Below are 56,799 nucleotides of genomic sequence, written 5' to 3' on the forward strand. Positions count from 1 at the left end.
TTGCCGTTTACGGTGATGTCCATCAGCGTCGGCGCAGAGTTGATGTCGTAATCCCACACGTCGTGATGCACCCACTGGCGCGACCAGACCACTTTACCGGTATTGATATCCAGCGCGGTGGTCGAGGTGCCGAGCGGAATAGGATCGACGCGATTACCGCCCCAGTAGTTGGGAGAGGGAGACGAGACCGGCAGATAGACCAGACCATGCGCCTCATCGGCAGACATATGGGTCCAGACGTTGGCCGTACCGGTTCGCTGGCGGATCGCTGCCGGAATCGCTTCAAAGGTCCATTCGCGCTTGCCGGTCTGGGCGTTGACGGCGAACACGGTGCCCGGAGGCGCTTCAGCGTAGGCCCAGTCTTTGCCCGCCCAGCCAATCAGCAGATGGTTGCCGACCACCGTTGGCGGCTGTAACACCGATAGCGGGTATTTAGCGTTAACCGTGTTCCACTGATTAAGATTCAGGACGCCATTATCAGCAAAATCTGTGCACGGCTTACCGGAATCGGCATCCTGCGCAAACAGCTTGCCATCCACGGTGCCCATATAGACGATCTTCTGACACGCCTGTCCGGCGACCGGATTTTTGGCCTGCCAGTAGGAGACGCCCCGGTTTTTCAGTACCGGCTGCGTCAGCGCTTTGCGCGAAGAATGGGTGTCATAGTGCCACTTCTCTTTACCTGTGCCGGGGTCCAGCGCTATCAGGCGATCGAAAGGTGTCCCGATATAGAGGGTCTGATTGGCAAAAATGGGCGTAGCCGACCAGACGGTAGCAGGGGTATCGCCTTTACCGTCTGAGACATCGCCGGTATGAAACTCCCAGACTTTTTTTAATTTGCTGACGTTATCGGTGGTGATCTGCTTCAGTGGGCTATATTTCTGCGCGTTGAGCTGGCCATGAAAGCTGTCCCAGGTGGCCGTCGCGGGCACCAGGGCGCTGGCGGGCTGACTGGCTGAGTCGACTTTCTCGCCGTCGCGCTTGCCGGTTGAGGCATCGTTAGTGGTTTTGGTGGTGCCCGGCGATTGCTGATCGGCCGCGTCCACATTCAGTTTTTTCTGCGTCCCCATTGAGGCTTCAGCGGCTTTATCCTGCGCCTGCGACATTAGCGGGGTGAGCAGCAGCGCCAGCGCCGTCATGCTGACTTTCATGGGGGAGTATTTATTGTTATGCACGGGCGGTTCCTCAGGCTCTGGCGCGATGATTAGGGTGAACGGAATGGCGGCTCAGCGTAATAAGACCAATCAGGCCGATCACCATCGCTGCCGTAATGAGGTACTGATGCAGCAGTGCGGCGGCAAAACCGATACCGAACAACACCACCAGGGTCAGAACCGTCAGCGACGTACGTCCACCGCGCTGGGTTGCGCGCCGTAACAGCAGGGCCAGGAGCGCCAGTACGACGCTGGCGATGGCGACGCCCAGCGCGCCAATCGTGCCGGTGACCCCGGTGAGTGGCGTCAGCCACGCATATAACGCCACCACGAAGCCGATTACGGCTGCCAGCAGCAGCAGTAAGCTGCCCAGGCGTGAAGGTTGAGATTGCAACATACCCATATATCCCCGATCAAAATGAACAAAGATTAACTATGGCGTACTGGTGGGTTTATGCGGCTTTTTTCTCTCAGGATGAGGAGAAAAACCAGCAGAGCGCTACAGGCACTGAAATAAACGATCGTCTGAAGTCAGACCCGTGCTTTCCTGGCGGGGTTATTCTGGCAGCGGCACAACAGGGGATTTTCTGCACGTGAAGCGCCCCGGACGCCAAAACGTCCGGGGCGGCGGCGTTACTGAATAGTTTCGAGGTCTTTGGCAATATCGCGATGACGTCCCTGATCGGCAATTTCACGGCCAGGACGTGGCGGCGCTTTCAGCGCCTTCTCCAGATAGCGTTTTCCTTCCTCCGTCCTTTTCTCTTTCAGCAGATAATCGCCGTAAAAATAGTTGGGGTCGATGCCATCTGGATTGATCGCCAGCGCTTTTTTCAGCAGCTCGCCCGCTTTCTCTTTATCACCAAAGCCAATCGGCCAGCCAGGAACCTGATAATAGAGCGCGCCAAGGCTGGTCCAGGCCGAGCCCTGCAAGGCGGCCGGATCGAGGCTGATCGCCTTTTCCAGGGCGCTGCGGGCCTGTTTGACCAGGCTTAACGCACCTAATCCCCCTTTGGCTCCCGCCCAGCTGCTGTCAATAATCGCTGACCAGATCAGTAGCGGCGCATCGGCGTTATTTTTCGCCTGGCTCGCATCGTGCGCCTGCTGGCTCAGCGTGGTAAAGCAGCTCTCTTTTTTCGCTTCCAGTGTCTGATACTGACAGACTGACCAGCCGTGTTGCAGGTTTTCAAGCGTCGTATTCGCCAGCACAGAGGCGGGGAAAGCGGTTGCCAGCAGTAACGTATTCAGAATTTTCATTTGTCTTCCCCCTGAACGGTGCCCCGGGCATAGGACTGGATCACCGAAAGTTTTTTGCCTAACGCTTTATCGACCAGGCCTGGAAACCAGGCGTTGATTTTGACGAACAGCCGCTCCATTACGCCGAAGCGATAGCGTTTCTGTTCGGTCTCCAGCAGCTGTACCAGGCGGTCGGCGACAAATTGCGCAGAATCACTGCGGTTGCCCAGCTTGCGGTTCAGGGCGTAAACCTCATCACTGTTGAGGGCGGTTTCGGTGGCGCGCGGCGCGGCATAGAGCACGCTGATCCCACTGCGCTTTAATTCGCGCCCCAGCGCTTCCGACAGGCGATGGGTGGCGGCTTTGGTGGCGCTATAGACGCTCCAGGCCGGGTGGCCGATTTCGCCGAAGATCGACCCGATGTTGAGCACGATACCCTGCGGATTAAACTTATCCAGCATGGCGCGCGTCAGCAGGGTCGGGATTTCGATATTGGTTCTGATCTGCTCCCGAATATCATCAAAAGATTGCTGCTCTAACAACGCAAAGCGGGTGGTTCCGGCGTTGTTAATCAGAATATCCAGCCGGTTATCCCCCTGAAACCGATCGGCCAGCGCGACGATCTCCTCATCGCTATAGCTGTTCATCAGTGCGATATGGTGCCGTTCCGGGTAGGGCAGCATCCCCTTCAGCAGCGTCATCGCCTGCTCATTGCGCCCGACCAGACAGAGTCTGGCGCCTTTTTGCGCCAGGCTGTGCGCCAGCGCCTGGCCGATGCCGCCGCTGGCTCCGGTCAGCAGCACGCTTTTATCATGCAGGTTCATCGTTTCGCTGTCCCAGTTGATTAAGCATCTCTCCGTAGAGGTGATAGACGCGCTTTGCGGCATAGATGATGGCGGCCTGATCGTCTGCGTCAGTCACGTTGTCCATCAGTGAGGCGAAAAATTTCAGATGTCCCTGGTCGAGTTCGCCGTGGGAGCGCAGATAGGTGGTCGCCTGTTCCGACAGCCCCAGTGTCTGTTCCACCTGCGCGGCAACCGCGGTCGCGATCGACACGCTGGTGCCTTCCAGCACCTGTACCATGCCAAAAATACTCATCGGATTGACCCGCTCAATGCGGTAGTAGAGCCAGGCTACCATCATTTCAATCGGCATACCGGGGGTGCCATGGCGCACGCTTTCCGCGTCGCCGCCGCAGGCCCGGATGTCATTCAGGATCCACTCCTGGTGGCCATACTCCTCCTCAATATATTCAGCAATCGCGCCGCGGACCGCTTCGTGCGAGGCGGGCAGCCGGCTGCCTGCGCTCATCAGCAGCGGCACGGTATGGCTGACGTGATAGTAGGCCTGAGTCAGAAAAGCGATATAGAGTTCGCGCGAGATGTCACCCGCCTGACAGCGTGCGAGGATCGGCGAGGAGAGTAAACGCAGGCGTTCTGCTTCGGTCTGTTGTTGTAACTGGTTATAAAAGCTCATGGTTATTCCTCCTCACTACAGGTGAGAATCTGTGGCCAAAGGGTTTGCCGGATAAGGTCCCGACGTGGCCGGCTGTTTGCTGTGAGCATGCCGGGTTCTGAAATAGCGGAAGTAAATAACAGCCGATGGAACTGCGCGTAATCCGGCAGGCGAGCGGAAAGGGCCTGCAACTGTTCACGCGCCGCTGCCTGCTGCCCGTCGAGGGCGTCGACCAGCGCGACGTTCTGTTTCAGTCCGTCACCGAAAATCACCACGCGACGCACGGCCGGGCAGGCCATCGCCTCTGATTCGGGCCACTCCGGGGAAAAATTACGGCCAAAGGCGTTGATCTGGACATTCTTTATGCGTCCCTGAATCTGAATAAAGCCGTATTCATCAATGGTGCCGAGATCGCCGGTGGCGACCACCGGAGCGGCGGGGGGTGCACCCAGATACCCCAGCGCGTTGGCCGGGCTGGTGACACACAGTTGCTGCTGGTCATCAACGCGGACCTCAACACCGGGCAACGGCTGGCCGACGCTGTGCGCCTGCGTCGCGCCAGGCAGATTCAGGGCAACCACCGAGCCACATTCCGAGAGACCATAACCTTCATAGACCGGTAAACCCCTGTGGGTCGCCATGGCCAGTAGTGACGCGGGCACTCTGCCGCCGCCAGTGGCGACAAAGCGTAAAGCCTGGGTGCTGGCCGGCACCTGCTGATGCAGATGCAGTAACACCCGAAGCAGCTCCGGCACCAGCACCAGACTGTGGGGACTGAAGGTGGTCAGCGCCTGAAGAAACTGCGCCGGATTAAAGCGGCTGGAACCTTCAAAACCGATCCGCGCACAGGGGAGGATCACCGTCTCAGCGCCAAGCAGCAGCGGAATATAGACGCCACACAGATTCTCCAGCAGGATACTGAGCGGCAGCGTCACCAGATGCTTTTCCAGCTTCAGGGATTGCAGCGCCGTGGCTAAGGTGCTGGCTGTCCACGCCATCCCGTCCCGGCTCAGGCAGACCCCTTTTGGCTCTCCGGTGGTGCCGGAGGTGTAGGTTATCTTCGCTGTTCCGGCTGGCAGCGCCACGGGATCGTCAACCACGCGGATTTGCACTCGGCCGAACAGGAAGTCGTGCTCCTGCCATCCCGCCAGCCTCTCTCCGCCAATCTGCGCATCCACCGAGGCGGATGAGCGCACCCAGGCTTTCTGCCCGGCGGTGAAAAAGGCGGGAAGCGGGACAATCACCACACCACTGACCAGACAGGCGAGATCGATAATCGCCCATTCGGGACTGTTATCCCTCTCCAGTGCCAGCCGTTTTACCTGAAGGGACGCGAGCTGTCCGGCTACCGCCTCCACGGCCGCAAGATATTGCTGCCAGCTCCAGCTGCGCGTCTCATCCCGCAGGGCGATGGCGTCGGGCTGAAGCGTCGCCTGTTTCTCAAGCGTGTTCAGAAACATAAGATTCTCCGCAAGGGACGACCCAGGGGGCCAGGGGTAACTCAGTAAACATGCCCAGCAGCAGGCTGGTCTGGCTCAGGGTCGACTGGCCTCCCGTCAGCTCACCCGCCATGATTTGAGGGTCATGCTGGTAATAGTCGCCCCATTCACGCGCTTCCGCGCCGAGCCGTGACGGATCGGCGGGCATCAGCGTGATCGGTTGCAGATTCAGCCGGAAAAAGGTGTTGCGGATCTTTTTTGTGCCGGTAAAAACAATCCATGAATAACAGTAGTGATTGAGAAGCAGGCAGAGCGCCGCATACATTATCCGGGCGCTTGCCCCGTCGCTTGCGGCAAAATTACCAATTTCAACCACCGCGTCGCGAGAAACGGGATGCGGCAGGTGGGCCGAAAGCAACGCTTCTACCGGCACATCAAGATAATGTTCGAGGTATATTTTTCCCATTGAGGCGGGTTGTACGCCACAGGCTGCTTTTAATTCACCGTTGGCATCATACAGACCCAGTAACCAGGGCATGCAGTGCGAAAGTGAAGCGTGATAAAACTGAGAATAACTTTCACGAATAAAGGCGGAAACATTATTCTGCTGATATTCACCCGGAAACCATCGCAACAAATAAGGAGATAAAATTCGCATAGGAAAACCTCTTTTAGCGTCTTATCAGTTTGCCAGGCCAACATTACGTTAACCTTAAGTTGCGCATCGATTGAAAAATTAAATGGGTTTATATTCTGATGCCGGGGGAAATCATTCCCTGCGATATTATTTAAAGCGACTGACTAAAAAGGGTGGGCTGAACAGCGGCTGTGTTGCCATCTGCCCCGCCTTACTCCTTGCGCCACTGTTGCGCCCGGAACGTGATAAGCAGGTGAAGGACGCCCATTGCGCCATGAGCCCAGAAGTAGGTTTCAATAAAGAGCGTCAGAAACTTATGAAGATGGATGATCTGCTGTGTCAGGGCGGCATCAGGGCCATACAGCGCGTTGAGAATGAACCAGAGTCCGCCACAGGCTGCCACTCCCAACAGTGAAACCACGCCCAGTCCCTGCACGGTCGCCGCCATGCCGCCACTATGGGCTTCCGGCAGACTGAAGCTGCACAGGGTTCTGAAGTCCTGGGTGATACCGCGAAAATCGAGCAGCAGCCAGGCGAAATAATAGAGGAAACCGCGCTGGCTCAGCATCCAGAACAGCATCATGCCGCCGCACAGCAGTAAGCCAAATCCTGAAATAATATGCAGCCAGGTGATGACGCCGGTCAGGGAGAACTCTCCCAGCGCCTCACGCTCTGTCAGGTTCGAATTAACAATCTGCGCCAGAACCAGCAGCGCCACAATAATATGGAGCGCCCGGAAAAATGGACTGTCGCGGTGCGGAAGGAGATTGCGTAAGGAGGCTGTCATGGTGTCTGACCCTTTATCTGTCAACGATTCTGGCAATCTGACAGCAAATGATTAACGGAACCTTAATTTCAGTGCGGCAGAGAGAATTTTAATCAGGGCAGGAAAATGGCGGGTTATTAAGAATAACCTGAGCTGGCGGCGATATGTGACCTAAAGCGGTTGCAATACCAGAATGAAAATGGCGCTGCTGATTAAACAGGGGATCTCAGAAAGTTTAAAAAAGTAATTTCCGATTTTAATGAGGCGTATTAAATAGCGCCTCGCTGAACAGCAAAGAGCGAATGCAGCGATAAATAGCCAGGCTTATGACCACTTTTTGGTTAAAAGATAAGTGGCAATGGCGGTCAGAACGCCGATAAGCGGCATCTCCCCGGCGCCCGCCAGGAAATTACGCTGATCGATGCGATCTCCTTTGCGGATGTCCGCAAAACGTTTAAGCGCATCCTGCTGGCTAGCCGAGCGGATTTCTTCGAACTGCTTTTCATAACCCTGTTGAAGGTACTGAAGAGTTTCGTGCTCTTCCTGACGCTCAATCGCGACGACGTGTTTACCTTTTTTATAGAAATGGTAATCGGGCATGGGCTTATCCAGATAGAGGAAGTGAACAGGCAATATAGCTGTCCGCAGTGTGTTTTGTATACCGGCACGTTTTGGTCCGCTTATATCGTTATCTTAACCTCCGGCTGTGGCTCAGGCTGCGCATCACACCCTGCTGGATTCGAAAAAAGCCTCAGTCAGGCGCGTTGGCCTCTTCACCTCCGGCCTGCTGAAAAAGCGCGGCGATCCAGTCAGCGAATGCGCGCACCGCGGGGGAAAGGAAGCGCTGATGGGGATAAAGCAGCGTGACGGGCACCGGGGCAGGCTGCCACCCGGCGAGCACTTCCACCAGCGTGCCCTGTTGCAGATGCTCTGCCACCACGTTTTCCGCCAGCTGCGCCAGCCCGAAACCGGCAAGACACATCTTAATGTAGAGGCCAGTTTCGTTAGCGGCCGCCTGACCGCCAACAGAGACTGACAGCGGCCCGGAGTCATCTATAAAGCGCAGCTCACGGGTACGCCGGGCCTGGCCGGAAAAATAGTGGACTGCCCGATGTTCAGTTAAGCATTCCGGTGAGTGTGGAACGCCATATTGTTGGAGATAGTCAGGCGACGCGCAGGTGACCCAGCGAAACCGGCCGAGCGGGCGGGCAACCAGCGTGGAGTCGAGCAGCTCGCCCGTTCTTATCACGCAGTCTACGCCCTCCTGAATCAGATCGACCTGACGATCGCTGACGCCAATCATCAGATAAATATCGGGATAGCGCCGATAAAAATCTTTCAGATGCGGCATAACGATGAAATGAGCGATGCCGCTGGGCATATCAATGCGTAGCCGCCCCTGTGGCCGTCTGACGGATTCCTTCAGGCTGGATTCTGAGTGTTCGATTAACGAGAGGATCTCCCGGCAGTGCGCCAGATATTCCTCTCCTTCAGGCGTCAGACTCACCCGCCGGGTCGTCCGGTTTAGCAGCCGGACCTGCAAATGGTTTTCAAGCCCCTTGATGGCGCTGGTGACCGTGGAGGAGGGCAGGGACAGGGTCTCTGCCGCGCGCACGAAACTGCGGGTTTCCGCGACCCGCGTAAAGATCTGCATAGCCTGGATACGGTCCATATCGCTTTTCCCTTGTCGCGATGGTCATTCGCGGTTTATCTCATTATTCGTCAATTCTGAATTATGAAAACAGATTACGCCTCTTTTTCAGGTTAATGGCGTGACGTAGGGTTTGCGCATTAACGCGATATAAGGCTTATTCCATGACCGATTACACCCGAAATATTGTTCACCATCCGCAGGTAACGCCGCCGATCACCCTGATCCGTGGCGCGACAATACTCAGCATGGATGAGCAAACAGGCAATATGGAGCGTGGCGATATTCTCATCACCGGTTCGACCATTACCGCTGTTGGCCGGAACCTGGATGCCCAGGGCGCGTACGTGATTGATGCCACCAACATGATTGCCATGCCGGGGATGGTGGATTCACATCGCCACGCCTGGGAAGGACAGTTGCGCCGCATCAACCCCAATGCCAGCTGTCTTGACGACTACAGCAACGCCACGCACTTTTCATTCGCCCGGTTCTATCGTCCCGCAGATATTTATATCGGTAACCTGCTGACGGCGCTGGGCTGCATTGACGCCGGCATCACTACCGTTATCGATAATTCCCATAACAGCCGCACCGCGGCCCATTCCGACGCGGCGGTCGAAGCCCTGCTGGATGTGGGCATTCGCGCTGTGCATGCCTCAGGTGCCCCGGTTGCAGGGGAATGGGATAAGGCGCACTGGCCGGGTAACTGGCAACGGCTGCAAGAGAAGTACTTCAGCAACAACCCTGAAAGCCTTGTTTCTCTGGCGGTCATGGCCCAGCTGGAGCCGACGCTGTGGGCTGAAGCCCGCAGGCTGGGACTGCCTATCGTCACTGAATTTTTTGGCGCGGAGATGGCCGCTGAACTGGCGTCGCTGCACCAGCAGGGGCTGCTCGGCGCGGACAACATCTTCAATCACTGTACCGCACTGCCGGACGCGGGCTGGAAAATTCTGCGGGAGGCGGGTGTCCGTGTAAATGTCTGCCCGCGTTCGGATGCGCACTATGGCATTGAGGATGGCATATTTGCCATCGAGGCGGCGCAGCGGCACGGCATTCATCCGGGGTTCAGCGTTGACAACGAAACCTCCTACAGCGGCGACATGTTTATGGAGATGCGCGTGGCGTTTTACCTGCAACGGGTGATGGGCATGCAGCAGGAGGGCTGCGGGTCAGCGCACGCGCTGAAAACGCTTCCGGCTGCCCGGCTGCTTAAAGCCGCCACGCTGGATGGTGCCGCCTGCGCGGGCTTGCAGGAGAAGGTGGGCAGTCTGACGCCAGGCAAACAGGCCGACCTTATCCTGATTAACGCCGCCGATCTCAATCTGTATCCCGCCGGTAACGCTTTCGGCACAGTGGTGCACGCGGCGGAACGCAGCAATATCGATACCGTGATGATCGCGGGTCGTATCGTGAAGCAGGGCGGTAAGGTTTTCGGCGTGGACAGCGCGCGCCTGCGTGCCGCCATCGACGAATCCCGTCAGCATCTGTTTGCCGCGGCTGGCTATCAGCCCGATATTTTTGCTGACGCTTTCCTGCCGCTGGAACAGACAGCCTGAAAGGAGAGCGTGCAGCGGGGCAGCGCGCCGGTCATTTTTATCACCGGGTGGAATGGCTGGCATCCGCCTGTTGCCGGATTTAACCTCTGCATTCATTGATGCTAGTCTCATCACATCAGCAACCTGAAGTGAGAGTGTTATGAACTTTTCAGTCAGAAAATTACGGCCCGATGAATGGTCAGATGCTTACTTCCTGATTGCCCAGCTCAGGAACCTTTCCAGGGAACAATTTCTGGAGAGTGTGAGAATTCAGACCCTGAACGGGTATGAGCTGGTGGGAGCCTTTGAAAATGAAAAAATGCTGGGCCTGATGGGATTCAGGCCGGTTCACACTCTGGCCAGAGGCTTTCATCTGCATATTGACGATCTGGTGGTGGATGAAGCCTTGCGCAGCTCAGGGATCGGTAAAGCCTTGCTGGATTTCGCCACCAGTGAATCAAAAAGCAGAGAGATGAAGGTTGTGTTTCTGGATGCCCGCCCCGAGGCGATCCCATTCTATGAGCGCAACGACTTTATTCATCACACGTCGCCTTCAATGAAAAAGCCAATCAGCTAAAGCGGGAAAGCAGCCCCCACTTTTTACCAAAACCTTTCTGAAGGGCGTCGCGCTCCGGGTGAATATGAAAATAACGCTTAAACATGAAGATGGGACTTCACAAACCCAGGATGTCACATCGTTTATCATCACGCTTAGCAGCGGTGAGACGCTGGAAATCAGTGAGGAAAGTGCAGGCCGGCCTGCGCATCTTTGTGAGGGCGTTACCGTGTGGGGAGGCCGGATGCCGGAACAGAATGCTTCCATTGATCAACTTAAAGCCGCAACGCGACTGCTGGGTATCTATCCCATGGCCGCCAATATGATCCACCTCTTTCCGCTGCGCAAAGCGCCTGAATGAACAAGATGCGAGCGGAAACCCGCGAGGCAGCGGCTGTCAGGTATGGCGGCTAACAGATCAAATCTGATAAGCCGGGATGACGGTCCATGCTGAACAGGGCCTGATAACGCACCTTATTAATGCCCATCACCAGATTATCAAGATCGGCGTCAGCCACGCGCACGAAGTAGTTTTCTGCCCACGCAGGCAAATTGTGCACATACCAACCAGCGCCTCCATTTTGGCGTTAATCCAGCGGTCCTGACCTGGAATTATCCATACCGGCCATTGTTTTTAGCCGAGGCAGGGAGACTGCTGATTGAGTGGCTGTTGTAACGGGCTGCGATAGAGCGTTTCGCTGGCCCCCTGAGAGCAGAGTGAAAGAAGCAGCAGCCATTCCTGTGGTTCGTCACCTTGTCCCATTCTGAGTTCCAGCATAATGATGATGGTTTGTTGAGCGATCACTTAACAAAATCACCACTTTATTCACTATAAAAATAAAGTTTGACTAACAAACGTGCAACATTTTGATGGTGGGCTTCTTGCTGCGTGCATGCATGTTAAGCAGTCAATTTATACGCTACGTGAATATATGCTTGAGATCGGGAAATAAGCCTGCTTTACATAGATTTACATGAACTCATCTGTTTTTTATAAACGCTTACTGGAGTTATTAAGAAAAGTTTAAGACTTTTTAATAATTCACGGTGATAATTATGTTGTTTTGTAAAGTTTTGCTCTTAATGTCTCTTCCCGGAATGTGAGGGGACTCACATAGAAGGCTAATCAGTACATAAGGAAAAGTTTGTGAAGGACATGCCGGCTTATCTTAGAAAGCTGAAAATAAAAGATAAATTCGAAAATGGTGGTTTTTGTCTTTCGACTCTGCACAGAGCTCACTTCTTTACAGTGCCATTCGAAAACTTTGGCATGCATGGTGGCTCAGAAATCAGCCTTAATAGTGAAACTGTCGCCAATAAAATAATACTTAACAATAGAGGGGGGATTTGCTTCGAATTTTCTGTCTTACTACAGGACGTTTTTAAGCACTTTGCAGTCGATTTTCAAATCCGAATGGCCAGAGTTCTCATCCCACATATGTCACCTGCAACGCATCAGCTTTTTTTGGTGAACAAGGATAACGAGCGATGGATTTTTGACGTCGGATTTGGAGCCAAAGGGCCACGTGGGCTTTTATTGCTTAAAAACGGATTCATTCATGAAGATGATTTTCTGTCATCCCGAGTCAGATGCGATCATGAGCATGGCTGGATTGTTTCTATCAAAGAAAAGAGCAGGGCTGATGCGGTTTGGGAAGACATTTACTCATTTCAGGATGTAGCGATTTTTCCGCCGGATATTGATATGGCCTATTTCTATACTCTTTTTTCACCTGAAAGTATTCTTAAAACTTACAGAGTTGCGAGTCTTCCAACCGATAGCGGCCGGATAAGTATCAGAAACAATACATTTACTGAAGTTAGCGGTCTGACATCGACCTCTTATGAAATTGCTGATAAAGAAGAGTTGTTATTGCTTCTGTCCTCCAGATTTGGAATTAACATCTCCCCTGACAACGTAACTTATACGAGAAACTGATGACCACTACCTATCTCATTGTTCCCGGATATACAAATTCAGGCCCGGATCACTGGCAGTCTTTTATTGAGAAGAAATACAGTAATGTTCTGCGCGTTCTTCAGGATGACTGGAACTCGCCATCCTCTTTATGGGTTGAAAGACTAAACCAGGTAATAGCCGGGACCCGGGGTGACATAGTTCTTCTGGGTCATAGCTGTGGGGCTGTTACAGTGGCTCAATGGGCTGCTGCTCATTCATGCCCACGTGTTAAATCCCTGATTTTGGTTGCACCTGCGGATGTTGACGCCGAAACGGCGATTGAGCCGATCAGGCAGCAGCGCTCATTGCCCACATCCCGCTTAAGATACCGCAGCCTGCTCATTCACAGTGATAATGACGAGCATCTCAGCGTGACTCGCGCGCGCACACTTGCGGAGCAATGGGGATGTGAAACCCGGGAGTTTAGCGGGGCGGGACATATTCATACCGCAGCAGGATATGGTGAATGGTCTGAAGGTGAATCTCTGTTTGAGAGCTTTACAGGAATTAACTTAATAAAAGCTCAGGGACGCGATTAAATATGTTTCGGGAAGTAAAAAAATTTGGATCAGCTGCACATAGTTTTTTGGCGGCAACCTTCCTGATGGGTCTGAGTAATGGCATGTTTGATGCTGTTTATAATTTCTATCTGGAAGCACGTGGTATTGATAAAACAAATACTGGACACATTTATGCAGTCGCTATGGCGATGATGGCAGCAGCGGTAATTCCATTAATTTTTGCCAGTCGACGGGTATCTCAGAAGAAGCTCCTGCTGATTTTCTCATTCTTCTATGCTTTACCCTTTATTTTTCTTCCTGTACTAACCACCGTATGGGCCAGTGCTTTCACACTTGGTTTAATTCTTTCCGGGATGATTGCACAGCTTTCGCTGGGTAATTCACTCATGGGGTCAAACATTGATGCAGGAAGCAGAACGGCGTTGTTTAGCTGTTTCTTCGTCTCCTATCTGGGTGCTGCTATGTCAGGTTCTGTCGCAGTCAGTGCTATTACTCACTACTCGCAGGCCACAGAATTACGAAATTATCAGGTCATCCTTTTTGCCTCGTTCATTTCCGCATTGCTGATGATTTATTTCCGTATTAAGTCCATCCGGGGAATAAATGAACCGGGAAGTGATGAGCGTCGATTTAAGAGCGCTAAAAATATGGAGTGGGGGAACTTTATTATTCTGTTTATTGCTGCTTCGCTGCTGGGAGCGTCGATAACACTTATCTTCCGATTCGTTAATATTATCTTTAACCTTGCTTATTCGATGAATATTAGTGAAATATCATTGATTATGGGAGGGGATAAAGTCGTCAGTATCGTTGGAGCACTGTTTGCTCCAATGCTTGTAAAGCGCTTTTCTCTGAAACCAGCAGTAGTAATAGCTGGCATCATGACGGCCGGGTGTTTGTTCTTTCAAACGCTACATGTTCCTGTGGCAATCTTCATTACATTATACTTTTTAAGACTGTTACTGAATTATTGTCTCATGCCGCTACTTGATACGCTGGCTATAACAGGTTTTTCAAAAGACAGAACTCTTCTGTCAACCAGTATCAGGCAGCTCGCCTTTTATCTGGGCAGCGCTCTGTCGGCGATGGTATACGGCGACCTGCTGGATGGCGGGCATTGGGAGAATGCTTTAATTATATCCGCTGTTTTAGCGCTTTCAGGCGCTATTTTTATGAGTTTCATCAGAGTAAAAAAAGAACATTAATCTGGCAGTCAAAAGTTAAAGGAGTAATTTATGTCCGCTGAATTTGCAGTGCCCGACAGTGAAAATGTCGCCCTTATGCTGAAGAAGTTATCTGCGCTTTGGAAAAACAGAGCGGCTGTTAATAAATCTCAGCTTGAGTATTCAGATCTCGAATTTGACCATACTAAAAAAGATTTTTGTGAGTCTTTACTGCCGTTCAGACAGCATGATGCCTGGAAGGAAGCGCCTGAAGAAGTTAAGGCCAACTGTTTTTCTTATGCCTGGGGTATATACAATTTAAAAACAATTTATATTGAATGCGACATCGTTACACCAGCCTGTGAAGACATAATCAAGTGTCCGCCAGTAAACTCACCGAACAGGGCAGATCTTCAGGACGTCATGTCCGAAGCTCTACTTGATGAAGCCCTGCATACAAGAATGTCAGTAATGGCATGTAATTATATTTATGACCGCCGAAAACTTGAGCCGCTTAACTATACAGATTTTAATCTCATAAACTGGCGTCGAGAAATGCTAGCCGGATGTAGTGCTGAGTGGCAGCGGAGACTGACACGTTTTGCAGTGGCATGTGCCAGTGAAACACTCATAACAGATTATCTTAAAGTGATGGCTGAAGACCGCTCTATCCAGAGAATATGCCATGAAGTTACCCGAGTGCATGCTGAGGACGAATGGAGTCATTCAAGCGTTTTCAGCTATGTGGCTTATGATATTGTTCGCGATCTTGGCTCTGCCGAGCGGAAATATCTTCGGGACACCATGCTTAAAACAGCGGATCTTTTTGCTGATAACGAGTTAGGTGCATGGGAAACAGTTTTCAGGCTCTCAGGAATGCCCTATGCCAGAGAAATTATTTCTGAAACAGAGCGATGTAATGAGATAAATATTTATCTCGATTCAGCTGAAACAGTAATTTCCAGAATAGGCCTATAAGGTAGTCTAGTCAATGAAACTTGTCTGCGAAGAAGCATCCTTACTGACAGCAAGGATGAAATCATTCCGCCTGATGCCTGTGAGCGATACAGATATAATGGCTGATAATGCCTTACCTGGTGAGTATTTTGTTTTTAACTTCGATAATGGGGATAATAACTCTCTCCAGCGTTGCTATACACTGGTGTCTGCTGAGCAGGGAAAATTTTATGAATTCATCATTGAAGATAGAGGCGCAGGTAGTGCATCAAATGTTATCAGCCGATTATTGCAACAAAGAAAAGAAGTAAACATTTCGGGGCGAGGAGGTAATATAACCTTTAATACCATCAAAAATAAGAAAAATGTGCTTCTGATAGCCGGCGGTGTTGGAATAACACTTCCTATGGCACTTATAAGAGAATGCTTTAAATCTTATGGTTACAGTGCTCCCGGAGTCTTTGTGCAGCTGATACTAAGTTGTCACGATCTGGGGTCGGTGCCTTGCCTGAACGAGTTACTGGATTTACATACACAATGTGGCTGGTTCTCGATGCGCATCCACGTCACCCGGGTCAGGCTCGATAAATCCAGTGATTTTGTAAGAGCAGGAAGAATCGATTTATCTATTGATGAGATTAAAGGGGTGCCTGAATCAGCAATAGTTTGTGGCGGCGCTGATTTTGCACAGTCAATGGTTACTGCTGTAAGTACGAGATTCCCTCAGGCTCTTATTGCTGTTGAGGCGTTTAGTTCCGGTAGGTCATTAGATCATATTGTGGAATCAGATACCCATAAAAAAGAAATTACGTTGAAATCTATGGGTAAAGTAATTTCGGTAGATTCTGGTTTAACCGTTTTGGATAATCTCATTAGCCACAACGTCTCAATCAGAAATATGTGTCGTTCAGGTATTTGCGGGAGTTGCAAGTTCAGACTTCATAGCGGAGAAGTAAGAAGTGAACCAGATTTCTGTCTGTCTGCAAAAGATAAATCTGAGAAAATACATCTCGCTTGTTGTTCATTTCCTTCTGAAAACGCGGTAATTGACATAATCTGATTAAAAATTAAGGATGAAAGAATGAAAAATAATAAATGCGTTTTAATTGTAGATCCCTTTTCAAGTGGTTCTGTCTTTGCAAGCAGAATAAAATCGCTTTATGGTTATGATGTTGTTGCTTTGATCACTAATCCAAATCTTCCTCAGGCCATTCTTTCCTCATTTATCGAGGAAGATTTCTCTATGGTTTTCAAATATTATTCACACCTGGAAACAGTTCAAGAAATTGAGTCGACTCTTGGAAAACAACCTGACTTTATTATTTGTGGCTCCGAGCCCGGCGTACTTGTTTTTGATCAATTGTGTGAACACTGGCAGTTATTGCCTAATGTATTTGAACTTAGTCATGCACGGCGCGACAAGTATCTGATGCAGCATCAGCTGATGAAGGATGACATAAAATATATCCCGCATTATAAATCCGGAAATCTTAAAGATATCCTGCAATGGTGTACGAAAAACCAGTTTGATGAATATGTGATTAAGCCGGTCAGTTCTTTTGGTACAGAAGGTGTTTTTTTCTGCAAAGACATATCAGCGGTCGAAAGTGCCTTCAATAAGTTGATTGATACGTTTGATTATTCGGGCAGTAAAAACGCTGAACTCCTTATCGAACAGAAAGTTGTAGGGACAGAGTATGTCGTCGATGCTGTCAGTAGTTTTGGTCAGCACTTCGTAGTGAACATATTCAGATATGTAAAGCAGGAAATTAATGGTGTACCGATCTATCGTCAGATGATCACAGAGCCGCTTGAGGAACATCCAGCTCTTATCAGTTATATCAAGTCGGTACTCACCTCACTGGGCATTCGTAATGGTACATCCCATAATGAGATTATTATGTCTGCTACCGGCCCGGTACTTGTCGAATCAGGAGCGCGTATGCATGGTGGACTCGGCCCGCGCCTTGTTGAAGACTGTAATTCTCATTCACTCATCGATTTGAGTCTTATGGCTCGCATCTCACCGGGCGAGTTTACGGATAAGACAGCTATGAGCCCATCATTGAAAAGCTATGCGCTGGAGTATTTCCTCAGCTCCCCCGATGCGGGTAATCTTAAGGAAGTTAATATTGAGTCAAGGTGCGGTCTGCTTAAGAGCTATGGATTTACCGTTTGTAAATATAAACCCGGCGATTATATTAGTAAAACTGTCGACCTTGTCACTTCTTATGGAAGAGTAGTGTTGTTCAACTCTGACAGGGAGCAATTAGCAGCTGATGCTGAGAAAATTGCCGAAATGGAATCTTGCGGTACGCTGGTAAACCTCAAATAAGGTTTAAAACACTGTTAAGTGTCAAAATTTAGATGAAGCCATGACGATTATCTTTGTACAACGTATTGAGCTTATTGGCGATTGTACTGTTTCTTTACGCCATGTATGACTTACCCTGACCGGCAAAGGAATGGGAAGGATTGTCCGCTTTGTTCCAGAAGTGGACTTTCCCCGCATTCTACGGCATGTGGCAGATACTCTGTTCACTCGACTGTGACCTGCCGCCAATATGATCCACCTCTTTCCGCTGCGCAAAGCGTCTGAATGAACAAGATGCAAGCGGAAACCCGCGAGGCAGCGGCTGTCAGGTATAGCGGCTAATAGAGCAAATCAAGCTGTTCAGGCTCACTGATAAGACGGGGATGATGATGACGGTCCATGCTGAACAGGGCCTGATAACGCACCTTATTAATGCCCATCACCAGATTATCAAGATCGGTGTTAGCCACGCGCACGGAGTGATTTTCTGCCCACGCAGGCAAATTGTGCACATTATAGGTAAAGGTTACCGTCGTGACGCCTGACGTATCGGTTGAAATCGTCGCTATATTTTTGACTCGCAGGGTGCCGTAGCAGAAGTCGTGATGCTTATTGAACGATGCCTGACCATAAGGGGTCAGTCTCCAGGTTTTTCTGTCCGCAGTTACCTCGGAGGTCAACAGCCCGGCATCCACCAGCGCCTCCATTTTGGCGTTAATCCAGCGGTCATGGCCTGGGGTTATTGATACCGGCCACTGTTTTTCGCCGAGGCAGAGAGACTGCTGATTGAGTGACTGCTGTATCAGGCTGCGATAGAGCGTTTCGCTGGTCGCCTGAGAGCAGAGTGGAAGAAGCAGAAGCCAGATTCCTGTGAGTCGTCTCAATGAAATTTTCCCTGTTAACTGTCAGAACCCATTCATCCACCTCATTGAACGCAGTTACGCTCATTTCATGTCAGGCAGGTTATTCACATCCGCAGTGAGTAGTTAACCTCATGTTAACATGAACCTGCTTCTGAGCCAGACACCACCTGATCAGCTGAGTCTCTCTGCCATCCACGCTGATTTAACGCCAGAGCGGGGCGCAAGCTGCAAGGGCCTCACCCCTTTTCACCCAGGCCAGGTGATGCATAACATGTGCTGACTCAGAAAATTGAGCGCTCCAGCTTCTCCGTCAGCAACTCCAGTACGGCGGTACCAGCCAGCGAGTTGCCTGCGCTATCCAGTCCTGGCGACCAGACCGCAATGCTCATCTCGCCGGGGATCATCGCGATGATCCCGCCGCCCACGCCCGATTTGGCGGGCATTCCGACGCGCCAGGCGAATTCGCCCGCACCATCATACATACCGCTGGTCATCATCAGAGCGTTGATCTGCCGTGCCTGGCGCGGCGTGATCATCGCGTTACCTTCCAGCGTCCGGCCCTGATTCGCCAGATAGACAAAGCTGCGCGCCAGTTCAATGCAGTTCATTGAAAGCGAGCAGTAGTGAAAATAGGTCTGCATTACGCTGGTAACATCGTTATCGAAATTACCAAATGACTTCATAAGCCAGGCGATGGCTGCATTGCGGGCGGAGTGGTCAAACTCAGAGCGGGCGACGTGGCGGTCGTAGTTGATGTCGGGCTGCTGGCTCAGCTGACGCACAATCTCCAGCATACGCTGACGCGGCGCGGTCAGCCGGGTTTCCAGCAGATCGCAGATCACCAGCGCCCCGGCGTTGATAAACGGATTGCGCGGTTTGCCCTGCTCCAGCTCCAGCTGCACCAGTGAGTTAAACGGCTGGCCCGACGGCTCTTTGCCGACCCGCTGCCAGATTTCGCTGTCCTCATAACGGGTCAGCGCCACCGTCAGCGACAGCACTTTGGAAATCGACTGAATCGAAAAGCGCGTCTCAGCGTCGCCTGCCTGATAGAGCGTGCCATCAGGCAGACAGATCGCAATCCCCAGATGGTCAGCGGCGACATCGGCCAGCGCCGGAATATAGTTCGCCACCTTTCCCTGATGCACCAGCGGGCGCACCTGGTCCAGCACTTCCTGTAGCAGACCATTACTCAGTTCGGACACGTACTCTTCTCCCGTCAATCATCACTGGCCGGGGATGATGGCGATCCGCGACCGGCGAAGCAAGTCTGATTTTCTTAAGATGTGACAGCGGCGCGCGGGCCGCTTCAGCTTATCGGTTTTGACTGTGCCGCCAGCGGTGCCAGCAGAATCTGTAACAGGCTCAGCAGCGCCAGCACGCTGAAGGGCAGCGTCCAGTTACCGCTCTGCTCATGCAGGACGCCAAAAAACAGCGGGCCGAGTGCCGCCAGCCCATAGCCAACGCACTGAGCCATCCCCGACAGCTGCGAGGCCTGACGATGGCTGCGGCTGCGCAGATTAAACAGCGCCAGACAGAGCACCAGTGACGCACCGGCGCCCAGCCCGGCCAGCGTCAGCCAGATCGCGGCCCACTGCGGTTTCAACAGCAGACCCACGATGCCCAGGAAGATGCCGGATGAGGCGATAAAGGCCAGCAGGCGGGCATCACTAACCCGCTTCAGCGCCATCATGCAGCCGAGGTTGGCCACAATGGAGACCGCCTGATACCAGAATAGCAGCCAGCCAGCACGCGCCTGGCTAAAGCCACTATCCTGAGCGAATGCGGTAAACCAGTCGATCAGGGTATAGAAGGCCAGTGATTGCAGCGCCATAAACAGCGCGATCTGCCAGCCACCGGTCGAGCGCCACGGATGCCGCTGTGTAACCGCCACGGCAGCGGGCGCTGACGCTGAAGGACGGCGTCGCAACAGCGGCAGCCAGACCAGCAGGGCAACCACGCCCGGCAGCGCCCAGACCACCAGAGAAAGACGCCAGCCCGCGGTTGAGAGCTGACTGAGCGGCACCGCGACACCGGTCGCCAGGCTGGCGGTAATTGACATGGTAGCGGCATAAAGACCGATATAGCGGGCGGTGTGGGCCGTAAAGTCACGTTTAATCAGCGGCGGCAACAGGACATTGGCGGCGGCGATACCCGCGCTCAACAGCAGCGTGCCGCCCCACAGCGCCACTTCCGCAGGCTGCCAGCGCAGCAGCGAACCGGCGGTGATCAGGCAGAGTGCGCCCCATAAGCTGCGCTCCAGCCCGAGTCGGTTTCCCAGCCAGCCGGCCAGCGGCGCGAGCAGGGCAAACAGCATCAGCGGAATAAAGTTGAACAGACCGGCTTCACCGGCGCTGAGTCCAAAGGTCTGGCGAATATCCTGTAACACCGGCCCTGCGGCAGTGATCGGCGCACGCAGGTTGGCTGCGGTAAGCAGCAGTACGAACAGGAAAAACGAGGCGCTGGAAAGCGCAGCATGAGGTTTTGCTGGGTGTTGTTCAGGCATCATGGCAGGGATCATCGAAAGCAGCCGCGCTGCGGGAGGTGAGTCAGATTAAGGTGTACGCACCATGTTTAACCGGCGCTACTCTACTGAGCAGGCAGCGCAGAGTAAAGCCTTAAGATGTGCAGCCTGAGAGCCGGGTCACGGCCTGGCGGGGCGTTACGCTGCCGGTCTGCGGCGCAGAGGATTGGCTGAGATGAGAGCAGGCGTGATCAGAACAGGGCGAACATCAGCGCCACAGGAAAACTCATCGGCCAGGTTGCACCAACCAGAAAAGCGCTCAGCAGTTTGATGCTCAGCTTATCTTTGGCGATAAAGAAAGTGATAAGCGTAGCGACCAATGCAACGACGGCATAAAAAATCAGCATACCCTGGTACAGTGTCATTGAGATCTCCGCAGCATCATTGAGGTTTTCGCTGCGCATCATGCGGATTTTTGTGATCCAGATCAAGGGCTACAGCCTTTCGAATCTAAAGAAATTACGTTGTCACGCGCATGATGCGCTCGGCGGGGATTCGCCACCCCTTTGGCGATTTCAGGCTGAAAACCCACCGGGAAAATGGATTGCAGCCGTTGCCCGCCGCCCGCTGCACCATTAAAGAAACGCGGGCGAATATCGGCTGTTTCCGTGACAACGCCACGGTGCTCAGGTCAAAAAAAAGCCCGCCATCGCGGCGGGCCTGATTGGGTGACTTAACGCCGGGCCAGGATCAGCTCTGACGATAAAGCGCCATCACATCTTCCAGCGCAGGCTGGCGCGGATTGCCGCCGGTGCAGACATCATCCAGGGCCGCCTGTGCCAGGGCCGGAATATCCGCCTCCTGCAATCCCACCTCACGCAGCGAAGCGGGAATGCCAACATCCCGGCAGAGCTGACGCACCGCGCTGACAGCGGCGTCGCGTGCCTGATCCAGCGTCAGCGAATCGACCTGATTCACCCCCATCGCGCGGGCTATATCGCGATATTTGTCGCCGGTAGCCGGGGCGTTCCATGCCATCACCTGCGGCAACAAAATGGCATTCGCCACGCCGTGCGGGACGTTATAGAACGCGCCCAGCGGGTGCGCCATGCCATGTACCAGACCCAGTCCGACGTTGGAGAAGCCCATGCCCGCGACATATTGCCCCAGTGCCATCAACTCGACCGCCTCAATGTTTCCCGCGACCGAGTCGCGCAGTGACTGGCTGATAATCGCAATCGCTTTCAGGTGCAGCATATCGGTTAAGGCCCAGGCTCCGCGCGTGATGTAACCCTCAATGGCGTGGGTCAGGGCATCAATACCGGTCGCGGCTTTAAGCGACGCTGGCATGCTCGCCATCATCTCCGCGTCGATAATCGCGACTTTGGGGATGTCATGCGGATCAACACAGACAAATTTCCGGCGATTCTCCTCGTCGGTGATCACGTAGTTGATGGTGACTTCCGCCGCGGTGCCCGCGGTGGTCGGGATAGCGATGATCGGCACACTCGGATGGCGGGTGGGCGCGACCCCTTCCAGGCTGCGCACATCTTCAAACTCAGGATTATTAATAATAATCCCAATCGCTTTGCTGGTGTCCTGCGGCGAGCCGCCACCGATGGCGATCAGGTAGTCCGCGCCAGACTGCTTAAACACCGCAACGCCCTGCTGCACGATCCGAATCGTGGGATTGGGCACCACTTCATCATAGAGCGCCCACTCAAGCTGGTGCTGCGCCAGCAGATCGGTGACCCGCTTCAGCGCACCCGCCGCGACCAGCGCTTTATCGGTGACGATGAGCGCTTTACGCATCCCACGACGCTGCACCTCTTCCGGCAGATGACGCAAAGCGCCAATACCAAACCAGGCGGTTTCATTCAGAATCATACGTTGGGTCATTAAAACTTCCTCTGTTAATCAATGAATTTTTACCATCCGCGATCCTTTCACGCGGTGCTGTTCAGAACATCGCAGTTCCAGGTTAAGGGATTTGATACAAATCAATCGATTAGCAGAAAGCCGCTTCGCTTATTCCGGCGGGCTTCAGCGCCCGGGAAAAATTTCGCACGCGCGGCTTAGTGCACAGGGCGCTGGATCTCCCCGCATCGCCGGATGTGTGCAACACTTCATCATCAGCAAACCGACACGCCAAAGAGGAATCAAGACATGACCCGATTCGTAATGAATAAAAAGGATGATCTCGTCGACAGTGCGTTAGATGGCATGATTTACGCCAGCCCGTGGGGCAATCTGGTCCGGCTGGAGGTTGACCCGCATATCCGCATCGTGATGCGCAAGGACTGGCAGAAACAGCAGGTGGCGCTGATCTCCGGTGGCGGTTCCGGCCATGAACCGGCCCACGCCGGTTTCATTGGCAAAGGCATGCTGACGGCGGCCGTCTGTGGTGATGTCTTCGCTTCGCCCAGCGTTGACGCGGTCTATAACGCGATAATCCATCTGACCGGCGAGGCGGGATGCCTGCTGATCGTCAAAAACTATACCGGCGATCGGCTGAACTTTGGCCTGGCGGCAGAGAAGGCGCGTAAAGCGGGCTTCCACGTCAATATGGTGATCGTCGGCGATGATGTCGCCCTGCCGGACAATCCTCAGCCGCGCGGCGTGGCGGGCACGCTGCTGGTGCATAAAGTGGCGGGCTTCGTCGCTGAACGGGGAGAGGATCTGGCGGCAGTGACCGAAGCGGCTGAAGCAGCCAGTCGCGCTATCGCCACCATGGGCGTCGCGCTCTCAAGCTGTCATCTGCCGGATGAGGAGAGCGGAGAACGGGTGCCGCCAGGCAGCGTTGAGATTGGTCTGGGGATACACGGTGAACCCGGCATTGATCAGCTGAAGACACAAAACAGCCAGCAGATCGCACAGGCGCTGCTGGAGAAAGTGATGCCGGAGCACGATCAGCCGCGCGCGCTGCTTGTGAATAATCTCGGCGGGATGTCCGCACTGGAGATGAGTCTGGTGACACGTGACCTGATTGAGTCGCCACTCAGCCAGGGTTGCGATTATCTGATTGGCCCGGCACCACTGATGACGGCGCTGGATATGAAAGGCTACTCCGTGACCTGTATGACGCTGACGCCGCTGTTTGAAGAGGCGATCTGCGCCCCTGTAGAAGTGACCGGCTGGGTCAACGCCGTGAAAATTACGCCGTTGCAATCGGTTAAAGCAACAAAACAGGCGAGTGAGCACCGGGCGCAGCCCTCCGACAATCCGGCGGTGGCGCGCAGCGTGAACGCCATCTGTGACACGCTGATCGCCAGCGAAAGCGAATTGAATAAGCTGGATGCGCAGGTCGGCGACGGTGACACCGGTTCGACTTTTGCCGCCGGGGCGCGCCAGATTAAGCGCGAATGCGCGGATCGGCATCTGCCGCTGAACGCCTTACCCGAGCTGCTGGCGGTGGTGGGGGAGCGGCTGGCGACGGTAATGGGCGGTTCCAGCGGGGTACTGATGGCGATCTTTTTCACCGCCGCCGCTCAGCAGCTGGCAGAGGGCGATGCGCTGCCCGCCGCCCTGCAACAGGGGCTGGAAAAGATGAAAGAGTATGGCGGGGCGAAGCCCGGCGATCGTACCCTGATCGATGCGCTGCAACCGGCGATTGAGGCGCTGGTGGCGGGGAAACCGCTGGCCGCGGCGGCCGATGCGGCGCAGCAGGGCAGTGACGCAACCGCCAGCATGGGCCAGGCCAAAGCGGGTCGCTCATCTTATCTCAACAGCGCTAATCTCAACGGCGTGCCCGATCCCGGAGCTGTCGCCGTCGCCCGCGTCTTTGCTGCGCTCAACAGCCTCTGAGCAGCGGCGGGATGGCTGAGGCGTTAAGGCGTTAATCGCACCTGTAAGAAGGCCAGAAACTGACGGTTTACTTCGCTGCGCTGACGGTGCTGCGGGTAAACCGCGTTCAGGGCGAGAGCCGGTGGCTGAAATCCTTCAAGCACTCTCACCAGCTCACCGCGTTGCAGCGCCGGGCCGACAATAAACTCTGGCAACAGCACCAGCCCCAATCCGGCCAGGGCCGCGTCCCGCAAAACCTCACCATTGTTACTCACCATCGGCCCCTGAACCGCCAGCCACTTCGGTTTGCCATCGACCCGCAGTTCCCAGCCATTCTGGCCTTCACGGCCATAGCGCAGACAGGCGTGTTGCAGCAACTGATCCGGCTGCTGCGGGATGCCTGCCCGGGCTGAATAGGCCGGACTGCAACAGATCACCCGTTTCAGCTCCCCCAGCGGGCGGGCTATCAGCGTGGAGTCGGCAAGCGTGCCGATGCGGATCGCCATATCCACGCCTTCGCCAATCACATCCACATAGCGGTCGGCCAGCTCAATCTGAAACTGTAAGGCGGGATGGTGACTCAGGAATTCAGCAATCAGCGGCGAGAGGTGACTCATACCAAATGACATCGGCAGATTAATGCGAAATGAGCCGCGCAGCGCCTGGCGCTGCTCCGACACCGCCAGTTCCGCATCCTGAATCTCATCCAGAATACGCTGCGCGTGGCGGGCAAACAGCAAACCGGCGTCGGTGACGGAGAGCTTCCGGGTATTGCGGATCAGCAGCCGCGCGCCCAGCGAGGCTTCCAGCGCGGCCATGCGGCGGCTGACATACTGCTTCGATAACATCAGCTGCTCTGCCGCGGCGGTGAAATTACCGGCATGTATCACCGCCACGTAAATCCGAAGATCTTCAATCTGCATAGTGTCCACTTATCAGTGACCGTGATTCAGTAAAAGGCGAACGAGCCGTTAACTTATATCGGGTAAGCGTGTCGGGAGCAACGCGGCCGCTCTCCGGGATCAGCTAACAGGATGCAGGAAAATGCCACCTAATGAGCCAACCAGACCAAAGGTCTGGGCGGTTGAGCGCGGTAACTTTCACCATCGCCCAGGCAGAGAGTGCAATGACTTCATTCAGATCGACATCCAGATGAGGCACCATCCTCTCCACCTGCTTAGGGTAGGTTTTTCACGCCATAAAATCTTAATCTTAACTATATGAAAGTTGACTCACTAAGATTTACTTTCATTCATTCGAAAGAGTAATTCTGGATTTTTTCACCGCACTAGCGTGACTGGTGTCGTTGAACTTGTTTTCCCACTTTGCTATTACAATAGGGGCCAGGGTATTTCCCAACACGTTAAGAGCGGTATTTGGCATATCCATTAAGCGATAAACCCCGGCAATGAAAGCAATTCCTTCTAGCGGAATCCCTGCACTAGATAGCGTGGCGGAAAGGATGACGAACATAAAACCAGGGACACCAGCAGCACCTTTAGAAGTGATAACCATCGTGACAACAAGCATCATTTGATCTGCCAGACTCAGATGAATACCATAGATTTGAGCAATGAAAAGCGTGCCGATCCCAAGAAAAAGGGATGCTCCATCAAGATTAAATGAGTACCCCGTAGGAATGACAAACCCTGAAACTGTTTTATCTACCCCAAACTTTTGCGTTTTAAGAATCAGTTGCGGAAGGACGGATGTTGAGCTGGCGCTGGAAAAAGCAAGAATAAGTTCATCTTTAATGAATCGGATGACGGTAAATATATTAATGCCAACAGAACGAGCTATCAGTCCAAATACAATGATAACGAAAAGGATGGCGGTAATATAAGTTGTGGCAATCAGTTTAACCAGCGGGAGTAAAGAAGCCACGCCGAAATCGGTCACCGTAACCGCAATCATGCCAAATATTCCAATTGGGGAATATGCCATGATCATCCCCGTAACTTTGAACATACCGTCAGCTACGGCCGAGAAGAAATTAACCACGCTTGTTTTCTTCTCATTTTCCAGAGAGGCAATGCCAATACCAAACATCACGGCAAAGAAAATTACCGGTAAAAGATTTCCTTTTGCCATTGCGTCAATAACATTATCAGGAATAATGCTCAGGATAACCTGTCCAAAACCATGATTGGCAGAAGCAGGAGTACTGACACTGACCTGATGCTGCACCATTGATGACAGGTCCGCTCCTGCACCAGGTTTAACCACATTGCCTACAATAAGGCCCACGATAATGGCGGTAGTTGTCACACACAAGAAATAAAAAATAGTTTTAAGCCCCATTCTACCCACAGCTTTACTGTCAGAATGGCCTGCAATACCCACGACAAGGCACGAAAACACAACCGGAATAACGATCATTTTCATTAATTTAATGAATATGTCACCTGCTGGCTTTAATACTTGTGCTACGATCCACTCACTATGCGTGGGATATATATTCAGCAGGTAGCCTATGGCAATACCTGCAACGAGGCCGATAACAATTTGCCATACAAGTGGAATTATTGGCTTTTTCATGTATTTATCACCCGGTGTTGGTTGGTAATTAAGCGACTGCTAACGAAGTAATGCAATAGCCGTTTTGAGTCTCCTGCATCCTTCCTCAATGACTTCAACCGAACTTGCGAAGGAAATGCGTAAATAGGGTGAGAGTCCGTATGCTTTGCCTGTAACGGTTGCTACACCTGCATCACGCAGAAAATACTCAACAACGTCATCGTCTGAGGTGATGCGTTGCCCATTAGGTTTTAATTTACCGATTAAGCCGGCCACATTAATAAAAAGGTAAAACGCACCGGCTGGTGGGTCAAAACTGAGGCCAGGCAAATCGCTGAGTAGTTCGACAATGCGCTTTCTGCGCAAGGTATATATGGCGAGCATATCTTTTACGGGCTGCTGGTCACCTGCGAATGCCGCCACGGCAGCCGCCTGGCTTACTGAACTCGGGCAGGTAGTTGTCTGGGATATCAGTTTGGTTATAGCGCTGGTCAGCCACTCTGGTCCCGCACCAAATCCAAGGCGCCAACCCGTCATTGCATATCCCTTTGAGGCCCCGTTAATGATGAGGATCCGTTCTTTTAGGTCTGGTGCTGTAGCCGCCAGTGAGAGGTGTTCTGATTCTCCGTAGACAAAGTGCTCATAAATCTCATCAAGCATGATGAGCACATCAGGGTATTTTCGCAGCACCTGAGCCAGCGCCATAAGTTCATCAGCACTGTATACCGCACCCGTAGGATTGTTCGGGTAGTTTAGCACCACCCAGCGGGTGTTTGCCGATATGCGCTCTTCCAGTTGCTCAGCCGTAAGCTTAAAGCCGTTGGATTCATTACCCTTTATTATAATCGGTGTGCCTTCATTAAGAACGGCAAGGTCCGGGTATGACACCCAGTAAGGAGCATGAATAATGACTTCGTCATCTTTATCCAGCGTGGAAGCGAATGCGTGAAAGATGATGTGTTTTCCACCGCTACCGCAGACAATTTCGTTTAATTCATAGTGGAGACCATTATCACGCTCGAGTTTCTTACAAATTGCCTTACGCAGGGCAACTGTACCTGCTGCGGGCGTGTAATGAGTCTCCGAGTTTTTAAGGGCTTCTATGGTCGCTGTGACAATATGCTCAGGTGTATCAAAATCAGGCTCACCGATAGTGAAGTTAATGATATTAAAACCGTCGGCCCGAAGTTGCGTGACAAGTTCGTTCGCTGCAATGCTGGGCGATGGCTTAATACTTTTTAATCTCTGCGCTACCCGTTTATTCATTTCCATTACAAATATCCCTTTTCACGCAGCAGGTCTGTGTACCAGCTCTGCTCTTCCTGACCTGATGCAATCATTTCTTTTACAGCGTTTTCTTTCTGCGCATGTTGAGCGGCAAGCGCGAGAAGTTCATCCTTAAATTGATATGCAAAATTCACGATGCCGTCCTCGTCTCCGATGATGATATCCCCGGGACAGATCACCTGACCACCGATGCTGACAGGCACGTTGATTTCACCAGGACCGGTTTTAAATGGCCCTTTATGAGTGATACTTTTTGCATACAGCGGTGTATTTTCAAAAGAGGCAACATCGCGGATAGCGCCATTTACCACGAACCCTGCACACCCCCTGCGAAGACACTCCAGTTTGATTAGCTCGCCAATAATGGCGTTATTGGTATCGCCCTGTGCATCAATGACCAACACGTGACCTTCTTTAATCATGGTCATCGCTTTATAAACCAGAAGGTTATCTCCGCCTCTGACCTTAACGGTCAATGCAGTCCCGATCAGCTTTCCAGTTTTGTTAAATCGTTGTAGACCGCTAATCCCGATATTCCGTGACATATTGTCGCTAAGATGCGGGGTCACAACGTCTTTAAATAAGTTACGTTCATCCTTACTAAGGGGGATGGCGGATGGATTAACCTGGCTTCCCGGTATAGACATAAAGACCTCTTTTTAACATTTGGTTAACAAATTGGTTATATCTGATACTATCTGCCCTAAAAGATTGTTTTTAGCGATATTTTGATATAGTTAATGAACACTTTTTTTCATGTAAAAAATGAGATTAGAGTAAAGTTGTTATTTTTCATTAAGTTATGTGATTGTGTCTTTCGCCTGTAAGTCATGGTGAGGCAACAAAAATGCTTTTACAGGACAGGACATAGGAATCTCATATGTCAGTTATGTGATCTCAGTAGGGATTTACTTCGCTCCCCTGACTCAGAAAGGTCCTTTAACCTGGATAACTCAGTCTCAGAAGAGCAGTAGCGATTACTGAGCAAAATATGAATTATCAATCAATCATCTTTCGGAGCTAAAAAGTGATAACATTCAAACAGATGGATGCACTGATATGGATAGTTAAACTGGGTAGTTTTGAGGCGGCAGCAAATAAGCTGAATATGACTCAGTCTGCAATATCAAAGCGAATACATGAACTCGAAGATTCATTTGCTATTGAAGTTTTTGATCGATCAAGCAGAAATGCCCGGCTGACAGAAAAAGGCAGAGAGCTGCTTTTTTACAGTCAGGAGTTGGTAGAGAAGAGAAATCACCTACTGGAGAAGATCAGTAGTAGCCAGCTATTAATTTCTGAAGTCCGGTTGGGCGTCACGGAGCTGACATCACTTACCTGGCTACCTGAGCTCATTCAGAAAATCAGGGAGGTCTATCCCCGAGTCCAGATAGTTCCTACGGTAGATGCCTCTCCCGTTTTATACGATTCAGTTCAGAATGACAGGCTTGATCTGATTATTGCACCTGACATGTACGACGACGTCCGGCTTAAGGCGTGCCTTTTGAGCAGCGTAGAAAACTCGTGGATGTCATCAACGACGCTAATCTCGTCTGATGAGAAAATTAATATCGAAGAAGCAGCAAAGTATCCATTTTTTGTTCAGGGACCAACATCCGGAACAGGGCTAATATATGAGAGATATTTTTCAATGAGAGGCATAAAGTTTGACCGAAATATCGTTTGTAATAATCTCTTTGCCCAGATTGGACTTACGGTTGCCGGTATGGGTATTACTTATCTTCCCCGACGTCCATTAATGCCTTTATTGGAAAAAGGAATACTTCGAGATCTCGACTTTAAACCCGGGCTGCCTCTTATCAGATATAGCGCGATTTATCGGGCAGACCGCGAACAGGGCATTATTCCTCAGATTGCAGAAATTGCAAAAAAATGCTGTAGCTTCGATAAGTTCCTTTTTGGTCTCTAAGAGATCAATTTAATATAAAGCTCTTTAAGTTTCATTATAATGGGTTTTATATTATCTGCAAGCAGAGAGGCTGGCATTACTATTCTTACTATATAAGTGGTGGCATTTTACTCATGCTTCCTTTAATAAAAATGAAACATAGTTCATTTGGACATCATAATGATGATTACCTTATCTGCATCACTTATTAGCATGTTATGAAATTGTGACGCAGTTGGCAAAAACATAAATATAAATACACCTCCTTGCGCTGGTTAACATATTTTAGCTGGATAAGTTTCAGCGATAACTCATTGTTTTGAATCGTTACAACCATAAAAAATGCTTAAACATGAATTTAAGTATTGATAAAACATGTCTAAATATCATTAAAATTTGTTATTTTTCCTGGGTAACATTAATTTTGTTGCGCATTTCTGGAACTATATTGAAGTGGGCGATCTATTTTAATTCTTTGCCTGTCAGCACTATGGATGCGTTTTCGACGCCGAATGCTTAATTTCGGATTATCTTAGCTGTATTCGTTTTATTTTTAGTGTGACAGCGAGTGAAGATATTAAATCGCATCAGGGGGTGAGTTAAAAAACGAATAACAAAGCGTCGATATTAGCTGATAAATCGGGTTGGTGAGCTGTTTTTTATCCAGGCCGGGTAGCGCTATATTAAATCAGGGTTTGATGTAAAAGTTATAATAAAGTTTTTAATAAGATGAAAAAGTTCTCATAGAATCAGGAGTTAATACCCATGACTATTTTCAAAAAAAACAGTAAGTTTCGCTGGGTGATAACTACACTCATCTTTCTCATTTACACCATTGCAGCAGCGGATAGAGCCAATATAGGGGTGGTTTTACCCTTCATACGGAATGACTTTCATATGTCCAATACTGAGGCCGGAGCGCTTGCAAGTTTGTTTCTTTTCGCTTATGCCCTTGCTCAGATACCCAGTGGTTTCCTGTACTCAAAATTTGGCGTGCGAAAAATATTCTCACTTTCGATGATCCTGACCTCAATAGCCACAGGGTTAATAGGTGTTTCGTCATCAATCTTCGCGCTGAAATTTTCCCGCTTTATACTGGGCCTGGCAGAAGGTCCCTTACCAATAGGTATCACTTCCACTATTAATCGCTGGTTCCCGACACGAGAAAAAGGGATTGTTACTGCCATTTTCCTGTCAGCGGCCAAATTTGGACCAGTGTTGGTGCCTCCAGTTTGCGCTTTAATCCTTTATCACTACAGCTGGCATTATGTATTCTTTTTCTTCGCCATTCCTGGCATTTTTCTTAGCGTTCTATGGTATTTATTCGTACCTGATACCCCTCAGGAAAGTCCTTTTTGTTCAGAGTCAGAGATCGCTTTAATAGAAGAAAAAACAGGTCCTGTTATACCGAAATCTAATCAGCCCGGTCTTGTCAAAGCCAATGGTTTCGCCAGGCTTGATAGATTTATCCGGGTCAGTGATGTCACGATAATTAGTTCATCAAAAGACGTTTTTCGATCATGGAATATTATTGGAAGTATGCTCGGTTATTTCTTTATGATGGGTATAGTCAATGTTTTACTGGCATGGATCCCTACCTATCTGATGAATGAAAAAGGTTTTTCGATTGCCACAATGGGCATGCTGGCATCTACGCCGTGGATTGGAGCCATTATAGGTAATATGATTGGAGGTTGGTGCTCTGACCGCATTCTCGATAAGCGGCGCAAACCCCTGATGATGCTATCGGCCATGGCGACAATCATCATGATGTCTATTCTCATTAATTCGCCTGATAACCCCATGATACTTGGACCTTTGCTATTTCTGACAGGGATTTTATTTAACCTTGGCTTCTCTGCTTATATGGTCTATCCGATGGCACTGACGACAAAAGAAGTCTTTCCGGTTGCAGGAGCGGTGATTAATACTGGTGGGCAACTAGGTGGTGCATTGTTTCCTCTTATCGCTGGCTATTTGCTTGACCACTACACCTGGGGGCATGTATTCGGACTTATGGCTTTAGGATCTTCTCTTTGTCTCTTGGTGCTGTTCACTATTGCTGAACCATTAGCTGAAAAGTCAATTAACAACAAAGAGTTATAGCGTAGTAACTAACAATATCATTTTAGGGTTGTCATTCGGCAACCCATATTTTTAATATTTTGGCTTAATTCCGGTTTTTAATAAAAACAGCAGCGGTTTTGATGAAATTAAAATTAACAAAAGAACAGCAGTTAAGCGTTGCCGGCTTCTGACTTTCAACTTCTAAAATATACATTCGTGTTAAGACGAACAGTTGATTGAGCCCCGGCATTATTAGCAACACCATCTTGACGCAATTGCTAACTTCTCCCGATTGCTCATGGCGGGCATTCATCATCTGCAACCACGGCGCGTCTTTGAAACGCCCTTCCGGGTTGACATCAAACACAATTCCTCACCCGGCGGGCAGCGGACCCGGTCAAACCCGTTATAGTAAACAGGCAGCAACGTCGTCCGGTCAGGTTCTCTGCCGGGTATCGTTTATCAGAAAAGGAGTGGCGGGTGAAAAAATTAGTTTGTGCAACCCTGTTGGCGGTTTTACCGATGACCACGCTGGCAGCGTCGGTCTTTACGCTGCAATCCAACGACTTCAGCGATAATGCGCTACTGGATAAAAAATTTGCCGGTGCCAATAAAAGTAATCCCGCCTGTACCGGCGAGAATATCTCACCTGAACTCAACTGGAGGGCTCTGCCCGCTGGCACCCGCAGTCTGGCGCTGCTGATGACCGATCCGGTGGGGGCCAAAGGTCTCGGCGTCACGCATCTGGTGGCCTATAACATCGCGCCGGGCCAGACCTCCTTTGCGCAGGGGGCGCTGACGCAGGGCAAAGGCTACACCGGTGGCAAAAACACGCCGGGCACGCAGCACTATTATGGGCCTTGCCCGCCTGCCGGCAGCGGTCTGCATCACTATAACTTTGTGCTGATCGCCACCGATTTACCCGTCGGGCAGCTGAAAGCGGGATTAACCCAGGCGGAGTTGGTCGCCCAGCTTAAAGGGCATGCGCTGGGCGCGGCGAGCACCGTCGGCCGGTTCAGCAACGAATAGTGGCGGCAGATAAAAAAACACCCTGCACAGGCAGGGTGTTCAGGGGTTATTTTACCGGAGCCGCTGAGGGCTTCTTCGGGCGTTTGCGCAGCTTATCGATCAGTCGATGCGCCTCCGCTTTGGTCGCTACCGCCGGTGATGATCCGGTCAGCGGCTGACGGGCGCTTTCCCGCACCGTGAGGATAGTCAGCAGGCCAATCACACCGGCCCCCATCATATAGTAGGCTGGCATCATGTTGTTTTTGGTGGTGTCCACCAGCCACGCGGTGATCAGCGGTGTGGTACCGCCAAACAGCGAGACGGAGAGGTTAAAACCAATTGCCAGCGCGCTATAGCGAATATCGGTGGTAAACAGCGCGGGCAGCGTTGAAGGCATGGTGCCGCTGAAGCAGGTGTGCAGCACGCCCAGGATCAGCAGGCCGCCAAACACCGCCCACAGATTACCGGAACCGATCAGCATAAAGCTCGGAATGGCGAACAGGATCAGACCCACGGCCCCAAAGCCAATCACCGGACGACGACCGATGCGGTCAGTCCAGCGTCCCCACAGCAGCGTCAGCGGCATCATCACAAACATCGCCACCATCACCAGCAGCAGGCCGCTCAGCTCTGGCAGCCCCAGCACACCGGTCAGATAGCTCGGCATGTACGACGTCAGCATATAGTTAGAGACGTTGAACAGCAGCACCAGACCGATACATTTCAGCATCGGCACACGGTATTTGCTGAGCATCTGCAACAGCGTCAGACGCGGCTTACTCTGCTCCAGCGCCTCCTGCTTCTCCATATGCTGCTGGAACGCCGGCGTCTCTTCCAGTTTCAGGCGCACATAGAGCCCGAACAGGCCCAGCGGCGCGGCGATAAAGAACGGCACGCGCCAGCCCCAGGACATCATCGCCTCGTTCGACATGACCGTGGTCATCACCGTCACCAGACAGGCACCCAGCAGGTAGCCCCCCAGCGTACCGAACTCCAGGAAGCTGCCCATAAAGCCACGGCGTTTATCGGTGGAGTACTCCGCGATAAAGGTGGCGGCACCGCCATATTCTCCGCCGGTTGAGAAGCCCTGCACCAGACGCGCTACCAGCAGCAGGATCGGTGCCATGATGCCGATTGACGAATAGGCGGGGATCAGACCGATACAGAAAGTCCCGATCGCCATCATCACCATGGTCATCGCCAGCACTTTTTGTCGGCCGATGCGGTCGCCCAGCGGACCAAACACCAGACCGCCGATGGGCCGCACCAGGAAGGCCGCCGCAAAAGTACCAAAGGTGGCGATCAGCTGAACCGCGTTGTTGGCATCCGGGAAAAAGACCTTGCCGATAATCACGGCGAGGTAGCTGTACACGCCAAAATCGAACCACTCCATCGCATTACCCAGCGCGGCAGCGCCCACGGCACGCTTTAGCATGTCGTTATCGATTACGGTAATGTCATCAACAGTCAGCTCTTTCTGCTTCCTGTTCCAGAAATGTTTCTTTGGATGTTCAGACGATGAGTTTCTGGTGTCCATATTCTCCTCAGGTGCTTCAGTAAAGGAGTCTTATAGCTTTCGCAGCCGCAATGATGATCAGAAGAAACCGTGGAAATGAAAGCTATAAGAAGCCGAATAATTTTTAAGTGAAGCGGTAAATAACCGCAGCCGCCAAACCATAGACCACGAATGTAAGTTATTGCAAGTTTTCAGCCGGAATAACTGCGTTTCCTGACAAATGCAGCATGGCCTGCTTGTTCATTGCTGCTTACCTGTATAAATACCTGGCAACAAAATAGGGCAATTTACTCTGATTATCGCTGGTGCTGATTCAGAACCGGCGCGGCGATATTGCCGGGTCCCGCATATCCATAGCAGGATTAGTTGGTAGTTAACGGCGCAATCCAGTGGCAGGGTAGGGCTATTCCCTGTTAACTGAGTACCCATCATGAGCGCCTTAACCTTTTCAGAGCTGCCGGTCATTAACTTCGCTTCACTCTCCGATCGTTCACCCGATCGCCAACAGAGTCTGGAAAAATTAAGCCAGGCGGCGCGTGAGGTCGGTTTTTTCTATTTAACGCACCACGGCATCGACAGTGCGTTATCCGCGAGCGTTCAGCGCGTGGCGCGCGCCTTTTTTGCCCTGCCGCAGCCGGATAAACTGTCGGTGGCGATGGCCAACTCCCCCCACTTTCGCGGCTATAACCAGGCGGGAGTCGAGATCACCCGCAGTCAGCCCGACTATCGCGAGCAGTTTGATATTGGCGCGGAGCGGGAGGCGCTGCCGATTACCCCGGACTCCCCGACCTGGCAGCGGATGCAGGGCCCGAATCAATGGCCGGAGGCGCTGCCCGAGCTACAGAAGGTGGTCACGCACTGGCAGCAGCAGATGACGGCGGTGGCACTGGAGCTGCTGCGCGCCTTTGCCGAGGCGCTGCATCTGCCGCGCAACGCTTTCGATAATCTCTACGGTGACTATCCCAACGAGCACATCAAACTGATCCGCTATCCGGGACGCGGTGACGGTGAATCACGGCAGGGCGTCGGCGCGCATAAAGATTCGGGCTTTCTGACCATGCTGTTGCAGGACGATCAGCCGGGATTACAGGTGGAGGTCAGCCCGGATCGCTGGATCGACGCCGCGCCGCGGCCCGGTGCGTTTGTCGTCAATATCGGCGAACTGCTGGAGCTGGCGACCAACGGCTATCTGCGCGCCACCGTGCATCGCGTGGTGTCACCCGCCCAGCGCAGCGAACGGCTATCGATCGCCTTTTTCCTCGGCGCTCAGCTTGATGCGGTGGTGCCGATCTATCAGTTACCCCCTTCGCTGGCAGGTCTGGCGCAGGGACCCGAGAGCGATCCGCTTAACCCACTGCTGCGTGAAGTCGGCTGGAATTATCTGAAAGGGCGGCTTCGTTCTCACCCGGAAGTCGCCCAGCGCTTCTACCCCGAACACACCTCCCACTGATACCGATAAGAGATCAATGATGATGAAAAAGCGCTTTCTGGCCCTTGCCGGCCTGTCACTGCTGATAGCTCAGAGCTTACAGGCCGCCCCGCTGCGGGTGGCCGCCGATCCGGTGCCGCACGCCGAAATTCTGGAGTATGTGAAAACGCTGGACCCCGCACTCGACCTGAAGATTGTTGAGCTGAGTGGCGGCGTGAATGCCAATGAGCTGCTGGCGTCCGGTGATGTGGATGCCAACTACTTTCAGCATCTGCCTTACCTGAAAGATCAGGAAAAGGCGCTGGGGAAACAGTTTGCGGTGGTGGCCCGCGTTCACATCGAGCCGCTGGGTATCTACTCACGCAAGGTGAAAAGTCTGGCGGCGCTGCCGCAGGGAGCCAGCATCGCGGTGCCGAACAATCCCACCAACCTGAGCCGGGCGCTGTGGCTGTTGCAGGATAAAGGGGTGATTAAACTCAACGCGCAGGGCGAAGCGGGTTCGACGCAGGTCACGCCGAAAGAGATCAGCGAAAATCCGAAGCAGATCAAAATTATTGAGATTGAATCGCCGCAGCTGCCCCGGTCGCTGGATGATGTGGATGCCGCCATCATCAACGGCAACTACGCGCTGGAAGCGGGGCTGACGCCAGCCAGAGATGCGCTGGCGCTGGAGTCGGCGGCGCATAATCCTTACGCCAACCTGCTGGTGACCACGCCGGATCGGGAAAAGGATCCGCGACTGGTCGCGCTGGCGAAGGATCTGCGTTCCCCGCAGGTGGCGGCGTTTATCCGCAAAAATTATCAGGGCTCGGTGATCCCGGTGGCGGACCCGCAGCATGATTAAACTCACCCATCTCAGCAAACACTATCCCGGCGCTGCCAGGCCAGCGCTGGACGATCTCTCCCTGACCATTGAAGAGGGCACTATCTTCGGCATCCTCGGACAGAGCGGGGCGGGTAAAAGTACGCTGCTGCGCTGCCTGAACCGGCTGGAGACGCCTTCCGCCGGGCAGATTGAGATTGATGGACAGGATATTGCCACCCTGAGCCTGGCGCAGTTGCGCCAGCAGCGCCGGCAGATGGGCATGATCTTCCAGCATTTCAACTTACTGCATTCGCGCAACGTGCATGACAACATCGATCTGCCGCTGGAGATAGCCGGGGTGCCGGCAGCGGAACGCCGCCAGCGGGTGACGGCACTGCTGGAAAGGGTCGGACTGGAAGCGTTCGCCCGTGCCTGGCCGTCGCAGCTTTCCGGCGGTCAGAAGCAGCGTGTCGGGATCGCCCGCGCGCTGGCTGTCGGGCCGCGTTATCTGTTATGCGATGAGGCGACCAGCGCGCTGGACCCGGAAACCACCACTTCGATTCTCGATCTGCTGGCGGATATTCAGCAGCAGCTCAACATCACCGTGGTGCTGATCACCCATGAAATGGCGGTGGTGAAACGCATCTGTCATGGGGCCGCATTGCTGGAAAAAGGCCAGCTTGTTGAGAGCGGCACGCTGCAACAGATCATGGCGCGTGAAGAGGGACGCCTGCGCCGGATGCTGTTGAGAGAGGGCGAAGCAGACCGGGCGTTTCTCGAAAAATATCAGCGTGAGGAATTAACCCGATGCGTAGCATGAGTTATGAGCGGTTTCAGGCGCTGCTGCTCAACGCCACCGGCGAAACGCTCTATATGGTGCTGCTGGCGGCTCTGTTTACCGTGGCCATCGGGCTGCCGGTGGGCGTGCTGCTGTTCCTGACCCGACCCACAGGCATTCTGCCCAACCGGGTGGTTTCACTGCTGCTGAACAGCGTGGTGAATACCGGCCGCGCCCTGCCATTTGTGGTGCTGCTGATCGCCCTGATCCCTTTTACCCGCCTGCTGGTGGGCACCACGCTCGGCAGTACCGCCGCCATCGTGCCGATTACGCTGGGGGCGTTCCCCTTCTTTGCCCGCATCACCGAGAACGCGCTGGATGAGGTTGATCGTGGCCGCATCGAGGCGGTGGTGTCGATGGGCGGCAATGTGTGGCACCTCGTCAGTCGCGTGCTGCTGCCCGAAGCGCTGCCTGCGCTGGTGGCGGGAATAACCCTGACGCTGGTGATGCTGATTGGCTTCTCGGCGATGGCGGGCGTGGTCGGGGGCGGCGGGTTGGGCGATCTGGCGATCCGTTACGGCTATCAGCGGTTTGATAATCAGATGATGGTGGCGACCATTGTTGTGCTGCTGGCCCTGGTGATGCTGATCCAGAAGCTGGGCGATCGACTGGTGCGTTCGCTGGCCTATCGTCGTTAAGAAGCACGCCGCCGGACGGGGCAGATCACCGCCACGCTTGCTCACCGACTCATCGTAACCTACCTTTAGTAACTTAACCGTGACTGAGGAGGGAGTGACGATGCATGCCTTAATTGTGACAGCCCATCCCGACCGGGATGCCCACACTCACCGCGTTGCCGACCAGCTTGCCCGGGGCATTAGCGCCTCGGGCCAGCATAGCGCTGAACAGGCTGACCTGGCGGCCGAGGGATTTGATCCCCGTTTCACGCTCGGCGATCTCCACCATTTTAACGGTCAGGCCGCATCGCCGCCTGATGTACTGGCTGAACAGCAGCGGGTGGATCGCGCCGACGCGCTGGTGCTGGTCTATCCGGTCTACTGGTGGTCCTTTCCGGCGCAGCTGAAAGGCTGGATTGATCGGGTCTTTATCCAGGGCTGGGCTTTTCAGGAGCAGGAAGGGCGGATAGTGAAGCGTCTCGGCCATCTGCCGGTGCATCTGCTGGCGCTGGGGGCGGCGGATACGCGCACCTATCTGCGGCACGGCTACTTTGCCAGTATGCGCAATCAGATTGAGCATGGCATCTTCGATTACTGCGGCGCGCCGGTCGTGAGCAGCGAACTGCTGCTGAGCGACGAGCAGGGTTATCCTGAGTCGCACTATCAACGGGCGCATCAGCTGGGTCAGCGCTTGTTTGCCGGACGGAAATCTCATGACCAGTGAAAACGTCGCCAAACCGCGCCTGTCACGCGCGGCGCGGCGCAGACAGTTGCTGGACGTGGCATGGCAGTTAATGCAGGCCGGGGGCAGTGATGGCCTGACGCTGGCCAGAGTCGGCGAGGCGGCCGGAGTCAGCAAGCCGGTGGTCTATGATCATTTCACCACCCGTCATGGTCTGCTGGCTGCACTCTACGACGATTTTGATCGCCGCCAGACTGAGCGGATGGAAGCGGCGATGCGCGCCGCGCCAATGCTGCTGCAACAGAAAGCGGAGGTGCTCGCCGCCGGATATGTCGATTGCGTGATGACGGAGGGGCGTGAAATCCCTGAACTGCTGTCAGCGCTCAGCACCTCGCCTGAGCTAGCCTCGGTTAAGCGCCATTATCAGCTCGACTTTATCGCCCGCTGCCAGCGATGGTTTTCGCCCTTTAGCGGAGAAAAGGGTATCGCTGAAGCCGGCATGTGGGGGTTACTCGGGGCGGCTGACGCCATCGCGGGCGCGGTGGTACACGGCGACATCCGTCAGGCTGAGGGTCAGCAGACGCTAACCGCGATAATCCTGGCGCTGATCACAGACAGCCGCGCCGCCTGAGGCCGGGCGCATAAAAAAGGCGGCCCGCAGGCCGCCGAATCCTTCAACCACAACGGGTGTTGTGTAAGCAGTGGCAACGTACAATGATGATCGTTTTAGCCTTTCACCCCGCCCGCGGTTAAACCGCTGACCAGCCAGCGCTGCGCCAGCAGGAAAACCAGGGTGATCGGAATCGCGGAGAGCACCGCCGCCGCGGCGAAATCTCCCCACAGGTAATTCTGCGGATTGAGATACTGCTGCATCCCGACCGCCAGGGTATAGCTGTTAACATCGCGCAGCAGCAGCGAAGCGACCGGCACTTCAGTGACTGCGGCGATAAACGCCAGAATAAACACCACCGCCAGAATCGGCACCGACAGCGGCAGCAGCACCAGCCGGAATGCCTGCCACGGCGTCGCGCCATCCAGCGCGGCCGCCTCTTCCAGCGAGCCGTCGATGGTTTCGAAATAGCCTTTAATGGTCCAGACATGCAGCGCGATGCCGCCCAGATAGGCGAAGATCACCCCGCCGTGGGTATTCAGCCCGATAAAGGGCAGATACTGACCGAGGCGATCAAACAGCGCGTAGAGTGCCACCAGCGACAGTACCGCCGGGAACATCTGGAAAATCAGCATTCCTTTCAGCAGGCTGGCGCGGCCGGTGAAGCGCATCCGCGCAAAAGCATAGGCGCAGGTGGTGGAGAGCGCCACAATGCCCAGCGCGCTGATGGCGGCAATCTTGATTGAGTTCCATAACCAGAGCAGCACCGGGAAGGGCGGCGGCGTGACGCTACCATCGGCATGCTGCACGCTGAATCCCAGCGCCAGCCGCCAGTGCTCCCAGGAGATCTGCTCCGGGATCAGGCTGCCGGTGGCGAAGTTACCGGCACGCAGTGAAATCGCGATCACCATCAGCAGCGGAAACAGAATGGCGGCGATAAATAACAGCAGCAGCAGATGCGTCGTCAGCAGACGCAGCCATTGCGATTTGGGTTGTACCATAGCCATAACAACTCCTTAGCGCCTGATCCATCAGGCTATTAGTCGAATTTCATCCGCGAGGCTTTCAGGTTAATCACCGCCAGCGCACCCACCAGCAGGAAGATCAGCGTGGCAATGGCGGCGGCCAGACCAAAGTCCTGCCCGCCGCCACCTTCAAAGGCGATGCGCCAGGTGTAGTTCACCAGCAGGTCGGTATAACCGGCTGGCGTGGTGGTGCCGAGACGATCGGGTCCGCCATTGGTCAGCAGCTGCACCAGCACGAAGTTGTTAAAGTTAAAGGCGAAGCTGGCAATCATCAGCGGCATCAGCGGTTTCAGCAGCAGTGGCAGGGTAATCAGGAAGAAATTCTGCAACGGGCCAGCGCCATCCATCGCCGAGGCTTCATAGAGATCGTCAGGAATCGCCTTCAGCAGCCCCATGCAGAGGATCATCATGTAGGGGTAGCCGAGCCAGGTATTGACGATAATCAGCATGGCGCGCGCCAGCGTCGGGTCGCTGAACCAGGCGGGCTTCACGCCAAACAGCGCGCTGAGCATCACGTTGATCTCACCAAAACTCTGGTTAAACAGCCCCTTGAAAATCAGAATCGAGATAAAGGCCGGGACAGCGTAGGGCAGAATCAGCATCACCCGGTAAATCGCTTTGCCGCGTAGCGCGTCCCACTGCACCAGACAGGCGAGGACCATGCCGACCGCCACGGTCAGTACCACGGTGATCAGCGAAAAGAGCAGCGTCCAGCCAAAGATCGCCAGGAACGGCTTCTGAATCCCCTCATCAGTAAACACCCGCACAAAGTTTTTCCAGCCGGTATTGACGGTAAAGCCAGGGCTCAGAATTTCATTGCCCCATTGATTATCGGCAGCCACCGCCTGATAAAAGCCGGTCTGCGGATTGGCGCGATAGCGTTGCTGGTTCTGCTGATTAATCAGCTCATCGTGCGCAGCCACCCGATAGAGCGGCTGCGTGCCGGAGAACTGCCGTAGCGAACTCATCCGTAACGCCCGGCCATCAGGCAGCTCAGCGCGGATCTGGCTCAGCGCCTGACGGTTCTGAGTGATCACCCGCAGCGTGGCGCGATCGCCCTCCGGTGGGGTGGTTGATGCCATTTTCAGCGTCTGTTCCGCGCCAAACTGAAACGGCGGGGAAACATAGTCGGCTTTGCCATCGTTCAGCACCAGCTGCCAGCGGTCGCCTGCCGGAAACAGCGAGAAACTCACCGCGTCACCCGACTGGAAGGTGCGGCCCAGCAGCACCTGCTGCGCCCGCTCAAAGGTGAGCTGGTTGCTACTGCTGTAGTTGGTAAAGGCGATGGCGATGGTGCAGGCGAGGGGGAACAGTACAAACAGCGCCATTCCGGCAACGCCGGGATAGACGTACCGCCACGCATAGGCGCGACGGTTGGCAAAAATCCACAGACCGGTTGCACTGAGGATCAGCGTCAGCAGCGCAAACAGATATTCACCCTGCGCATACATCAGCACCAGCAGATAGCCGACCAGCAGACAGCAGAGCCCGATAAGAACGCTTTTCAGCAGCAGACTGCGCGTTTTCGGTTTTCCTGACATGATGCGGTTTTCCTTAACGGTCACTCAAGCCGGGTTGCCCCGGCTGCAAAGGGGGAATTACTTCTTCAGGCGTGCCTGGGCATCTTTCAGTGCGGCGTCCACGCTCTGACGGCCGCCCAGTGCGTTCAGCGTGGCGGTGCGCATCGCGTACCAGAAGGCCGCCATCTGCGGGATATTTGGCATGATCTCACCCTGTTGGGCGTTGTTCATGGTGGCGGCGATGCGCGGATCTTTCTCCAGCTTCTGCTGGAAGGATTTCAGCGCGACCGCGCCCAGCGGCTTGTCTTTGTTGACCGCGTCGAGTCCGTTGTCGGTCAGCAGATAGTTCTCCAGGAACTCTTTCGCCAGCTCTTTGTTCGGGCTGGCGGCGTTGATCCCGGCACTCAGCACGCCGACAAAGGCTTTCGACGGCTTGCCGTTCAGCGTCGGCAGCGCCGTGACACCGTAGTCGACGCCGCTTTTATCGAGATTGCCCCAGGACCACGGACCATTAATCGTCATAGCGGTTTCGCCTTTATTAAAGGCGGCTTCAGCTATGGAGTAATCGGTGTCAGCGTTCAGGGTTTTGGCTTTCACCTGATCGACCAGGAACTGCATGCCCGCTTTCGCCCCGGCGTTATCAACACCGACATCCTTCACGTCATAGTGGCCGTCTGTGAGTTTAAAGGCGTAAGCCCCGCCCGCAGCCAGCAGCGGCCAGGTGAAGTAAGGTTCCTGAAGGTTGAACATGATGGCGCTTTTGCCTTTGGCGCGCAGTTGCTTATCGAGACCGGCAATCTCTTCCCAGGTTTTCGGCGGGTTCGGCAGCAATTTTTTGTTGTAGATCAGTGACAGCGATTCCACCGAAATCGGGTAGCCAATCAGCTTGCCGTCGAAGCGCACCGCATCCCAGGTAAAGGGAAAGATTTTCTCGCGGAAGCTGGCGTCCGGGCTGATTTCCGCCAGCAGGCCCGACTGCGCATAGCCGCCAAAGCGGTCGTGCGCCCAGAAGATGATGTCCGGGCCATCACCGGTCGCGGCGACCTGCGGGTACTTCTCTTCCATTTTGTCAGGATGCTCAACCGTCACCTTGATGCCGGTCTCCTGCTCAAATTTCTTACCCACTTCGGCAAGGCCGTTATAGCCCTTGTCGCCATTGATCCAGATGACCAGCTTACCTTCCTCAATTTTTGCCAGCGCGCTTGCGGAGAAGAGCGCGGTGGTGAGGGCGGAAAGGGCCAGAATGCGTGCACCGGTTTTCATCGTCATAAATCCATCCTGTTAGCGGAAGTGGTGAATGCTCTACCGGCATCATTGTGCGTATCCGGCGGGCCTTCTCATCCTCCTGCGCTCTACGCCCTGTGGCCGATCGCTGTGATCGCGCTGGCAAAAAGCGCCCTGAGCGGGGGGTTAGCCGCGAAAAATTCCTGTAGGTCTGCGTTAGCGATCACAAAAAAGCGCCAGATTGCCCGGCGCGGCGCGGCCGCCTGGATTTCTCCTCCTCCCGCCTCCTCCCCCAGCGGATCACGTTGCGGTGGAGGATGTTACCGTTTGTTTCCTCTCGCATAGTGAGCCCCGGAACCCGTCTGCCGCTGAGCAGACACGAATGTGCAGCTAAGAGGAAAGGGATCATGGCGAGCGTTGTGCTACGCAATGTCACAAAGGCCTGGGGCGATACGGTGGTGTCGAAAGATATTGATCTCACTATTCGTGAAGGGGAATTTGTTGTTTTCGTGGGGCCATCGGGCTGTGGCAAGTCGACGCTGCTGCGCATGATTGCCGGACTGGAGACCATCACCAGCGGCGAACTGTTCATCGGCGATCGGCGCATGAACGAGGTGCCGCCCGCCGAGCGCGGGATTGGCATGGTGTTTCAGTCCTATGCGCTCTATCCGCACCTGTCGGTGGCGGAAAACATGTCGTTTGGCCTGAAGCTGGCCGGGGTAAAAAAAGCGGAGATCCACCAGCGGGTCAATCAGGTGGCGGAGATCCTGCAACTGGCGCACCTGCTCGACCGCCGGCCCAAAGCGCTCTCAGGCGGTCAGCGTCAGCGCGTGGCCATTGGCCGGACGCTGGTGGCGGAGCCGCGCGTCTTTCTGCTGGATGAACCGCTCTCTAACCTCGACGCCGCGCTGCGCGTCCAGATGCGGATTGAGATCTCCCGTCTGCATAAGCGCCTGAAGCGCACCATGATCTACGTCACCCACGATCAGATCGAAGCGATGACGCTGGCGGACAAGATCGTGGTGCTGGACGCCGGGCGCATCGCCCAGGTCGGTAAGCCGCTGGAGCTTTATCACTATCCCGCCAACCGCTTTGTCGCCGGGTTTATCGGCTCACCCAAAATGAATTTCCTGCCGGTGAAAGTCACCGCCACCGCTATCGACCAGGTTCAGGTCCGGCTGCCTAATCAGCAGCTGGTCTGGCTGCCGGTCGACAGCGCCGGGGTGCAGGTCGGCAGCAACATGTCACTGGGCATCCGCCCGGAGCATCTGCTCTCCAGCGACATCGCCGATGTCACTCTGGAAGGGGAAGTGCAGGTGGTGGAACAGCTGGGACATGAAACACAAATCCACATCGAGATTCCCGCCATTCGTCAAAACCTGGTCTACCGCCAGGAGGACGTCGTGCTGGTAAAAGAGGGCGCCATCCTCGGTATTGGCCTGCCGCCCGAACGTTGTCACCTGTTCCGTGAGGATGGGAGCGCGTGTCGCAGGCTGTATCAGGAGCCGGGTGTATAGCCCTGCCAAAACAATAAAAGCAATGACCTCAGGAGATAGAAAATGTTAACTCTGCGCAAACTTCCCTTCGCCGTTGCCGTCGCGGTGGGCACCCTCTCCGCCCCGACGATGGCGGTCGATTTTACCGGTTACGCCCGTTCCGGCATTGGCTGGACCGGCAGCGGTGGCGAGCAGGAATGCTTCCAGGCGACCGGCGCTCAAAGTAAATACCGTCTGGGCAACGAATGTGAAACCTACGCCGAACTGAAATTAGGCCAGGAAGTGTGGAAAGAGGGCGACAAAAGCTTCTATTTCGACACCAACGTGGCTTACTCCGTGGCGCAGCAGAATGACTGGGAAGCAACATCACCCGCTTTCCGTGAAGCCAACGTCAAAGGGAAAAACCTGATCGACGCGCTGCCAGGTTCGACCATCTGGGCCGGTAAGCGTTTCTATCAGCGCCATGACGTCCATATGATCGACTTCTACTACTGGGATATTTCCGGTCCGGGTGCCGGTCTGGAAGATGTCGATCTCGGCTTCGGTAAACTCTCCTTCGCGGCGACCCGTTCGTCAGAGGCGGGCGGCTCCTACACCTTCTCCAGCGATCGGATTCGTGATTTCGCCACCAGCACCGCTAACGACGTGTTCGATGTGCGTCTGGCCGGTCTGGAGACCAACCCGGACGGCGTGCTGGAGCTGGGCGTCGACTATGGCCGCGCCAACGCCCGTGACGGCTACCGCCTGGAAGATGGCGCGTCGAAAGATGGCTGGATGTTCACCGCAGAACATACACAGAGCATGCTGAAAGGCTACAACAAATTTGTGCTGCAATACGCCACCGACGCGCTGACGTCACAGGGTAAAGGCGTGCCGCAGGGCACCAATCTTAATAACAACGGCGATATGTACCGCATCCTCGATCACGGCGCGATCTCGCTGGCGGAACGCTGGGATCTGATGTACGTCGCCATGTATCAGAACATCGATCTGGACAACAACCGTGGCACCGAGTGGTACACCGTGGGCGTGCGTCCGATGTACAAATGGACGCCAATCATGAGCACCCTGCTGGAGCTGGGCTACGACAACGTGAAGTCACAGCAGGCGAACGAGCGCAACGGTCAGTATAAGGTGACGCTGGCGCAGCAGTGGCAGGCGGGTGACAGCATCTGGTCACGTCCGGCGCTGCGTCTGTTCGCCACCTACGCCAAATGGAATGAGAAGTGGGGCTACGACAAAGACAGCTCAGGCAGTCTCACCTCCTTCGCCTCCGCTGACAGCAGCGGTAACGGCATCCTGACCAACAGCCGTGGCAACGACGACGAATTTACCTTTGGTGCGCAGATGGAAATCTGGTGGTAAGCCAACTCCCTCGCTGGCAGGCGCGCCTGCGCGCCTGATCGAACTCTTTGGTCGCGGCGGGCCATTGCCTGGTTTACGCCGCGACCTGCAATAAGGTACGCATAATGAAAATGAAAAAGCTGGCGGCACTCTGCCTGAGTGCGGCGTTACTGACAGGACAGACTCTGCCCGCTCTGGCGGATATTAATCTGGTGCCGCAGGATCTCTCCGCCGCGCCACAGGTGGCACCCGAATCTTTACAGCGTCTGAGCTGGCAGCCGCTGACGCCTTCCCAGACCCAGACTACCCGGCTGGCGAACAGCGGACAGTCGCTGAATGCGCCCTCGATTGCCGGGCCGGTGGCGGCTTACAGTCTGCCCGCCACCATCGGTGAACTGACGCTGACCCTGAGCAGCGAAGTGGCGAACGGTCAGGTCTTCGCGCCGAACGTGCTGGTGCTGGACGAGAACCTGCGGCCTGCCGCCTGGTTCCCCAGCCGCTACTTCGGCTATCAGAAGCCGGGCGTGATGACCGCGGATCGGCTGGAAGGCGTGATGAAACTGACCCCGGCGCTGGGTCAGCAAAAAATCTATCTGCTGGTGTTTACCACTGAAAGCGATCTGACACAGACCACCACGCTGCTTGATCCGGCGAAAGCCTACGCGCAGGGTACCGGTCATGCGGTGCCGGATATTCCCGATCCCATCGCCCGCCATAGCCGCGAAGGGACCATCAAGCTGAAGATGCAGACCAGTTCCGGTGCCTCGATTCTGGTCGGCCCGCTGTTTGGCTCCTCAGGACCGGCACCGGTGGCGGTCGGCAGCAACGCGCCCGCCACCTATCGTGCCGCCCCGGCGGCGGCACCTGCACCGCTCCCGACGCCAAAAGCCAAAGCGGAACCGATCATGAGCGACACCGAAGGTTACTTTAATCAGCAGATCAAACAGGCGGTCAACAGCGGCAATATCGACAAGGCGCTGAAACTGCTCGATGAAGCCGAGCGGCTGGGTTCCACCTCTGCGCGGCAAACCTTTATCAGTAGTGTTAAAGGCAAGGGGTGACGCTACCCCGACACCACTGATTTGTCCCATCTGGTGCGCCCTGGCGCACCTTTTTTCGTTCTGAATGTCATCGCGCGCCCCGTTCAGCAACGCATCAGGATGGTGAGCCTGTCATCTGAACCTTACCGATCGGGAAGGAGGTTTAAGCGTTGTGAGTTGTACGTTAATCATGTACATTTCAAAAATAACTTCCGGGAGGTTCTATGCGCAGTTACACCACAACTCAGGCCAGACAAAACATTGCTGAAGTGATGGACACAGCCACAGCGGGTGAGCCGGTGGAGATAACCCGGCGTGACGGCTCTTCTGCTGTGCTGATCAGCCGCGACGATTTCAATGCCTGGCAGCAGGCCAAACTGGATGCGGAATTTGCTGAAATTATGGGTCGTCATTCACGAACGGTGAAGGCGCTGGCTGATCGATGAAGTGGGTCAGCGCTCAGGAGGTGATCGCCTTTCATGATCGTCTGCTGGCTACTCTGCCAGGCGTTCAGGGCATGCCTGAACCTGAAAGAGCAGAAGCGATCATCTGCCGTGTGCAGAACCAGCTTTATTATGAAGATGTGAATGATCTTTACGAGCTGGCCGCCATCTATCTGATCGCCATAGCGCGCGGACACATTTTTAATGATGGTAACAAGCGCACCGCCTTTTTCGTCACGATGGTTTTTTTGAATCGTAACGGCATTGCTGTACGTGATGAAGACGATGAACTTGAAGAGCTAACGGTTTCTGCGGCAACAGGGGCGGTGAGCTCGGGTGAGGTTGCCGCTGTGTTACGGCGGTTAGCGTTCCGGCCTCTGCTAAAATAACTCTCTGGCGCGGCAGGATGTCATCACATCGGGCAGTCGGTCGGCGTTGAGGTGATGAATAGCATCATCTACCCGTTGAGATTTCAGGACAAAATTTAAAACCCCGGAGCAGCTCCGGGGTTTTCTTTTTAGCTTTTAGCCGTAACCCGCGCAGCACCCTTGCGGCGGGCCGTCACATCCCGCAACAGCGCGTCGGTATCGGGATCGCTGAACAGCGTCTCCAGCGAGGCGGTAAGTTTGCGTCGCCAGTTCGGGTACTCATCGCTGGTGCCGGGAATATTGACCGGTGCAGCCATGTCGAGCCAGTCTTCCGGTTGCAGCCCCAGCAGCGCGCTGTGGCTCTCCGCCAGATAACGCTGCATCCCCCGGTTCAGCGCCTTGCTCATCGAAGTGCGGCGGGCGTCACGCCCGGCACGTTTCGGCAGTGCGCCGACCCGATGCAGACTGTGCAGCAGCGCCTGCTTCGCCCGTAGCCGATCCTGATAGAGTCCGGCCAGCACCACTTTATCCGGGTAGAGCCCGAGTTGCGCGCCGGTTGTCAGGTCGTCGCTCTGCCACCAGCCACGCAGCGTCGGTAAATCGTGGGTGGTGGCGACGGCCATCGCCTGCCGTGGCCACGCCGCAGGCGGGCGGAAATCCGCTTCTGAACGCTGCTCGAACCAGAGCACTTTGTAGGAGTAGACGCCGCCCTCCCGCAGTTTATCGACAATCGCCTCCGGCACGGTGCCGAGATCTTCGCCAATCACCATGCAGCGATTACGCTGGCTTTCCAGCGCCAGTATCGCCAGCAGATCGTCAATCGGATAGTGGACATAGGCACCCTGGGCGGCGCTTTCCCCGGCCGGGATCCACCACAGGCGCATCAGGGCCATCACATGATCGATACGCAGCGCGCCGCAGTGGCGCATATTGGCGCGCAGCAGGGCGATCCACGGCTCCCAGGCGCGCTGACACATCACCTGCGGGTCCATCGGCGGCAATCCCCAGTCCTGGCCGCGCGGACCAAGTATGTCAGGCGGGGCGCCGACGCTGGCATCCAGGCAGTAAAGATCGCGCTCGCTCCAGGTCTCTGCGCCGCCCTGCGCCACGCCAACCGCCAGATCGCGATACAGCCCAATCGGCATCTGCTGCTGCTGGCAGCATTGCCAGCAGGTGGCGAACTGCTGCGCCGCCAGCCACTGGAGCCACATACGGAAGCGCACCTGATCGGCCTGCTGCTGCAAAAATGTCTGCACCGCCGGGCTGTCGGGGTTCTGCATCGCCTCCGGCCAGACCGGCCAGCCCCAGCGCTGGTTATCCTGCGCCATCTGGTCGGCGTGCAGCGCGTCAAACAGCGCCTGATGCTTCAGGCTTTCGCCTCCCTCACGGATAAAAGCGTCAAACGCCTGCACCTCAGGGTCGGCACTGTCGCGCTGACAAAACTGCGGCCAGGCGAGGCTAAGCGCCTGAATTTTCAGCCGGGTCACGGCCGGATAATCGACCCATTCTGCGGCCCGCGCCTGTTCCAGCGCCTGCTGCGTCTCCGCCTGCCGCCACCATTGCTGCGCGGCGGCGCTTTGCCGGAAGTCGGTGACGGCAGCGACGTCAATATAGAGCACATTCAGCCAGCGCCGCGAAGAGGGGCTGTAGGGGCTGGCGCTGTCGGGGCTGGCGGGAAACAGCGCGTGAATCGGATTAAGGCCGATAAACGCGCCGCCGCGCGCCGCCACCTCAGGCAGCATCCGGCGCAGATCGCCGAAGTCGCCGATGCCCCAGTTATCTGCCGACCGCAGGGTATAGAGCTGCACACAGGCGCCCCACAGGGCTTCACCCGCCAGCAGCGCGGGCGGCTCATAGCAGCGGGCGGGGGCGATTATCACCCGGCACGCCCACTGCTGCGCACCCTGTTGCAGCGTCAGCTGATGGTAGCCCTCCGGCAGCGGCGGCAGATGCAGCGGCTGGCCGGGCTGGCAGCGACCTGAGCGGGTTTTACCGGCCTCGCTGGTGAGATGCCAGTGCGCCCCGGCGCTAAGCTGCGGCGACAGGCTCAGGGTGTCACCGCGACGGAAAATCACTACCGGCGGCAGCGGTGTGGTCAGCTGACGCGGCGGCTGCATCACCGCCAGCAGACGCTGGCGGGTCAGCGCGGGGATCGCCTGTGGCTGGCCGTGGGCGTTGATATAGTCGGCGGCAATCCCCGCCAGCGAAAAAGGGTCCTGAATCTGTTCGGTTCTCATGGCGTTCCTTAGCGCGTCGCTTGCCAGATGCGCTGCTGGTAGTCACGGATCGCGCGATCGGAACTGAACATGCCGCAGCGCGCGGTATTCAGGATGGTGGCGCGCGTCCAGCTCTGCTGATCGCTCCACAGCGCCTCAACCCGCGCCTGCGCTTCAAGGTAGGGCTGGAAATCGGCCAGCACCAGGTAAGGATCGCCGCCTTCCGCTCCCAGACTGTGCAGCATCGCTTCGAAAGCGTGACGGTCGCCCTGGCTGAAGGTGCCATCTTCCAGCGCCTTTAACACCCGGTTGAGCTGATGATCTTTCTTACGCCACTGCGCCGGGGCGTAGCCGCTGGCCTTTAACGCCACCACCTGCTCCACGGTATGACCGAAAATAAAGATATTTTCACTGCCGACCTGCTCCGCGATCTCCACGTTAGCGCCATCCAGCGTGCCGATAGTCAGCGCGCCGTTCAGTGCCAGCTTCATGTTGCCGGTGCCTGAGGCTTCTTTCCCGGCGGTGGAGATCTGCTCGGAAAGGTCGGCGGCCGGAATCAGTCGCTCCGCCACCGAGACGTTGTAATCGGGGATAAACACCACTTTCAGGCGATTGCCAACCCGGGGATCCTGGTTAATCACCTCCGCCACTTTGTTGATGGCATAGATGATATTTTTCGCCAGCGCGTAACCCGGTGCGGCTTTGGCACCAAACAGCACCACGCGCGGAACGCGATTGGCCTGCGGATCGCTCACCAGCGTCTGCCACAGGGCAATAATATGCAGCAGACTCAGGTGCTGACGCTTGTACTCATGCAGACGCTTAATCTGTACATCAAACAGTGCGGTAGGATCGATTTCGATACCGGTACGCTGCTGCACCCACTGCGCCAGCGCCTGTTTGTTTTGCTGCTTAATGGCGCGATACTCCGCGCAAAACGCCGCATCATCGGCAAAGGCTTCCAGGCCCTGCAACGCATCGAGATCGTTGATCCAGGGCTTTTGCAGCGTCCGGGTGATCAGCGCGCTCAGCGCCGGGTTGCACTGGTTAATCCAGCGGCGTGGCGTAATGCCGTTGGTAACGTTGTGAAACTTCTGCGGCCAGAGCTGGTGGTACTCCGGGAAGAGATCCTGCACCACCAGTTTCGAGTGCAGCGCCGCCACGCCATTAACCGCGAAGCCACTGGTGACGCAGAGGTTAGCCATCCGCAGCTGGTTGTTGTGCACCAGCGCCAGTTTCGCCCACTTCGCCTCATCACCCGGCCAGTGCGCGCTGACGGTCGCTTTCAGCTGGGCATTAAGGGTGTTGATGATCATCATATGGCGCGGCAGCAGGCTGCGCACCAGCCGCACATCCCAGCACTCCAGCGCTTCCGGCATCAGGGTGTGGTTGGTGTAGGCAAAGGTGTGCTGGGTGATCTGCCACGCCCGATCCCACTCCAGCTGATGCTCATCCAGCAGCAGGCGCATCAGTTCCGGGATCGCCAGCGTCGGATGGGTGTCGTTGAGCTGGATCACTTCATGATCGGCCAGGGTGTCGATGGTGCGTCCCGCCCGGTGGTGACGGCGCAGAATATCCGCCAGCGCACAGGCGCACTGGAAATATTGCTGCATCAGGCGCAGTTTTTTACCGTTCTGATGGTTGTCGTTGGGGTAGAGCACCTTGGTGAGTTTTTCCGCGTCGATGCCCTGCTGCTCAGCGCGCAGAAAATCGCCGTCGTTGAAGCGGTTAAGGTTAAACGGATGCGCATGTCTGGCCTGCCATAAACGCAGCGGCTGGCTGATGCCATTCTGATAGCCCACCACCGGCAGATCCCAGGCTTCACCGACCAGCTCAAACGCCGGTTGCCAGTGCGGTCGGCCATTGGCCGTCACCACTTTGCCTCCCAGCCCCACCCGCACGTTCAGTGCCGCGTTATGGTTAAACCACGGATAGCGATCGCGCTGCCAGTCATCCGGGGTTTCATGCTGCGCACCCTGCTCAAAGCGCTGGCGGAACAGCCCATACTGGTAATTCAGGCCGTAGCCGATCGCGGGCTGGCCCACGGTCGCCATCGAGTCAAGGAAGCAGGCGGCCAGCCGACCCAGGCCACCGTTACCCAGCGCCGGATCGGTTTCGTTTTCCAGCAGGTCGGTCAGGGAAATATCCCACTGCGCCAGCGCCGATTTTACTGCGTCATACCAGCCGAGATTGAGCAGGTTATTGCCGGTCAGGCGACCGATCAGAAACTCCATCGACAGATAGTTCACATGGCGCTGCGGCGTCTGCGCAGCCACGGCGGGCTGCGCCGCCAGCAGATCGGCCAGTGCGCCACTGAGCGCCTGCCACCACTGCGCCTGGCTCATCTCACGTGCGTCGCGCAGGCCAAAACGTTGCCACTGGCGCGTCAGGGCGGCGTTGAACTGAATCGGGTTAAATTCGGGCTGTGTCGTCATGGTTGGTGTCCTGTAAAAACAGAAAATAGGTCAGTGTGGCGACAGTGTGCCCAGGGGAAAGAGATTGCTCCTCCTCCTGAGAGGGATTAGCGCGGGAGGATAGGGAGGGCGGAGAGGCTGAGGCTAATCCTAAAGCGACGCAGGAGTGTGATTGCGCACGCTTTTGTGAAGATTAGTTAATGGGTTTGCTTGCAATCACCTGACGGAATGCTGAACCTGTGTAAGGAATAATTACGAAGCGTAAAATAATGATGCGCTCGATCAGAACGGAGAAACGCGCGCCCATGCTAATACCCTCTAAACTCAGCCGCCCGGTCCGACTTGAAGGGACCGTGATGCGTGAAAGATTGCTGCAAAAGCTCACCGCGGCCGGTAACTATCGATTAGTGCTGGTCACCAGTCCGGCGGGCTACGGCAAAACCACGCTGGTGTCGCAGTGGGCGGCGGGTAAGAGTCATCTGGGCTGGTATTCTCTGGATGAGGGCGATAATCAGCCGGAACGTTTTGCGGATTACCTGATCGCGGCGCTGCAACAGGCCAGCCACGGCGGCTGCCCGCGCAGCGAATTACTGGCGCAGAAGCGGCAGTACGTTAATCTCAACGCGCTGTTTTCGCAGCTGTTTATTGAACTGGTGGAGTGGCATCAGCCGCTGTGGCTGATTGTCGATGACTACCATCTGATCACCAATCCGGTGATCCACGACGCGATGCGCTTCTTCCTGCGCCATCAGCCGGAAAACCTGACGCTGATCCTGCTCTCCCGCAATCTGCCGCAGCTCGGCATCGCCAATCTGCGGGTGCGCGAGCAGCTGATTGAGCTGGGCAGCCAGCAGCTGGCCTTTACCCATCAGGAGGCACAGCAGTTTTTCGACTGCCGGCTGGCGGCGCCGCTGGAGAGCGAAGAGAGCGGCAGGCTGTGTGATGACGTGGCGGGCTGGGCCACCGCGCTGCAATTGATTGTGCTGTCGGCGCGCCAGGGTGCCAGCTCGGCTCAGCATTCGGCGCGGCGTCTCTCCGGCATCAACGCCAGTCATCTCTCCGATTATCTGGTGGAGGAGGTACTGGACAATGTCGATCTCCCGACCCGCCATTTTTTACTGAAAACCGCGCTGCTGCGCTCAATGAACGATGAGCTGATCGCCTGTGTCACCCGTGAAGAGAACGGGCAGATGCGGCTGGAAGAGATTGAGCGCCAGGGGCTGTTTTTGCAGCGCATGGACGATTCCGGCTGCTGGTTCAGCTACCATCCGCTATTTGGTAACTTCCTGCGTCAGCGCTGTCAGTGGGAGCTGGCGGCGGAGCTGCCCGCGCTGCATCGTGCGGCGGCGGAGAGCTGGATGGCGCAGGGCTTTCCCGGCGAAGCGATCCATCACGCGCTGGCCTCCGGGGATGCCAGTATGCTGCGTGACGTGCTGCTGAAGCACGCCTGGACGCTGTTTAATCAGAGCGAGTTGCCGCTGCTGGAGAACTCCCTCAAGGCGCTGCCGTGGGAGATGATGCTGGAGAACCCGATGCTGGTGCTGTTGCAGGCGTGGCTGATGCAGAGCCAGCATCGCTTCTCCGAGGTCGACAGTTTGCTGGCACGCTTTGAGCAGGCCTGTCGTTGCGAGATTGATGAGGCGCTGCGGGGTGAATTCAATGCGTTACGCGCCCAGGTAGCGATTAACGATGGCAACACCGATGAGGCGGAGCGGCTGGCGAAAGTGGCGCTCGACACGCTGCCCGCCAGCCGACACTACAGCCGGATTGTGGCGACCTCAGTGCATGGCGAGGTAATGCACTGCAAAGGCCAGCTGGACGACTCACTTAAGCTGATGCGACAGACCGAACAGATGGCACGACGGGATGAAGCCTGGCACTACGCCCTGTGGAGCCTGATCCAGCAGAGTGAAATTCTGTTTGCTCAGGGTTTTTTGCAGGCGGCGTATGAGATCCAGAGCCGCGCCTTTGTGCTGGTGGAGGAGCAGCATCTGGCGCAGTTCCCGCTGCATGAGTTTCTGCTGCGCATCCGCGCCCAGCTGCTGTGGGCCTGGGGACGGCTGGAGGAGGCGGAGCAGGCCGCCCGGGAAGGGATCAAAGTGCTGACCGGTTTTCAGCCGCAGCAGCAGATCCAGTGCCTGGGCCTGCTGGTGCAGTGCTCGCTGGCGCGCGGTAATCTTGATAACGCCCGCAGCTACCTGAACCGGCTGGAAAATCTGCTGAACAACGGCAACTGGCACAGCGACTGGATCGCCAATGCGGATAAAGTCCGGGTAATTTACTGGCAGATGACCGGCGACAGCCAGAACGCCCGTAACTGGCTGCGGCAGACGCCCAAACCGGCCTTCGCCAATAACCATTTCCTTCAGGGACAGTGGCGCAACATCGCCCGCGCGCAGATCCTGCTGGGTGACGTCAGCCAGGCAGAAGTGGTGCTGGAGGAGCTGAATGACAATGCCCGCGCCCTGCGGCTGATGAGTGATTTAAACCGTAACCTGCTACTCCTGAATCAAATCTACTGGCAAACCGAGCGCAAAGCGGAGGCGCAGCGCACGCTGATTGAGGCGCTGAAACTGGCGCGCAGCACCGGTTTTATCAGCCATTTTGTGATTGAAGGGGAGATGATGGCGCAGCAGCTGCGGCAGCTGATCCAGCTTAATACCCTGAACGAGCTGGACAGCCACCGCGCCCGCCGTATTCTGCTGGAGATCAACAAATATCATCGTCACAAGTTCGCCCATTTCGACGAAGGATTTGTCAGCCGGTTACTTAACCATCCCGACGTGCCGGAGCTGATCCGTACCAGCCCCCTGACCCAGCGCGAATGGCAGGTGCTGGGGCTGATCTATTCCGGCTACAGCAATGACCAGATCGCCGGTGAACTGGCGGTGGCGTCGACCACCATCAAAACCCATATCCGCAATCTATATCAGAAGCTGGGCGTTTCTCATCGCAGCGAGGCGATGAATCAGGTGCAGTCGCTGCTGAAAATGATGGGGTATGTCTGAGGGGGAGCAGGGCTGAAAGCGGTTGATGGCCTACAGGCTATAGCAGATGAAACCGGGCGAGTTACCGGATCGTCAGCCTATTCAGCGCCGACAGCAGCGCATCAACTTTCGGCAGAAACTGTTTGCGGCGCGGCCACACCACGCTGAGGGTCAGCCCATCGGGCTGCCGCTCTGGCAGAATAATCTCCAGTTCACCCGCTGCCACCGCCCGCTGAATCAGCCATGAGGGCATCTGCGCCACGCCAAGTCCGGCTAGCACCGCCTGTAACTGCGCATCCACGTCGCCCAGCGCCAGACGGTAGGGCATCTCGCGCCAGTGCGGTTGACCATCGTCGGTGGTGAACAGCCAGGGTTTGGTGCTGCCATCCACCCGCTCATAAAGGATGGCGCGATGATTCAGCAACGACGCCTCATCCTGCGGATACCCCTCGCGCGCCAGATAGCCGGGTGAGGCACAGAACTGCATCTGCTCGCGGCCCATGTTCCGCCAGCCCAGCGAGGCGGGCAGGTCGGGCGCACCGCCAATCCGCACCGCCACATCTACACCTTCCTCAAACAGATCGACAAAGCGATCGGAAAAACTCAGGCTCAGCGCCAGCTCCGGGTGCTGCTGGCAAAAGGGCATCAGCAGCGGCATGACGTTGAGACGGCCATAGGTCGTCGGCACCGCCAGCCGCAGACGGCCAGAGGGAATGGTGCGCTGCGCGGCCAGCACCGCCTCCGCCTCGGCCAGATCTTCAAGAACGCGCAGACAGGTCTGATAGTAGGCGCTGCCGGCATCGGTCAGTTGCAGGCTGCGCGTGGTGCGTTCCAGCAGGCGTGAACCTAAACGCGCCTCCAGCCGGCTGACGCTTTTGCTGACCGCCGATCCGGTCACATGCAGGCGCTCCGCCGCCGCGGTAAAGCTGCCACACTCGACGCTGCTGACAAACGGCAGAATATCTTTGAGACGTTGATCGTGCATG

At 55.0% G+C, this 56,799-nt stretch carries 54 protein-coding genes (1 of these 54 only partly in view); 25 read left to right on the top strand and 29 right to left on the bottom strand.

Annotated elements, in window-relative coordinates; all coding sequences use genetic code 11:
* From ACCW71_RS07935 to ACCW71_RS07980, 10 genes are all read right to left on the bottom strand, one after another.
* A protein-coding gene (locus ACCW71_RS07935; protein ID WP_436370791.1) for a pyrroloquinoline quinone-dependent dehydrogenase crosses the window boundary here: on the bottom strand, positions 1-1,139 show its 5' portion. The gene continues 919 nt to the left of window position 1, outside the view; only the first 1,139 of its 2,058 coding nucleotides appear in the window; its start codon is at positions 1,137-1,139; the stop codon falls past the left edge of the window.
* Positions 1,140-1,185: 46 nt separating this feature from the next.
* On the bottom strand, positions 1,186-1,551 hold the full coding sequence (locus ACCW71_RS07940; protein WP_436370643.1) for a hypothetical protein: 366 nt from the start codon (positions 1,549-1,551) through the stop codon (positions 1,186-1,188).
* A gap of 236 nt (positions 1,552-1,787) precedes the next feature.
* Positions 1,788-2,408 carry a tetratricopeptide repeat protein gene (locus ACCW71_RS07945; RefSeq protein WP_436370644.1) on the bottom strand — a complete coding sequence of 207 codons (621 nt, stop codon included), beginning with the start codon at positions 2,406-2,408 and terminating at the stop codon, positions 1,788-1,790.
* Positions 2,405-3,211, bottom strand: coding sequence for an SDR family oxidoreductase (locus ACCW71_RS07950; protein WP_436370645.1), 807 nt, complete (start codon positions 3,209-3,211; stop codon positions 2,405-2,407). Before ACCW71_RS07950 ends, ACCW71_RS07945 begins: the two co-directional genes overlap by 4 nt.
* A complete protein-coding gene (locus ACCW71_RS07955) occupies positions 3,198-3,863 on the bottom strand; it encodes a TenA family transcriptional regulator (RefSeq protein ID WP_436370646.1) in 666 nt (221 codons plus the stop codon). Before ACCW71_RS07955 ends, ACCW71_RS07950 begins: the two co-directional genes overlap by 14 nt.
* Before the next feature lie 2 nt (positions 3,864-3,865).
* The gene (locus ACCW71_RS07960; protein WP_436370647.1) at positions 3,866-5,302 is read right to left on the bottom strand and encodes an AMP-dependent synthetase/ligase; all 1,437 of its coding nucleotides are present in this window, start codon (positions 5,300-5,302) and stop codon (positions 3,866-3,868) included.
* On the bottom strand, positions 5,283-5,939 hold the full coding sequence (locus tag ACCW71_RS07965) for a thermostable hemolysin (RefSeq protein WP_436370648.1): 657 nt from the start codon (positions 5,937-5,939) through the stop codon (positions 5,283-5,285). The genes ACCW71_RS07960 and ACCW71_RS07965 overlap by 20 nt, the downstream gene beginning before the upstream one ends.
* 190 nt (positions 5,940-6,129) lie before the next feature.
* Complete coding sequence (locus tag ACCW71_RS07970) at positions 6,130-6,705, bottom strand: cytochrome b/b6 domain-containing protein (protein ID WP_436370649.1); 576 nt, start codon at positions 6,703-6,705, stop codon at positions 6,130-6,132.
* 303 nt (positions 6,706-7,008) lie between these two features.
* The gene (locus ACCW71_RS07975; protein ID WP_436370650.1) at positions 7,009-7,284 is read right to left on the bottom strand and encodes a hypothetical protein; all 276 of its coding nucleotides are present in this window, start codon (positions 7,282-7,284) and stop codon (positions 7,009-7,011) included.
* A gap of 151 nt (positions 7,285-7,435) precedes the next feature.
* Entirely contained in the window at positions 7,436-8,356 is a 921-nt protein-coding gene (locus ACCW71_RS07980) for a LysR family transcriptional regulator (protein ID WP_436370651.1), read from the bottom strand.
* A 143-nt stretch (positions 8,357-8,499) separates the two neighbouring features.
* Between ACCW71_RS07980 and ACCW71_RS07985 the strand changes: the two genes are divergently transcribed.
* The 3 genes from ACCW71_RS07985 (at position 8,500) to ACCW71_RS07995 (ending at position 10,790) form a co-directional block, all read left to right on the top strand.
* On the top strand, positions 8,500-9,894 hold the full coding sequence (locus tag ACCW71_RS07985; protein ID WP_436370652.1) for an amidohydrolase family protein: 1,395 nt from the start codon (positions 8,500-8,502) through the stop codon (positions 9,892-9,894).
* Between the two features lie 241 nt (positions 9,895-10,135).
* A complete protein-coding gene (locus ACCW71_RS07990) occupies positions 10,136-10,450 on the top strand; it encodes a GNAT family N-acetyltransferase (protein WP_436370653.1) in 315 nt (104 codons plus the stop codon).
* 64 nt (positions 10,451-10,514) lie between these two features.
* Complete coding sequence (locus ACCW71_RS07995; protein WP_436370654.1) at positions 10,515-10,790, top strand: hypothetical protein; 276 nt, start codon at positions 10,515-10,517, stop codon at positions 10,788-10,790.
* Positions 10,791-10,839: 49 nt separating this feature from the next.
* On the opposite strand, the gene ACCW71_RS08000 is transcribed toward ACCW71_RS07995, so the two are convergent.
* Entirely contained in the window at positions 10,840-10,989 is a 150-nt protein-coding gene (locus ACCW71_RS08000) for a hypothetical protein (RefSeq protein WP_436370655.1), read from the bottom strand.
* 74 nt (positions 10,990-11,063) lie between these two features.
* Positions 11,064-11,234, bottom strand: a complete 171-nt coding sequence (locus tag ACCW71_RS08005; protein ID WP_436370656.1) for a hypothetical protein — start codon at positions 11,232-11,234, stop codon at positions 11,064-11,066.
* 351 nt (positions 11,235-11,585) lie between these two features.
* Here ACCW71_RS08005 and ACCW71_RS08010 point away from each other — a divergent pair, with 351 nt between their 5' ends.
* The 6 genes from ACCW71_RS08010 to ACCW71_RS08035 are packed head-to-tail and all read left to right on the top strand — an operon-like array spanning position 11,586 to position 17,365.
* A complete protein-coding gene (locus tag ACCW71_RS08010; RefSeq protein ID WP_436370792.1) occupies positions 11,586-12,368 on the top strand; it encodes an arylamine N-acetyltransferase family protein in 783 nt (260 codons plus the stop codon).
* Positions 12,368-12,928 (top strand): RBBP9/YdeN family alpha/beta hydrolase, encoded by a 561-nt coding sequence (locus ACCW71_RS08015; RefSeq protein ID WP_436370657.1) that lies wholly within the window; start codon positions 12,368-12,370, stop codon positions 12,926-12,928. Before ACCW71_RS08010 ends, ACCW71_RS08015 begins: the two co-directional genes overlap by 1 nt.
* 2 nt (positions 12,929-12,930) lie before the next feature.
* Positions 12,931-14,115, top strand: coding sequence for an MFS transporter (locus tag ACCW71_RS08020; protein ID WP_436370658.1), 1,185 nt, complete (start codon positions 12,931-12,933; stop codon positions 14,113-14,115).
* A 30-nt stretch (positions 14,116-14,145) separates the two neighbouring features.
* On the top strand, positions 14,146-15,051 hold the full coding sequence (locus tag ACCW71_RS08025; RefSeq protein ID WP_436370659.1) for a diiron oxygenase: 906 nt from the start codon (positions 14,146-14,148) through the stop codon (positions 15,049-15,051).
* Positions 15,052-15,064: 13 nt separating this feature from the next.
* Positions 15,065-16,090 carry a 2Fe-2S iron-sulfur cluster-binding protein gene (locus ACCW71_RS08030; protein ID WP_436370660.1) on the top strand — a complete coding sequence of 342 codons (1,026 nt, stop codon included), beginning with the start codon at positions 15,065-15,067 and terminating at the stop codon, positions 16,088-16,090.
* A 21-nt stretch (positions 16,091-16,111) separates the two neighbouring features.
* Positions 16,112-17,365, top strand: a complete 1,254-nt coding sequence (locus ACCW71_RS08035; RefSeq protein WP_436370661.1) for an ATP-grasp domain-containing protein — start codon at positions 16,112-16,114, stop codon at positions 17,363-17,365.
* A 317-nt stretch (positions 17,366-17,682) separates the two neighbouring features.
* Here the strand turns inward: ACCW71_RS08035 and ACCW71_RS08040 are convergent, their stop codons facing one another.
* From ACCW71_RS08040 to fucO, 5 genes are all read right to left on the bottom strand, one after another.
* Entirely contained in the window at positions 17,683-18,228 is a 546-nt protein-coding gene (locus ACCW71_RS08040; protein ID WP_436370662.1) for a CpmK protein, read from the bottom strand.
* Between the two features lie 260 nt (positions 18,229-18,488).
* On the bottom strand, positions 18,489-19,409 hold the full coding sequence (gene glsB / locus ACCW71_RS08045; protein WP_436370663.1) for a glutaminase B: 921 nt from the start codon (positions 19,407-19,409) through the stop codon (positions 18,489-18,491).
* A 104-nt stretch (positions 19,410-19,513) separates the two neighbouring features.
* Positions 19,514-20,713 carry a CynX/NimT family MFS transporter gene (locus ACCW71_RS08050; RefSeq protein WP_436370664.1) on the bottom strand — a complete coding sequence of 400 codons (1,200 nt, stop codon included), beginning with the start codon at positions 20,711-20,713 and terminating at the stop codon, positions 19,514-19,516.
* A gap of 206 nt (positions 20,714-20,919) precedes the next feature.
* The gene (locus ACCW71_RS08055; protein ID WP_008924737.1) at positions 20,920-21,093 is read right to left on the bottom strand and encodes a GhoT/OrtT family toxin; all 174 of its coding nucleotides are present in this window, start codon (positions 21,091-21,093) and stop codon (positions 20,920-20,922) included.
* 325 nt (positions 21,094-21,418) lie between these two features.
* A complete protein-coding gene (gene fucO / locus ACCW71_RS08060) occupies positions 21,419-22,567 on the bottom strand; it encodes a lactaldehyde reductase (protein WP_436370665.1) in 1,149 nt (382 codons plus the stop codon).
* Between the two features lie 267 nt (positions 22,568-22,834).
* Between fucO and ACCW71_RS08065 the strand changes: the two genes are divergently transcribed.
* Complete coding sequence (locus tag ACCW71_RS08065; protein ID WP_436370666.1) at positions 22,835-24,472, top strand: dihydroxyacetone kinase subunit DhaK; 1,638 nt, start codon at positions 22,835-22,837, stop codon at positions 24,470-24,472.
* A 23-nt stretch (positions 24,473-24,495) separates the two neighbouring features.
* On the opposite strand, the gene ACCW71_RS08070 is transcribed toward ACCW71_RS08065, so the two are convergent.
* The 4 genes from ACCW71_RS08070 to ACCW71_RS08085 all read right to left on the bottom strand — a co-directional run bounded on the left by ACCW71_RS08070 (position 24,496) and on the right by ACCW71_RS08085 (position 28,902).
* A complete protein-coding gene (locus ACCW71_RS08070) occupies positions 24,496-25,374 on the bottom strand; it encodes a LysR family transcriptional regulator (protein ID WP_436370667.1) in 879 nt (292 codons plus the stop codon).
* Between the two features lie 325 nt (positions 25,375-25,699).
* On the bottom strand, positions 25,700-26,989 hold the full coding sequence (locus ACCW71_RS08075; protein WP_436370668.1) for a cation:dicarboxylate symporter family transporter: 1,290 nt from the start codon (positions 26,987-26,989) through the stop codon (positions 25,700-25,702).
* Between the two features lie 39 nt (positions 26,990-27,028).
* Positions 27,029-28,240 (bottom strand): aminotransferase class I/II-fold pyridoxal phosphate-dependent enzyme, encoded by a 1,212-nt coding sequence (locus tag ACCW71_RS08080; RefSeq protein WP_436370669.1) that lies wholly within the window; start codon positions 28,238-28,240, stop codon positions 27,029-27,031.
* Positions 28,240-28,902: an RraA family protein gene (locus ACCW71_RS08085; RefSeq protein ID WP_436370670.1), complete on the bottom strand. Its 663-nt coding sequence runs from the start codon at positions 28,900-28,902 to the stop codon at positions 28,240-28,242. Before ACCW71_RS08085 ends, ACCW71_RS08080 begins: the two co-directional genes overlap by 1 nt.
* Before the next feature lie 380 nt (positions 28,903-29,282).
* Here ACCW71_RS08085 and ACCW71_RS08090 point away from each other — a divergent pair, with 380 nt between their 5' ends.
* Positions 29,283-30,185: a LysR family transcriptional regulator gene (locus ACCW71_RS08090; protein ID WP_436370671.1), complete on the top strand. Its 903-nt coding sequence runs from the start codon at positions 29,283-29,285 to the stop codon at positions 30,183-30,185.
* Between the two features lie 744 nt (positions 30,186-30,929).
* The gene (locus ACCW71_RS08095) at positions 30,930-32,270 is read left to right on the top strand and encodes an MFS transporter (RefSeq protein WP_436370672.1); all 1,341 of its coding nucleotides are present in this window, start codon (positions 30,930-30,932) and stop codon (positions 32,268-32,270) included.
* Between the two features lie 64 nt (positions 32,271-32,334).
* Here the strand turns inward: ACCW71_RS08095 and ACCW71_RS08100 are convergent, their stop codons facing one another.
* Positions 32,335-32,598: a hypothetical protein gene (locus tag ACCW71_RS08100; protein ID WP_436370673.1), complete on the bottom strand. Its 264-nt coding sequence runs from the start codon at positions 32,596-32,598 to the stop codon at positions 32,335-32,337.
* A 113-nt stretch (positions 32,599-32,711) separates the two neighbouring features.
* Between ACCW71_RS08100 and ACCW71_RS08105 the strand changes: the two genes are divergently transcribed.
* Positions 32,712-33,260, top strand: a complete 549-nt coding sequence (locus tag ACCW71_RS08105; RefSeq protein WP_436370674.1) for a YbhB/YbcL family Raf kinase inhibitor-like protein — start codon at positions 32,712-32,714, stop codon at positions 33,258-33,260.
* A 46-nt stretch (positions 33,261-33,306) separates the two neighbouring features.
* Here ACCW71_RS08105 and proP read toward each other — a convergent pair whose 3' ends face one another.
* On the bottom strand, positions 33,307-34,776 hold the full coding sequence (gene proP, locus ACCW71_RS08110; RefSeq protein WP_436370675.1) for a glycine betaine/L-proline transporter ProP: 1,470 nt from the start codon (positions 34,774-34,776) through the stop codon (positions 33,307-33,309).
* Positions 34,777-35,185: 409 nt separating this feature from the next.
* Here proP and ACCW71_RS08115 point away from each other — a divergent pair, with 409 nt between their 5' ends.
* From ACCW71_RS08115 to ACCW71_RS08140, 6 genes are all read left to right on the top strand, one after another.
* The gene (locus ACCW71_RS08115; RefSeq protein ID WP_436370676.1) at positions 35,186-36,205 is read left to right on the top strand and encodes an isopenicillin N synthase family dioxygenase; all 1,020 of its coding nucleotides are present in this window, start codon (positions 35,186-35,188) and stop codon (positions 36,203-36,205) included.
* Between the two features lie 19 nt (positions 36,206-36,224).
* Positions 36,225-37,028 carry a MetQ/NlpA family ABC transporter substrate-binding protein gene (locus ACCW71_RS08120; RefSeq protein WP_436370793.1) on the top strand — a complete coding sequence of 268 codons (804 nt, stop codon included), beginning with the start codon at positions 36,225-36,227 and terminating at the stop codon, positions 37,026-37,028.
* Positions 37,021-37,809, top strand: coding sequence for a methionine ABC transporter ATP-binding protein (locus ACCW71_RS08125; protein ID WP_436370677.1), 789 nt, complete (start codon positions 37,021-37,023; stop codon positions 37,807-37,809). The genes ACCW71_RS08120 and ACCW71_RS08125 overlap by 8 nt, the downstream gene beginning before the upstream one ends.
* The gene (locus ACCW71_RS08130) at positions 37,797-38,465 is read left to right on the top strand and encodes a methionine ABC transporter permease (protein ID WP_436370678.1); all 669 of its coding nucleotides are present in this window, start codon (positions 37,797-37,799) and stop codon (positions 38,463-38,465) included. The genes ACCW71_RS08125 and ACCW71_RS08130 overlap by 13 nt, the downstream gene beginning before the upstream one ends.
* 100 nt (positions 38,466-38,565) lie before the next feature.
* Positions 38,566-39,168: an NAD(P)H-dependent oxidoreductase gene (locus tag ACCW71_RS08135; protein WP_436370679.1), complete on the top strand. Its 603-nt coding sequence runs from the start codon at positions 38,566-38,568 to the stop codon at positions 39,166-39,168.
* Complete coding sequence (locus tag ACCW71_RS08140; protein ID WP_436370680.1) at positions 39,158-39,757, top strand: TetR/AcrR family transcriptional regulator; 600 nt, start codon at positions 39,158-39,160, stop codon at positions 39,755-39,757. The genes ACCW71_RS08135 and ACCW71_RS08140 overlap by 11 nt, the downstream gene beginning before the upstream one ends.
* 95 nt (positions 39,758-39,852) lie before the next feature.
* Here ACCW71_RS08140 and malG read toward each other — a convergent pair whose 3' ends face one another.
* Genes malG through malE form a run of 3 tightly spaced genes read right to left on the bottom strand, consistent with a single transcriptional unit; the run spans position 39,853 to position 43,550 of the window.
* Entirely contained in the window at positions 39,853-40,743 is an 891-nt protein-coding gene (gene malG, locus ACCW71_RS08145) for a maltose ABC transporter permease MalG (RefSeq protein WP_436370681.1), read from the bottom strand.
* A 32-nt stretch (positions 40,744-40,775) separates the two neighbouring features.
* Positions 40,776-42,302 (bottom strand): maltose ABC transporter permease MalF, encoded by a 1,527-nt coding sequence (gene malF / locus ACCW71_RS08150; RefSeq protein ID WP_436370682.1) that lies wholly within the window; start codon positions 42,300-42,302, stop codon positions 40,776-40,778.
* 57 nt (positions 42,303-42,359) lie between these two features.
* Positions 42,360-43,550: a maltose/maltodextrin ABC transporter substrate-binding protein MalE gene (malE, locus tag ACCW71_RS08155; protein WP_436370683.1), complete on the bottom strand. Its 1,191-nt coding sequence runs from the start codon at positions 43,548-43,550 to the stop codon at positions 42,360-42,362.
* Between the two features lie 362 nt (positions 43,551-43,912).
* On the opposite strand from malE, the gene malK reads away from it, so the two are divergent.
* The 5 genes from malK (at position 43,913) to ACCW71_RS08180 (ending at position 48,217) form a co-directional block, all read left to right on the top strand.
* Positions 43,913-45,022: a maltose/maltodextrin ABC transporter ATP-binding protein MalK gene (gene malK, locus ACCW71_RS08160; protein ID WP_425021423.1), complete on the top strand. Its 1,110-nt coding sequence runs from the start codon at positions 43,913-43,915 to the stop codon at positions 45,020-45,022.
* Between the two features lie 42 nt (positions 45,023-45,064).
* A complete protein-coding gene (locus tag ACCW71_RS08165; RefSeq protein WP_436370684.1) occupies positions 45,065-46,366 on the top strand; it encodes a maltoporin in 1,302 nt (433 codons plus the stop codon).
* Between the two features lie 104 nt (positions 46,367-46,470).
* On the top strand, positions 46,471-47,406 hold the full coding sequence (gene malM / locus ACCW71_RS08170) for a maltose operon protein MalM (RefSeq protein ID WP_436370685.1): 936 nt from the start codon (positions 46,471-46,473) through the stop codon (positions 47,404-47,406).
* A 203-nt stretch (positions 47,407-47,609) separates the two neighbouring features.
* On the top strand, positions 47,610-47,831 hold the full coding sequence (locus ACCW71_RS08175) for a type II toxin-antitoxin system Phd/YefM family antitoxin (RefSeq protein WP_436370686.1): 222 nt from the start codon (positions 47,610-47,612) through the stop codon (positions 47,829-47,831).
* The gene (locus ACCW71_RS08180) at positions 47,828-48,217 is read left to right on the top strand and encodes a type II toxin-antitoxin system death-on-curing family toxin (RefSeq protein ID WP_436370687.1); all 390 of its coding nucleotides are present in this window, start codon (positions 47,828-47,830) and stop codon (positions 48,215-48,217) included. Before ACCW71_RS08175 ends, ACCW71_RS08180 begins: the two co-directional genes overlap by 4 nt.
* A gap of 128 nt (positions 48,218-48,345) precedes the next feature.
* Here ACCW71_RS08180 and malQ read toward each other — a convergent pair whose 3' ends face one another.
* Positions 48,346-50,433 (bottom strand): 4-alpha-glucanotransferase, encoded by a 2,088-nt coding sequence (malQ, locus tag ACCW71_RS08185; RefSeq protein WP_436370688.1) that lies wholly within the window; start codon positions 50,431-50,433, stop codon positions 48,346-48,348.
* A gap of 8 nt (positions 50,434-50,441) precedes the next feature.
* On the bottom strand, positions 50,442-52,847 hold the full coding sequence (gene malP / locus ACCW71_RS08190) for a maltodextrin phosphorylase (RefSeq protein WP_436370689.1): 2,406 nt from the start codon (positions 52,845-52,847) through the stop codon (positions 50,442-50,444).
* Positions 52,848-53,131: 284 nt separating this feature from the next.
* Here malP and malT point away from each other — a divergent pair, with 284 nt between their 5' ends.
* Positions 53,132-55,834 (top strand): HTH-type transcriptional regulator MalT, encoded by a 2,703-nt coding sequence (malT, locus tag ACCW71_RS08195; RefSeq protein WP_436370690.1) that lies wholly within the window; start codon positions 53,132-53,134, stop codon positions 55,832-55,834.
* A 61-nt stretch (positions 55,835-55,895) separates the two neighbouring features.
* Here malT and ACCW71_RS08200 read toward each other — a convergent pair whose 3' ends face one another.
* Positions 55,896-56,798 carry a LysR family transcriptional regulator gene (locus ACCW71_RS08200; protein WP_436370691.1) on the bottom strand — a complete coding sequence of 301 codons (903 nt, stop codon included), beginning with the start codon at positions 56,796-56,798 and terminating at the stop codon, positions 55,896-55,898.
* Between the last annotated feature and the right edge of the window lies 1 nt (position 56,799).

Source organism: Pantoea sp. C2G6 (assembly GCF_051336815.1).
Classification (GTDB): domain Bacteria; phylum Pseudomonadota; class Gammaproteobacteria; order Enterobacterales; family Enterobacteriaceae; genus Pantoea.

Excerpts from the sequence above, each read along its gene's own strand:
- ACCW71_RS07940 (WP_436370643.1), bottom strand. The coding sequence starts at position 1,551 with ATGTTGCAATCTCAACCTTCACGCCTGGGCAGCTTACTGCTGCTGCTG.
- ACCW71_RS07945 (WP_436370644.1), bottom strand. The coding sequence starts at position 2,408 with ATGAAAATTCTGAATACGTTACTGCTGGCAACCGCTTTCCCCGCCTCT.
- ACCW71_RS07950 (WP_436370645.1), bottom strand. The coding sequence starts at position 3,211 with ATGAACCTGCATGATAAAAGCGTGCTGCTGACCGGAGCCAGCGGCGGC.
- ACCW71_RS07955 (WP_436370646.1), bottom strand. The coding sequence starts at position 3,863 with ATGAGCTTTTATAACCAGTTACAACAACAGACCGAAGCAGAACGCCTG.
- ACCW71_RS07960 (WP_436370647.1), bottom strand. The coding sequence starts at position 5,302 with ATGTTTCTGAACACGCTTGAGAAACAGGCGACGCTTCAGCCCGACGCC.
- ACCW71_RS07965 (WP_436370648.1), bottom strand. The coding sequence starts at position 5,939 with ATGCGAATTTTATCTCCTTATTTGTTGCGATGGTTTCCGGGTGAATAT.
- ACCW71_RS07970 (WP_436370649.1), bottom strand. The coding sequence starts at position 6,705 with ATGACAGCCTCCTTACGCAATCTCCTTCCGCACCGCGACAGTCCATTT.
- ACCW71_RS07975 (WP_436370650.1), bottom strand. The coding sequence starts at position 7,284 with ATGCCCGATTACCATTTCTATAAAAAAGGTAAACACGTCGTCGCGATT.
- ACCW71_RS07980 (WP_436370651.1), bottom strand. The coding sequence starts at position 8,356 with ATGGACCGTATCCAGGCTATGCAGATCTTTACGCGGGTCGCGGAAACC.
- ACCW71_RS07985 (WP_436370652.1), top strand. The coding sequence starts at position 8,500 with ATGACCGATTACACCCGAAATATTGTTCACCATCCGCAGGTAACGCCG.
- ACCW71_RS07995 (WP_436370654.1), top strand. The coding sequence starts at position 10,515 with ATGAAAATAACGCTTAAACATGAAGATGGGACTTCACAAACCCAGGAT.
- ACCW71_RS08010 (WP_436370792.1), top strand. The coding sequence starts at position 11,586 with ATGCCGGCTTATCTTAGAAAGCTGAAAATAAAAGATAAATTCGAAAAT.
- ACCW71_RS08015 (WP_436370657.1), top strand. The coding sequence starts at position 12,368 with ATGACCACTACCTATCTCATTGTTCCCGGATATACAAATTCAGGCCCG.
- ACCW71_RS08020 (WP_436370658.1), top strand. The coding sequence starts at position 12,931 with ATGTTTCGGGAAGTAAAAAAATTTGGATCAGCTGCACATAGTTTTTTG.
- ACCW71_RS08025 (WP_436370659.1), top strand. The coding sequence starts at position 14,146 with ATGTCCGCTGAATTTGCAGTGCCCGACAGTGAAAATGTCGCCCTTATG.
- ACCW71_RS08030 (WP_436370660.1), top strand. The coding sequence starts at position 15,065 with ATGAAACTTGTCTGCGAAGAAGCATCCTTACTGACAGCAAGGATGAAA.
- ACCW71_RS08035 (WP_436370661.1), top strand. The coding sequence starts at position 16,112 with ATGAAAAATAATAAATGCGTTTTAATTGTAGATCCCTTTTCAAGTGGT.
- ACCW71_RS08050 (WP_436370664.1), bottom strand. The coding sequence starts at position 20,713 with ATGATGCCTGAACAACACCCAGCAAAACCTCATGCTGCGCTTTCCAGC.
- ACCW71_RS08055 (WP_008924737.1), bottom strand. The coding sequence starts at position 21,093 with ATGACACTGTACCAGGGTATGCTGATTTTTTATGCCGTCGTTGCATTG.
- fucO (WP_436370665.1), bottom strand. The coding sequence starts at position 22,567 with ATGACCCAACGTATGATTCTGAATGAAACCGCCTGGTTTGGTATTGGC.
- ACCW71_RS08065 (WP_436370666.1), top strand. The coding sequence starts at position 22,835 with ATGACCCGATTCGTAATGAATAAAAAGGATGATCTCGTCGACAGTGCG.
- ACCW71_RS08070 (WP_436370667.1), bottom strand. The coding sequence starts at position 25,374 with ATGCAGATTGAAGATCTTCGGATTTACGTGGCGGTGATACATGCCGGT.
- ACCW71_RS08075 (WP_436370668.1), bottom strand. The coding sequence starts at position 26,989 with ATGAAAAAGCCAATAATTCCACTTGTATGGCAAATTGTTATCGGCCTC.
- ACCW71_RS08080 (WP_436370669.1), bottom strand. The coding sequence starts at position 28,240 with ATGGAAATGAATAAACGGGTAGCGCAGAGATTAAAAAGTATTAAGCCA.
- ACCW71_RS08085 (WP_436370670.1), bottom strand. The coding sequence starts at position 28,902 with ATGTCTATACCGGGAAGCCAGGTTAATCCATCCGCCATCCCCCTTAGT.
- ACCW71_RS08095 (WP_436370672.1), top strand. The coding sequence starts at position 30,930 with ATGACTATTTTCAAAAAAAACAGTAAGTTTCGCTGGGTGATAACTACA.
- proP (WP_436370675.1), bottom strand. The coding sequence starts at position 34,776 with ATGGACACCAGAAACTCATCGTCTGAACATCCAAAGAAACATTTCTGG.
- ACCW71_RS08115 (WP_436370676.1), top strand. The coding sequence starts at position 35,186 with ATGAGCGCCTTAACCTTTTCAGAGCTGCCGGTCATTAACTTCGCTTCA.
- ACCW71_RS08120 (WP_436370793.1), top strand. The coding sequence starts at position 36,225 with ATGATGAAAAAGCGCTTTCTGGCCCTTGCCGGCCTGTCACTGCTGATA.
- ACCW71_RS08125 (WP_436370677.1), top strand. The coding sequence starts at position 37,021 with ATGATTAAACTCACCCATCTCAGCAAACACTATCCCGGCGCTGCCAGG.
- ACCW71_RS08130 (WP_436370678.1), top strand. The coding sequence starts at position 37,797 with ATGCGTAGCATGAGTTATGAGCGGTTTCAGGCGCTGCTGCTCAACGCC.
- ACCW71_RS08135 (WP_436370679.1), top strand. The coding sequence starts at position 38,566 with ATGCATGCCTTAATTGTGACAGCCCATCCCGACCGGGATGCCCACACT.
- ACCW71_RS08140 (WP_436370680.1), top strand. The coding sequence starts at position 39,158 with ATGACCAGTGAAAACGTCGCCAAACCGCGCCTGTCACGCGCGGCGCGG.
- malG (WP_436370681.1), bottom strand. The coding sequence starts at position 40,743 with ATGGCTATGGTACAACCCAAATCGCAATGGCTGCGTCTGCTGACGACG.
- malF (WP_436370682.1), bottom strand. The coding sequence starts at position 42,302 with ATGTCAGGAAAACCGAAAACGCGCAGTCTGCTGCTGAAAAGCGTTCTT.
- malE (WP_436370683.1), bottom strand. The coding sequence starts at position 43,550 with ATGACGATGAAAACCGGTGCACGCATTCTGGCCCTTTCCGCCCTCACC.
- malK (WP_425021423.1), top strand. The coding sequence starts at position 43,913 with ATGGCGAGCGTTGTGCTACGCAATGTCACAAAGGCCTGGGGCGATACG.
- ACCW71_RS08165 (WP_436370684.1), top strand. The coding sequence starts at position 45,065 with ATGTTAACTCTGCGCAAACTTCCCTTCGCCGTTGCCGTCGCGGTGGGC.
- malM (WP_436370685.1), top strand. The coding sequence starts at position 46,471 with ATGAAAATGAAAAAGCTGGCGGCACTCTGCCTGAGTGCGGCGTTACTG.
- ACCW71_RS08175 (WP_436370686.1), top strand. The coding sequence starts at position 47,610 with ATGCGCAGTTACACCACAACTCAGGCCAGACAAAACATTGCTGAAGTG.
- ACCW71_RS08180 (WP_436370687.1), top strand. The coding sequence starts at position 47,828 with ATGAAGTGGGTCAGCGCTCAGGAGGTGATCGCCTTTCATGATCGTCTG.
- malQ (WP_436370688.1), bottom strand. The coding sequence starts at position 50,433 with ATGAGAACCGAACAGATTCAGGACCCTTTTTCGCTGGCGGGGATTGCC.
- malP (WP_436370689.1), bottom strand. The coding sequence starts at position 52,847 with ATGACGACACAGCCCGAATTTAACCCGATTCAGTTCAACGCCGCCCTG.
- malT (WP_436370690.1), top strand. The coding sequence starts at position 53,132 with ATGCTAATACCCTCTAAACTCAGCCGCCCGGTCCGACTTGAAGGGACC.
- ACCW71_RS08200 (WP_436370691.1), bottom strand. The coding sequence starts at position 56,798 with ATGCACGATCAACGTCTCAAAGATATTCTGCCGTTTGTCAGCAGCGTC.